The 55,800-nt window shown below is 69.3% G+C and carries 55 protein-coding genes and 2 pseudogenes (2 of these 57 running past the window's edge); 36 read left to right on the forward strand and 21 right to left on the reverse strand.

The window, feature by feature from the left end; all coding sequences use genetic code 11:
- The 4 genes from CIK77_RS15720 to CIK77_RS15735 form a co-directional block, all read left to right on the forward strand.
- Positions 1-1,180, forward strand: the 3' portion of a protein-coding gene (locus tag CIK77_RS15720) for an HNH endonuclease signature motif containing protein (protein ID WP_181861427.1). 545 nt of this gene lie to the left of the window's left edge; the window shows 1,180 of its 1,725 coding nt (coding positions 546-1,725); its start codon lies off the left edge, out of view; the stop codon is at positions 1,178-1,180.
- Between the two features lie 114 nt (positions 1,181-1,294).
- A complete protein-coding gene (locus tag CIK77_RS15725; protein WP_087053914.1) occupies positions 1,295-1,612 on the forward strand; it encodes an ArsR/SmtB family transcription factor in 318 nt (105 codons plus the stop codon).
- Complete coding sequence (locus CIK77_RS15730; protein WP_087053913.1) at positions 1,609-1,998, forward strand: VOC family protein; 390 nt, start codon at positions 1,609-1,611, stop codon at positions 1,996-1,998. The genes CIK77_RS15725 and CIK77_RS15730 overlap by 4 nt, the downstream gene beginning before the upstream one ends.
- 6 nt (positions 1,999-2,004) lie before the next feature.
- Positions 2,005-2,472 carry a GNAT family N-acetyltransferase gene (locus CIK77_RS15735; RefSeq protein ID WP_087053912.1) on the forward strand — a complete coding sequence of 156 codons (468 nt, stop codon included), beginning with the start codon at positions 2,005-2,007 and terminating at the stop codon, positions 2,470-2,472.
- Between the two features lie 30 nt (positions 2,473-2,502).
- On the opposite strand, the gene CIK77_RS15740 is transcribed toward CIK77_RS15735, so the two are convergent.
- Positions 2,503-2,976, reverse strand: a complete 474-nt coding sequence (locus tag CIK77_RS15740; RefSeq protein ID WP_087054023.1) for a tRNA (cytidine(34)-2'-O)-methyltransferase — start codon at positions 2,974-2,976, stop codon at positions 2,503-2,505.
- A 119-nt stretch (positions 2,977-3,095) separates the two neighbouring features.
- On the opposite strand from CIK77_RS15740, the gene CIK77_RS15745 reads away from it, so the two are divergent.
- The 5 genes from CIK77_RS15745 (at position 3,096) to CIK77_RS15765 (ending at position 8,745) form a co-directional block, all read left to right on the forward strand.
- Complete coding sequence (locus CIK77_RS15745) at positions 3,096-4,103, forward strand: ABC transporter substrate-binding protein (protein ID WP_087053911.1); 1,008 nt, start codon at positions 3,096-3,098, stop codon at positions 4,101-4,103.
- Between the two features lie 6 nt (positions 4,104-4,109).
- On the forward strand, positions 4,110-5,045 hold the full coding sequence (locus CIK77_RS15750) for an ABC transporter permease (RefSeq protein WP_087053910.1): 936 nt from the start codon (positions 4,110-4,112) through the stop codon (positions 5,043-5,045).
- Between the two features lies 1 nt (position 5,046).
- A complete protein-coding gene (locus CIK77_RS15755) occupies positions 5,047-5,838 on the forward strand; it encodes an ABC transporter ATP-binding protein (protein ID WP_087053909.1) in 792 nt (263 codons plus the stop codon).
- 154 nt (positions 5,839-5,992) lie between these two features.
- The gene (thrC, locus tag CIK77_RS15760; RefSeq protein WP_087054022.1) at positions 5,993-7,417 is read left to right on the forward strand and encodes a threonine synthase; all 1,425 of its coding nucleotides are present in this window, start codon (positions 5,993-5,995) and stop codon (positions 7,415-7,417) included.
- A 137-nt stretch (positions 7,418-7,554) separates the two neighbouring features.
- Positions 7,555-8,745, forward strand: coding sequence for a hypothetical protein (locus tag CIK77_RS15765; RefSeq protein WP_087053908.1), 1,191 nt, complete (start codon positions 7,555-7,557; stop codon positions 8,743-8,745).
- A gap of 23 nt (positions 8,746-8,768) precedes the next feature.
- Here CIK77_RS15765 and rsgA read toward each other — a convergent pair whose 3' ends face one another.
- Both rsgA and aroA read right to left on the reverse strand, forming a co-directional pair.
- Positions 8,769-9,812: a ribosome small subunit-dependent GTPase A gene (rsgA, locus tag CIK77_RS15770; RefSeq protein ID WP_249268478.1), complete on the reverse strand. Its 1,044-nt coding sequence runs from the start codon at positions 9,810-9,812 to the stop codon at positions 8,769-8,771.
- A 16-nt stretch (positions 9,813-9,828) separates the two neighbouring features.
- On the reverse strand, positions 9,829-11,154 hold the full coding sequence (gene aroA / locus CIK77_RS18210; protein WP_087053907.1) for a 3-phosphoshikimate 1-carboxyvinyltransferase: 1,326 nt from the start codon (positions 11,152-11,154) through the stop codon (positions 9,829-9,831).
- A 134-nt stretch (positions 11,155-11,288) separates the two neighbouring features.
- Between aroA and CIK77_RS15780 the strand changes: the two genes are divergently transcribed.
- From CIK77_RS15780 to CIK77_RS15810, 7 genes are read left to right on the forward strand one after another with little or no spacing between them, the layout of a single operon-like run.
- Positions 11,289-11,912 carry a sigma-70 family RNA polymerase sigma factor gene (locus CIK77_RS15780; RefSeq protein ID WP_249268477.1) on the forward strand — a complete coding sequence of 208 codons (624 nt, stop codon included), beginning with the start codon at positions 11,289-11,291 and terminating at the stop codon, positions 11,910-11,912.
- Positions 11,909-12,160 carry a zf-HC2 domain-containing protein gene (locus CIK77_RS15785; RefSeq protein WP_087053906.1) on the forward strand — a complete coding sequence of 84 codons (252 nt, stop codon included), beginning with the start codon at positions 11,909-11,911 and terminating at the stop codon, positions 12,158-12,160. The genes CIK77_RS15780 and CIK77_RS15785 overlap by 4 nt, the downstream gene beginning before the upstream one ends.
- A 26-nt stretch (positions 12,161-12,186) precedes the next feature.
- Positions 12,187-12,537 (forward strand): TIGR04076 family protein, encoded by a 351-nt coding sequence (locus CIK77_RS15790; protein WP_087053905.1) that lies wholly within the window; start codon positions 12,187-12,189, stop codon positions 12,535-12,537.
- Entirely contained in the window at positions 12,534-13,547 is a 1,014-nt protein-coding gene (locus CIK77_RS15795) for an LLM class flavin-dependent oxidoreductase (protein WP_249268476.1), read from the forward strand. The genes CIK77_RS15790 and CIK77_RS15795 overlap by 4 nt, the downstream gene beginning before the upstream one ends.
- A 13-nt stretch (positions 13,548-13,560) precedes the next feature.
- Complete coding sequence (locus CIK77_RS15800; protein ID WP_087053903.1) at positions 13,561-14,997, forward strand: Na+/H+ antiporter NhaC family protein; 1,437 nt, start codon at positions 13,561-13,563, stop codon at positions 14,995-14,997.
- A 51-nt stretch (positions 14,998-15,048) separates the two neighbouring features.
- Entirely contained in the window at positions 15,049-16,362 is a 1,314-nt protein-coding gene (locus tag CIK77_RS15805; RefSeq protein WP_087053902.1) for a GNAT family N-acetyltransferase, read from the forward strand.
- 17 nt (positions 16,363-16,379) lie between these two features.
- Positions 16,380-16,808, forward strand: coding sequence for a hypothetical protein (locus CIK77_RS15810; protein WP_087053901.1), 429 nt, complete (start codon positions 16,380-16,382; stop codon positions 16,806-16,808).
- 72 nt (positions 16,809-16,880) lie between these two features.
- Here the strand turns inward: CIK77_RS15810 and CIK77_RS15815 are convergent, their stop codons facing one another.
- Positions 16,881-20,591, reverse strand: a complete 3,711-nt coding sequence (locus CIK77_RS15815) for a multifunctional oxoglutarate decarboxylase/oxoglutarate dehydrogenase thiamine pyrophosphate-binding subunit/dihydrolipoyllysine-residue succinyltransferase subunit (protein ID WP_087053900.1) — start codon at positions 20,589-20,591, stop codon at positions 16,881-16,883.
- Positions 20,592-20,782: 191 nt separating this feature from the next.
- Here CIK77_RS15815 and CIK77_RS15820 point away from each other — a divergent pair, with 191 nt between their 5' ends.
- A complete protein-coding gene (locus CIK77_RS15820; RefSeq protein ID WP_170934038.1) occupies positions 20,783-22,108 on the forward strand; it encodes a hemolysin family protein in 1,326 nt (441 codons plus the stop codon).
- Positions 22,105-23,151: pseudogene (locus CIK77_RS15825) on the forward strand (hemolysin family protein); the annotation flags it as partial. The gene CIK77_RS15820 and the pseudogene CIK77_RS15825, both read left to right, overlap by 4 nt.
- A 26-nt stretch (positions 23,152-23,177) precedes the next feature.
- Here CIK77_RS15825 and CIK77_RS15830 read toward each other — a convergent pair.
- On the reverse strand, positions 23,178-24,266 hold the full coding sequence (locus CIK77_RS15830) for an NADH:flavin oxidoreductase/NADH oxidase (RefSeq protein ID WP_087053898.1): 1,089 nt from the start codon (positions 24,264-24,266) through the stop codon (positions 23,178-23,180).
- Positions 24,267-24,322: 56 nt separating this feature from the next.
- Between CIK77_RS15830 and CIK77_RS15835 the strand changes: the two genes are divergently transcribed.
- The 4 genes from CIK77_RS15835 (at position 24,323) to CIK77_RS15850 (ending at position 27,822) form a co-directional block, all read left to right on the forward strand.
- Positions 24,323-25,342, forward strand: coding sequence for an ADP-dependent NAD(P)H-hydrate dehydratase (locus CIK77_RS15835; RefSeq protein WP_087053897.1), 1,020 nt, complete (start codon positions 24,323-24,325; stop codon positions 25,340-25,342).
- 207 nt (positions 25,343-25,549) lie between these two features.
- Positions 25,550-26,821: an ATP-binding protein gene (locus CIK77_RS15840; protein WP_087053896.1), complete on the forward strand. Its 1,272-nt coding sequence runs from the start codon at positions 25,550-25,552 to the stop codon at positions 26,819-26,821.
- Between the two features lie 13 nt (positions 26,822-26,834).
- Positions 26,835-27,146, forward strand: a complete 312-nt coding sequence (locus CIK77_RS15845; protein WP_087053895.1) for a thiamine-binding protein — start codon at positions 26,835-26,837, stop codon at positions 27,144-27,146.
- A gap of 82 nt (positions 27,147-27,228) precedes the next feature.
- On the forward strand, positions 27,229-27,822 hold the full coding sequence (locus CIK77_RS15850; protein ID WP_140403488.1) for a hypothetical protein: 594 nt from the start codon (positions 27,229-27,231) through the stop codon (positions 27,820-27,822).
- A gap of 5 nt (positions 27,823-27,827) precedes the next feature.
- On the opposite strand, the gene CIK77_RS15855 is transcribed toward CIK77_RS15850, so the two are convergent.
- Both CIK77_RS15855 and metX read right to left on the reverse strand, forming a co-directional pair.
- Complete coding sequence (locus CIK77_RS15855; protein WP_087053893.1) at positions 27,828-28,688, reverse strand: Fpg/Nei family DNA glycosylase; 861 nt, start codon at positions 28,686-28,688, stop codon at positions 27,828-27,830.
- 47 nt (positions 28,689-28,735) lie between these two features.
- On the reverse strand, positions 28,736-29,941 hold the full coding sequence (metX, locus tag CIK77_RS15860) for a homoserine O-acetyltransferase MetX (RefSeq protein ID WP_087053892.1): 1,206 nt from the start codon (positions 29,939-29,941) through the stop codon (positions 28,736-28,738).
- Between the two features lie 94 nt (positions 29,942-30,035).
- Between metX and CIK77_RS15865 the strand changes: the two genes are divergently transcribed.
- The 7 genes from CIK77_RS15865 to CIK77_RS15900 all read left to right on the forward strand — a co-directional run bounded on the left by CIK77_RS15865 (position 30,036) and on the right by CIK77_RS15900 (position 35,777).
- Positions 30,036-30,620 (forward strand): hypothetical protein, encoded by a 585-nt coding sequence (locus tag CIK77_RS15865; RefSeq protein WP_087053891.1) that lies wholly within the window; start codon positions 30,036-30,038, stop codon positions 30,618-30,620.
- A 137-nt stretch (positions 30,621-30,757) separates the two neighbouring features.
- Positions 30,758-31,453, forward strand: a complete 696-nt coding sequence (locus tag CIK77_RS17770; RefSeq protein WP_087054018.1) for an HAD family hydrolase — start codon at positions 30,758-30,760, stop codon at positions 31,451-31,453.
- Positions 31,454-31,470: 17 nt separating this feature from the next.
- Entirely contained in the window at positions 31,471-32,466 is a 996-nt protein-coding gene (locus CIK77_RS15880) for a PhnD/SsuA/transferrin family substrate-binding protein (RefSeq protein ID WP_087054017.1), read from the forward strand.
- Between the two features lie 6 nt (positions 32,467-32,472).
- Positions 32,473-33,300 (forward strand): phosphonate ABC transporter ATP-binding protein, encoded by an 828-nt coding sequence (gene phnC / locus CIK77_RS15885; protein ID WP_087053890.1) that lies wholly within the window; start codon positions 32,473-32,475, stop codon positions 33,298-33,300.
- Complete coding sequence (phnE, locus tag CIK77_RS15890; RefSeq protein ID WP_087053889.1) at positions 33,297-34,103, forward strand: phosphonate ABC transporter, permease protein PhnE; 807 nt, start codon at positions 33,297-33,299, stop codon at positions 34,101-34,103. The genes phnC and phnE (CIK77_RS15890) overlap by 4 nt, the downstream gene beginning before the upstream one ends.
- Complete coding sequence (gene phnE / locus CIK77_RS15895; RefSeq protein ID WP_087053888.1) at positions 34,100-34,936, forward strand: phosphonate ABC transporter, permease protein PhnE; 837 nt, start codon at positions 34,100-34,102, stop codon at positions 34,934-34,936. Before phnE (CIK77_RS15890) ends, phnE (CIK77_RS15895) begins: the two co-directional genes overlap by 4 nt.
- Positions 34,914-35,777 carry a MurR/RpiR family transcriptional regulator gene (locus CIK77_RS15900; RefSeq protein WP_087053887.1) on the forward strand — a complete coding sequence of 288 codons (864 nt, stop codon included), beginning with the start codon at positions 34,914-34,916 and terminating at the stop codon, positions 35,775-35,777. Before phnE (CIK77_RS15895) ends, CIK77_RS15900 begins: the two co-directional genes overlap by 23 nt.
- Before the next feature lie 65 nt (positions 35,778-35,842).
- Here CIK77_RS15900 and CIK77_RS15905 read toward each other — a convergent pair.
- Positions 35,843-37,144, reverse strand: a pseudogene (locus CIK77_RS15905) (bifunctional o-acetylhomoserine/o-acetylserine sulfhydrylase); the annotation flags it as partial.
- 162 nt (positions 37,145-37,306) lie between these two features.
- Between CIK77_RS15905 and CIK77_RS15910 the strand changes: the two are divergent.
- Together CIK77_RS15910 and CIK77_RS15915 are read left to right on the forward strand one after the other, a co-directional pair.
- Positions 37,307-37,999 carry a uracil-DNA glycosylase gene (locus CIK77_RS15910; protein ID WP_087053885.1) on the forward strand — a complete coding sequence of 231 codons (693 nt, stop codon included), beginning with the start codon at positions 37,307-37,309 and terminating at the stop codon, positions 37,997-37,999.
- Between the two features lie 8 nt (positions 38,000-38,007).
- Complete coding sequence (locus CIK77_RS15915; RefSeq protein WP_114347283.1) at positions 38,008-38,664, forward strand: GNAT family N-acetyltransferase; 657 nt, start codon at positions 38,008-38,010, stop codon at positions 38,662-38,664.
- Here the strand turns inward: CIK77_RS15915 and CIK77_RS15920 are convergent.
- Both CIK77_RS15920 and CIK77_RS15925 read right to left on the reverse strand, forming a co-directional pair.
- Complete coding sequence (locus tag CIK77_RS15920) at positions 38,649-39,713, reverse strand: alcohol dehydrogenase catalytic domain-containing protein (protein WP_087056355.1); 1,065 nt, start codon at positions 39,711-39,713, stop codon at positions 38,649-38,651. The two genes, CIK77_RS15915 and CIK77_RS15920, sit on opposite strands and share 16 nt — an antisense overlap.
- Positions 39,714-39,851: 138 nt before the next feature.
- Complete coding sequence (locus tag CIK77_RS15925) at positions 39,852-40,142, reverse strand: winged helix-turn-helix transcriptional regulator (protein ID WP_258861486.1); 291 nt, start codon at positions 40,140-40,142, stop codon at positions 39,852-39,854.
- A 111-nt stretch (positions 40,143-40,253) separates the two neighbouring features.
- On the opposite strand from CIK77_RS15925, the gene CIK77_RS15930 reads away from it, so the two are divergent.
- Positions 40,254-41,045 (forward strand): NAD(P)H-dependent oxidoreductase, encoded by a 792-nt coding sequence (locus CIK77_RS15930; RefSeq protein ID WP_170934249.1) that lies wholly within the window; start codon positions 40,254-40,256, stop codon positions 41,043-41,045.
- A gap of 10 nt (positions 41,046-41,055) precedes the next feature.
- Here the strand turns inward: CIK77_RS15930 and CIK77_RS15935 are convergent, their stop codons facing one another.
- The 7 genes from CIK77_RS15935 to CIK77_RS15965 all read right to left on the reverse strand — a co-directional run bounded on the left by CIK77_RS15935 (position 41,056) and on the right by CIK77_RS15965 (position 49,066).
- On the reverse strand, positions 41,056-43,098 hold the full coding sequence (locus CIK77_RS15935; RefSeq protein ID WP_114347284.1) for an Ig domain-containing protein: 2,043 nt from the start codon (positions 43,096-43,098) through the stop codon (positions 41,056-41,058).
- A gap of 92 nt (positions 43,099-43,190) precedes the next feature.
- Positions 43,191-43,976: an ABC transporter ATP-binding protein gene (locus CIK77_RS15940; protein WP_087056358.1), complete on the reverse strand. Its 786-nt coding sequence runs from the start codon at positions 43,974-43,976 to the stop codon at positions 43,191-43,193.
- Positions 43,973-44,779 (reverse strand): ATP-binding cassette domain-containing protein, encoded by an 807-nt coding sequence (locus CIK77_RS15945; protein WP_087056359.1) that lies wholly within the window; start codon positions 44,777-44,779, stop codon positions 43,973-43,975. Before CIK77_RS15945 ends, CIK77_RS15940 begins: the two co-directional genes overlap by 4 nt.
- Positions 44,776-45,645, reverse strand: coding sequence for an ABC transporter permease (locus CIK77_RS15950; RefSeq protein WP_087056360.1), 870 nt, complete (start codon positions 45,643-45,645; stop codon positions 44,776-44,778). The genes CIK77_RS15945 and CIK77_RS15950 overlap by 4 nt, the downstream gene beginning before the upstream one ends.
- The gene (locus tag CIK77_RS15955) at positions 45,642-46,598 is read right to left on the reverse strand and encodes an ABC transporter permease (protein WP_087056361.1); all 957 of its coding nucleotides are present in this window, start codon (positions 46,596-46,598) and stop codon (positions 45,642-45,644) included. The genes CIK77_RS15950 and CIK77_RS15955 overlap by 4 nt, the downstream gene beginning before the upstream one ends.
- Before the next feature lie 12 nt (positions 46,599-46,610).
- A complete protein-coding gene (locus CIK77_RS15960) occupies positions 46,611-48,128 on the reverse strand; it encodes an ABC transporter substrate-binding protein (protein WP_087056362.1) in 1,518 nt (505 codons plus the stop codon).
- The gene (locus CIK77_RS15965) at positions 48,128-49,066 is read right to left on the reverse strand and encodes an alpha/beta fold hydrolase (protein WP_249268722.1); all 939 of its coding nucleotides are present in this window, start codon (positions 49,064-49,066) and stop codon (positions 48,128-48,130) included. Before CIK77_RS15965 ends, CIK77_RS15960 begins: the two co-directional genes overlap by 1 nt.
- 228 nt (positions 49,067-49,294) lie before the next feature.
- Here CIK77_RS15965 and CIK77_RS15970 point away from each other — a divergent pair, with 228 nt between their 5' ends.
- The 3 genes from CIK77_RS15970 to CIK77_RS15980 are packed head-to-tail and all read left to right on the forward strand — an operon-like array spanning position 49,295 to position 51,017.
- Positions 49,295-49,762, forward strand: coding sequence for a carboxymuconolactone decarboxylase family protein (locus CIK77_RS15970; protein WP_249268723.1), 468 nt, complete (start codon positions 49,295-49,297; stop codon positions 49,760-49,762).
- On the forward strand, positions 49,759-50,490 hold the full coding sequence (locus CIK77_RS15975; protein ID WP_087056364.1) for a tyrosine-protein phosphatase: 732 nt from the start codon (positions 49,759-49,761) through the stop codon (positions 50,488-50,490). Before CIK77_RS15970 ends, CIK77_RS15975 begins: the two co-directional genes overlap by 4 nt.
- Positions 50,491-50,546: 56 nt before the next feature.
- Positions 50,547-51,017 carry an SIP domain-containing protein gene (locus CIK77_RS15980; protein WP_087056365.1) on the forward strand — a complete coding sequence of 157 codons (471 nt, stop codon included), beginning with the start codon at positions 50,547-50,549 and terminating at the stop codon, positions 51,015-51,017.
- Positions 51,018-51,035: 18 nt separating this feature from the next.
- Here CIK77_RS15980 and CIK77_RS15985 read toward each other — a convergent pair whose 3' ends face one another.
- From CIK77_RS15985 to CIK77_RS16000, 4 genes are all read right to left on the reverse strand, one after another.
- On the reverse strand, positions 51,036-51,494 hold the full coding sequence (locus tag CIK77_RS15985; RefSeq protein ID WP_441896954.1) for a Fe-S oxidoreductase: 459 nt from the start codon (positions 51,492-51,494) through the stop codon (positions 51,036-51,038).
- Entirely contained in the window at positions 51,494-52,336 is an 843-nt protein-coding gene (locus tag CIK77_RS15990) for an arginase family protein (RefSeq protein ID WP_087056366.1), read from the reverse strand. The genes CIK77_RS15985 and CIK77_RS15990 overlap by 1 nt, the downstream gene beginning before the upstream one ends.
- A gap of 100 nt (positions 52,337-52,436) precedes the next feature.
- Positions 52,437-53,165 carry a PspA/IM30 family protein gene (locus tag CIK77_RS15995; RefSeq protein ID WP_087056367.1) on the reverse strand — a complete coding sequence of 243 codons (729 nt, stop codon included), beginning with the start codon at positions 53,163-53,165 and terminating at the stop codon, positions 52,437-52,439.
- A 109-nt stretch (positions 53,166-53,274) separates the two neighbouring features.
- Positions 53,275-55,311, reverse strand: a complete 2,037-nt coding sequence (locus CIK77_RS16000; protein ID WP_170934250.1) for a TPM domain-containing protein — start codon at positions 55,309-55,311, stop codon at positions 53,275-53,277.
- Between the two features lie 157 nt (positions 55,312-55,468).
- Here CIK77_RS16000 and CIK77_RS16005 point away from each other — a divergent pair, with 157 nt between their 5' ends.
- Positions 55,469-55,800, forward strand: partial view of a DUF3097 domain-containing protein gene (locus CIK77_RS16005; protein WP_087056369.1) — the 5' end (the start) only. The gene runs 508 nt beyond the window's last position; 332 of the gene's 840 nt are visible here — the first part of the coding sequence; its start codon is at positions 55,469-55,471; its stop codon lies off the right edge, out of view.

Consider the following 55,800-nt stretch of genomic DNA (forward strand, 5'->3'; position numbering starts at 1 on the left):
CACGCGGCAGGCCGCGAAGCGGATCGCGGCGGAGTTGGAGCCGGAGACTCTGGAAGCTCGGCATGAGAAGGCTCGGCGGAAGCGGGGCGTGTTCGTGCGGGACCTTGATGATGGGATGGCGGAGCTGTGCCTGGTCTCCGACGCGGTCGCGGTGCACGGCGCGCATGACCGTGTGACGCAGATGGCGCGCCGCATCGCGGCGGCCCGCAACGGCGCTGCGGGTGACAACCGCAGCTCGGACGCCTCCAGCGACACCGCCACCGGCGCCGATGTTTCAGGTTCTGCCGCGGTAGACGCGGAGGGGAACCCGATCATCGATGAGCGGTTGTTCGATCAGATCCGTGCCGACATCACGGCGGATCTGCTCCTCACGGGCACCCCGGATGCGCACCATGTCGCGGATCCGACCGGGCGGAACATCCTCGATGCGATCGTCGCGAAGGTGCATGTCACCATCCCGGTGGCGACGCTCGCGAGGTTGGAGGACGAGCCGGCGGATCTGGCCGGGTATGGGCCGGTGGCCGCGAGCTTCGCACGGCGCGCAGCCGCCGGGGCAGGAGCGGGTGCATCGCATTGGGTGCGGTTGTTCCACCACCCCGATACGGGTGCGCTGCTGACCGTGGACCGGTATAAGCCGACCGCCGAGCAGCGCCGATACCTGGTCGCGCGAGACGAGACGTGCCGGTTCCCGCACTGCACCCGCACCGCAGGTGGTGCCGACATCGACCACACCATCGACTATGCGTTCGGTGGGGACACCGATGTCGGGAACCTCGCGCACGTGTGTCGCCATCACCACGTCCTCAAGCACCAGTCTGCCTGGACCCCGACATTGCATCCCGGAGGCGACGTGACCTGGACGAGTCCTGCCGGGATGGAGTACCCGACCCGGCCGGCACCGGTGGTGCGATTCGTCGACGCCGAAGACGCCCGCCACATCCGACACGAGCACGTCCGACGCGGGGACGTGGGGCGTGAGGAGCCCGCGGGGCATCAGGGCCGGCCGGAGAGCAAGGTGCCGGCGGAGCATCGGGGTCAGGCGGAGCCTGAGGATGCGCAGGCCCGCGCCCGCGCCCGCCGCGCTTTGGCCGACCTCCGCACCGGCAACAAGGCCAAGGCGAAACAAGCCTGGTCCACCCTGGCCGCTTCCAACGCGGCGACCGCAGACGTCCCGTTCTGACCCCGTGGCGGGCGCACGTGCACCCGCGCCGCGCACGGAGCGCTTGGCGTGCGGCGCCGACACCAGTCCTGCGTTCTCTTGACATGCAAGTCACTACTTGCATATTGTGGTCGCATGGCCGACGTGTTCACGGCGCTGGCCGACTCGACTCGCAGGCTCATCCTCGATGAGCTGACCGAGAGGGACGGGCAGACGCTTTTCGAGATCTGCGGGCGCCTCGCCACGAACCACGGTCTCGCCTCCTCGCGTCAGGCGATCACGCAGCACATCGACGTGCTCGAGTCGGCGGGGCTCGTCGAGACCCGGCGCGAGGGCCGCTACAAGTTCCACCATCTCAATACCGAACCGCTGGAACCGATCGTCGGCCGCTGGCCCATCAGGCCACGCGGCACCGCTCGGCCCGATCCCGCGGAAGAACAGGAGCAACCATGAGAATCGCAATGACGAGCGTCTTCGTCGACGACCAGGCGAAAGCGCTGAAGTTCTACACCGACACCCTCGGGTTCGTGACGAAGCACGATGTTCCTGTGGGCGAGGATCGCTGGCTGACAGTCACTTCCGCCGACGAGCCCGACGGGACGGAACTGCTGCTCGAGCCCAACGGGCACCCCGCGGTGGCGCCGTTCACACAGGCTCTCGTCGCCGACGGCATCCCGTTCGCGCAGTTCGCCGTCGACGACGTCGAGGCTGAGTGCACCAGGCTCCGCGGCCTCGGCGTGCGCTTCACCCAGGAGCCCACGACGATGGGGCCGGTGACGACCGCCGTCTTCGACGACACGTGCGGAAATCTGATCCAGATCATCCAGCAGAACGAGTGAGCCGGGATGGAACCCTCGCAGACACGGCTGGCGTCATCCTCCGACGCGGAGGCCGCGGCTCGGATGCAGACCGACTTCAACGCCGAGTTCTTCTCGCCGTGTCCTGAACTGCACGAACTGGTTCCCCGCTTCCGTCGCATCATCGATGGGACGGACGGATTCGTGGTGCTGTCGGGCCGACGGCACGATCCCACCGGCTACGCCCTGATCACGCTGCGCCCGACCATCTACGACGACGGTCCGATCGCCGTGCTCGACGAGCTCTACGTGCGGCCCGCGCTCCGCGATCAGCGCATCGGAACCGCGATCCTGCGCCGTGTGATCGACGAGGTGCGCGAACGCGGCGGCGGCGAGATCCACATCAACGTCGACGAGCCGGACACCGATACACGGCGCTTCTACGAGCGGCACGGGTTCGTGAACGTCCAGCCAGGCACGGAGGATCGCATGCTCTGCTATCTGCAGGAGCTCTGACGCCCCTCGCCGCCGGAACCGGTGGGCGCCCTACACGCCTCCCGCGTAGCCGTGCTGGCGCCAGGCTTCGAACACCGCGACAGCGGCCGAGTTCGAGAGGTTCATCGAGCGCACGCCCGGCCGCATCGGGATGCGCAGCTGCCTCGTCACGCGCTCGTCGTTCAGCACGTGGTCGGGCAGGCCCGTCGGTTCCGGCCCGAACAGCAGTGCGTCACCCTTCTCGTAGGCGACGTCGGCGAAGGAATTCTCGGAGTGCCCGGTGAACGCGTAAATGCGCCCTGAGCCGTGCTCCGCGAGGTGTGCCGTCGCCGCATCGAAGTCCGGATGGACCACGACGTGCGCGAGATCGTGGTAGTCGAGCCCTGCTCTGCGCAGGTGCGCATCGGAGAGATCGAAGCCGAGCGGCTCGATCAGGTGCAGAGTGCTGCCGACGATGGCCGACATCCGGATGGCGTTGCCGGTGTTCGGAGGAATCCGGGGCTCGTAGAAGACGATGTGGAACACGATTCCCACGCTAGCCCGCTTCCATGCGGGAGGCCGTGGGCCAGGGTGTCGGCGGGAGCGGGGCGGAACCGGGTAGCATTCCATGGATCGCGTCCCATCGATTGCCTCAAGGAAGTCACATGTCTCAGCCCCGTTCCCGCGGCCTCGCCGTTCTCGGTCTCGGCGCCACGGCGCTGCTCGCCCTCACCGCATGCTCGTCGTCCGACGACGGCGCATCCGACGGCGCCGGTGACCCCGGCGACGACCAGGTGAAGATCGGCGTCCTGCAGTTCGTGCAGCACGACGCGCTCGACGCAGCCACAGAGGGCTTCAAAGAGGCGGTCGACGTCGCAGGCATCAACGCCGAGTACGACGACCAGAACGCGCAGGGCGAGGTCGCCAACACCAACACGATCGCCTCGACCTTCGCCAGCGACGGCGACCTCGACCTGGTGCTCGCCAATGCGACGCCGTCAGCACAGGCCGCCGCACAGCAGATCATCGACATCCCGGTGCTGTTCACCTCGGTCACCGACGCCGTCGAGGCGGGCCTGGTCGACTCGAACGAGGCGCCAGGTTCCAACGTCACGGGCACGAGCGATCTGAACCCCGTGGCAGAGCAGCTCGAGCTTCTCACCGAGATCGCGCCGGACGCGAAGACCGTCGGTGTCGTGTACAGCTCGGGCGAGGTCAACTCCGAGGTGCAGGTGGAGCTCGCGAAGGACGCTGCCAGCGAGCTCGGTCTCACGATCGAGGAGGCCACGGTCTCGAACTCGGCAGAGGTGCAGCAGGCCGCGCAGTCCCTGGACGGCGTCGACGCGTTCTATGTCCCGACGGACAACACGGTTGTGTCGGGCATCGCCGCGCTGATCCAGGTCGCCGAGCAGAACCAGATCCCGGTCATCAGCGGCGATTCTGGCCCTGTCGAGGGCGGCGCGATCGCGACTCTCGGCATCGACTACTACAAGCTCGGCTACCAGACCGGCGAGATGGCTGCCAGCATCCTGCAGAACGGCGAGGACCCGGCGGAGATGCCTGTCGAGACGTCGAACGACGTCGAACTGATCATCAACCCGGCCGCCGCGGAGCGGATGGGCGTGGAGCTGCCGGCCTCGGTGGTCGACCGCGCCGACCAGGTCATCGAGTAAGCCCCCATGATCGGAGCGGTCGAGCTCGGCCTCATCTACGGGGTCATGGCACTGGGCGTCTATCTGACGTTCCGCGTGCTGCAGTTCCCGGACCTCACGGTCGACGGCAGTTTCACGATGGGCGCTGCGGTCGCCGCGGCGATGATCACGGGCGGGCAGAACCCCGTACTGGCGACCCTTGCAGCTGGCGGTGCCGGCCTGGTCGCCGGTGCGATCACCGGCGTGCTGCATACGAAGGGACGCATCGACGGGCTGCTGGCGGGGATCCTCACCATGATCGCGCTGTGGTCGGTGAACCTGCGCATCATGGGCGGCGCCAACGTGCCGCTGCTGCGCGAAGAGACCCTGATGACCCCGCTGCGCGACGCGGAACTGCTCGGCCGCACCTGGATCGGCGTGCTCATCTTCTTTGCGAGCGTGTTCGTGCTGAAGCTCGTCGTGGACTGGTTCCTCTCGACCGACCTGGGGCTGGCGATCCAGGCCACCGGAAACAACAAGCAGATGATCGGCAGCCTCGGCGCCAACACCGACGGCACCACGATCCTCACGCTCGCACTCTCCAACGGCCTCGTCGGGCTGTGCGGAGCGCTCGTCGCCCAGTACCAGGGCTTCGCGGACATCAGCATGGGCATCGGCCTGATCCTGGTCGGCTTGGCGTCGGTGATCCTCGGCCAGGCGGTGCTCGGCCAGCGGTTCATCTTCCTGGCGAGCCTCGCCGTCGTCGTCGGCGCCGTGCTGTACCGGATCATCATCTTCGCGGCGCTGCAGGTGGGACTGAACCCCAACGACATGAAGTTCATCACTGCGGCGCTCGTGGTCATCGCGCTGATCCTGCCGCGCTGGGGCTTCCTGAAGCGCGTGCCGTCTTGGCGCGACCTGTTCGGCGGCCGGACTCGCGCACAGCACACCGAACCCGTGGCCCGCGAGAAGGCGGAGGTCTGACGTGCTCGCGATCGATCACCTCAGCAAGACCTTCTTCCCCGGATCGGTGAACGAACGCCGGGCACTGACTGACCTCAGCCTGCGGCTCGACGAGGGCGACTTCGTCACCGTGATCGGCTCGAACGGTGCGGGCAAGTCGACCCTGCTCAATGCGGTCGCCGGACGGATCACGGCGGATTCCGGTGACATCGAGATCGACGGCACGCGCGTCAACCGTCTGAGGGAGCACCGACGGGCGCGATACGTCGGCAGGGTGTTCCAGGATCCGATGGCCGGGACCGCGCCCGACCTCACCATCGAGCAGAACCTGTCGCTCGCGCTCAAGCGCGGCGCGCGCCGCGGGCTCGGCCGCGGTGTGACGAAGAACCGGCGTGAGCGCTTCGCCGAGGAGCTGCGCTCGCTCGAACTCGGTCTCGAGAATCGGCTCAAGGCGAAGGTAGGGCTGCTCTCGGGCGGCCAGCGCCAGGCGCTCTCGCTGCTGATGGCGGGGTTCACGCACCCGCGCATCCTGCTGCTCGACGAGCACACCGCCGCCCTCGACCCGCAGCGCGCCGAGCTGGTGACCTCGCTCACCGGACGCATCGTCGAACAGGGCGGGCTGACCACCCTGATGGTCACGCACAACATGCAGCAGGCGCTCGCCCTCGGCAACCGTCTCATCATGATGCATGAGGGGCGCATCGTGTTCACGGCCAGCAAGGCAGCCAAGCGCGAGCTCACAGTGGATCATCTGCTCGCCGAGTTCGGCAAGATCAAGGGCGCGACCTTCGACGATCGCGCGATGCTCGGCTAGGACGTGTCGACGCGGCAGAGGCGGCGATGACGTCCGAGCGTCGAGCCAGGGCGGGATCGACGCGCTCGCCAACCGGTGCGAGGCGGAGCGAGACCCTGAGACAATGGGTCGGTGCGTCAGCGCACGCAGCACCCCAGACACCGAGGAGCACCCCGTGCAGTACATCTCCACCCGTGGCGGCATGGAACCGACCGACTTCTGCGAGACGCTTCTCGAAGGTCTGGCCCCTGATGGCGGCCTCGCGGTGCCGACGCAGCTGCCCCGCATCGACGCGGAGCAGCTGGAGGTCTGGCGCGGGCTCGACTATGCGGGCCTGGCGACCGAGGTGCTCGGTCTGTTCGCGACCGACATCCCGCGCGACGACCTCGCCGAGATGTGCGGACGGGCGTACGGGCCGCACAACTTCCCCGACGGCATCGCACCGCTGCGCGACATCGACGGCGGGCTCACGCTCGTCGGGCTGAGCGAAGGCCCGACGCTGGCGTTCAAGGACATGGCGATGCAGTTCCTCGGCGAGGTCGTCGAGTACGCGCTGGAGCGACGGGGCACGACCCTGAACATCCTGGGCGCGACGTCGGGCGACACCGGATCGGCGGCGGAGTACGCGTTCCGCGGCAAGGACCGCATCACGGTCTTCATGCTCTCGCCGCAGGGCCGGATGAGCGCGTTCCAGCGAGCGCAGATGTACTCGCTGACCGACGAGAACATCCACAACATCGCCATCGACGGCGTCTTCGACGACGCGCAGAACCTCGTCAAGGCGCTCGCCGGCGACCTCGAGTTCAAGCGCGCGCAGAACCTCGGGGCGGTCAACTCGATCAACCTGGCCCGGATCACCTCACAGGTCGTCTACTACGTGTGGGCGTGGCTGCGCGCGAGCGACTCCGTCGACGTCGATGCCAGGGAGACCTTCGAGATCTCCGTGACCGTGCCGTCGGGCAACTTCGGGAACATCCTCGCCGGCTACTTCGCGAAGGGGATGGGCGTGCCGATCCGGCGCCTCGTGCTCGCCGCGAACGAGAACAACGTGCTCGACGAGTTCTTCCGCACCGGGGCGTACCGGCCGAGATCGGCCGAGCAGACGCTCGCGACGTCGAGCCCGTCGATGGACATCTCGAAGGCGTCGAACCTGGAGCGCTTCCTGTTCGACCTGCTCGACCGCGACGCTGAGCGCATGAACGCCGCGTGGCGCGAGCTCGACGAAACCGGCGCGCTCGACCTGACAGCCGAGCTGCCGCGGCTGAAGGACGAGTTCGGATTCTTCAGCGGCACCTCGACCCACGCCGACCGGCTCGCGACTATCCGCGCGGTGCACGAGGCGACGGGTGAGATCATCGACCCGCACACCGCAGACGGCGTGAAGGTGGCGCGGGAGCACATCGAGGACGGCGTGCCGATGCTCGTGCTCGAGACCGCGAAGCCCGCGAAGTTCCAGGAGACGATCACGGAGGCGATCGGTGTCGAGCTGCCGCTGTCCGATGAGCTCCGCGCCATGCTCTCCGCCGCACAGGAGGTCGTGGAGATGCCTGGCGACGAGCAGGCGCTCCGCGCCTATATCGAGGGCAATGCGGCGCACTGACGCCGCGCACGGCGTGCGAATTCGAGTTCCTCTCGCATCCGGATGGGCGACGTCTCGCCAGAAAGACGGGTACTCCCGTATCCTGGGACGAGGATGGCCGGAATCGGCGCCATCCGGAACCTGCTGGGGAACTCCGAATGACCACAACCGAGCCGTCGGCATCCGGCGCAGCGCCGTCGAGCGCGCTGCCGGCCGGGGCGCCGCAGCCATTGGCACCTCCGCTGCACGCGCCCGCCGCCGGTGCAGCCGCGGCGAAGCTGCCTGCTGCGCAGTCCGTCCGAACCGGCGCAGCGACGGCGGGGCAGGGCATCCGGTCGGCTGTCGGCGTGTTCGCCGGGGCGGTCGCCGTCGCGCTCGTGGCGAACCTGGCCGTCGACGCGGTCGGCGCCTACCACAATCCGGACTTCGAGCCGACGGCCTCGGAAGTCGATCCCTCCGACAGCATGAGCGCTGCACCGGGGGAGTACGGCACGGCCTCGGCCAAGGACAACTTCCTGCTGAACTTCGCCGACGGCATCAAGCACGCGCCTGAGCAGGAAGCCGGTGGCGGCTCTGGCAGCATCGTGCCCGGTGTCAACTCCGAGAAGGGGCAGGGCGGGAACGCCGACGGCTCGTCGGGAGACGACGACGCACCGGGGAGTGATGGCTCGTCGAGCGATGACGGGGCCTCGGGCTCCGGCGGCTCGGGAACAGGCTCCGGTGGCTCAGGATCTTCCGGCTCAGGCGGATCCGGCTCGGGTGGGTCTGGAACATCCGGCGGCAACGGCGGTGGCGGTGGTAACGGCGGCTCGGGCGACGGCGGAAACGGTGACGGTTCCAGTGGCGGCGGTTCCGGTGACGGTGGCTCGGGCGACGGCAGCTCCGGAAACGGTGGCGGCGGGTCGGGCGATAGCGACGGTTCCGGTGACGGCAGCGACGGTTCCGGCGACGGCGGCGGAGATTCCGACGGGAACGGCGGTTCGGACGGCGGCGACGACACTCCGATCCAACCGGATCCTCCGACGAAACCGGACCCGCCAGTGGTGGTGCCGGATCCGCTGAAGTTCGGTGGTCTGCAGGAAAACTCGACTATCAAGGTGGTGCTCGGCATCAAGATCAAGGTGCTGTCCTCCTACACGCTCACGGTGGCGGGAGAGCCCGGCTCCGCGGCGAAGGTCACGTATGGCGGGAACCAGGCGGGGACTATCCATTTCGATGGTTCGGGCACCGGCTCACTGAAGGTCGGCGGACGCTTGCTCGATCTCGGCATCAGTAATCCGACGATCACCGTCGCCTACAGTGATGGAACCAAGGGGTCGTCGATCTCGCGGAAGCTGAAGGACTTCTGACCTGCCTTAGGGACTCCGCGCACCTACCAGTCAGTGCGCCCCTCGAATGTCGCGAGCAGCCGCTGCAGCGAGTCCAGGCGGGCGGCGGGGAGCGCTCCGGCTTCCACGGCCTCGTTGAGCGCGCAGTCCGGCGCCTCCGGCAGGTGCGAGCACCCGCGTGGGCATTCCTCGGCGACGGCGGCGAGGTCGGGGTAGGCGCGCAGGATGTTCTCCGGATCGACGTGCCCGAGCCCGAACGACCGCACCCCTGGGGTGTCGATCACCCACCCGGATCCGGCATCGGAGATGTAGCGCAGCGACACGGTGGACGACGAGGTGTGCCGTCCGCGTCCGGTCACCTCGTTCACGTGCCCTGTTGCCCGATGGGCGCTGGGCACGAGGGCGTTCACGAGCGTGGACTTGCCGACGCCGGAGTGCCCGACGAACACCGTGGTGCGTCCGACGAGGGACGCACCGATCTCGTCGACCGGCGGTTCGTCCTGCGATGAGAGGAACACACGCAGGTCGGCCAGCCCGGAGAAGTGCTCGAGGAAGGCGGACGGGTCGGACAGGTCGGTCTTCGTGATCACCATCAGCGGCCGCAGCCCCGCGTCGAGCGCCGCGATCAGATAGCGGTCGACCAGGCGGGGGCGGGGCTCGGGATCGGCCGCGGCGACCACCAGCAGCATCTGATCGGCGTTGGCGACGATGACCCGTTCGACCTGGTCGGTGTCGTCGGCGCTGCGCCGCAGCAGCGAGGTGCGATCCTCGAGGCCGACGATGCGGCACAGCGTGCCGGTGTCGCCGGAGAGATCGCCGACGATGCGCGCGCTGTCGCCGGTGACGATCGCTGTCTTGCGCAGTTCGCGGGCCCTGGTCGCGATCACCTCGCGCTCGTCGTCGCGGCCTTCGCGGACGAGCACCGTGTAGCGCCCGCGGTCGACGCCCAGCACGCGCGCGATCTGCGCGCTCTCGTGCGCCGGTCGCCGCTTGGTGCGCGGCCGGTTCGCCTTCGGGTTCGGCCGCACCCGCACATCGGACTCGTCGTAGCCCTCGTCGTCTTCGTCGACGTCGCCGAACCAGCTCACCTGCGCTGCCTTCCGCTCATTCGCCGGCCAGCATCCGTGACCACAGCTGCGAGAACTGCGGCAGGGTCTTCGCGGTGGCGCCGATCTCGTCGACGACGACGTCAGGCACGCGCAGCCCGACGAGAGCGCCGGTCGTCGCGATGCGATGGTCGTGGAACGCCTTCCACGTGCCGCCATGCAGTGGCGCAGGGATGATCCGGATGCCGTCGTCCAGCTCCTCCGCCCGGCCTCCGAGCGCCGTCACATTGCGGGCGAGCGCCGCGATCCGGTCGGTCTCGTGGCCCCGGATGTGGCCGATGCCGTGGAACGTCGACGGTTCGTCGGCGAACATCGCGATGCCGACCAGCGTCGGAGTCAGTTCGCTGACGGCCGAGAGGTCGAGATCGACCCCGGTGATCGTCGATCCGCCCGTCACGGTCAGCGCGCCGCCGCGACGGCTCGTGCGCGCGCCGAACCGCTGCAGGATGTCGGTCAGGTGCGCGCCTGGCTGAGTCGAGTGCGGCGGCCAGTCCGTGATCGTCACACTGCCGCCCGTCAGCACAGCGGCGGCCAGGAACGGCGCGGCGTTCGACAGGTCGGGCTCGACGTGCACGTTCTTGGCACGTGGGGGTACCGGCGGCACGATCCATTCGCCTGGCGAGGGCTTCTCGACGTGCACGCCGCGACGGGCGAGCGTCTCGACGGTCATCTCGATGTGCGGGATGCTCGGCAGTCGAGCTCCGGTGTGCCGCAGATGCAGGCCGACGTCGAATCGCGGGGCGGCCAGCAGCAGGCCGGAGACGAACTGGCTCGACGTCGACGCGTCGATCTCGAGCTCGCCGCCGCGGATCTGCCCGTGGCCCATCACCGTGAACGGCAGCGACCAGTTGCCGCCGTCGTCGATGTCGACCCTGAGGTCGCGCAGCGCCTTGATCATCTGGCCCATCGGCCGATGCAGGGCGTTCTCGTGCGCCGTGACGAGCACCTCGCCGGTCGCGAGCCCCGCCAGCGGCGCGACGAAGCGCATCACCGTGCCGGCCTGGCCGCAGTCGACGGTGCCGCCGGTCAGCGGCGCCGGCGTCACGATCAGGTCATCGCCGAACTCGCTCTCGCCGGCGGCGGCCTCGATGCCGACGCCGAGCGCTCGCAGCGACTCGATCATCCGGTTGGAATCCTCGGACGGCAGCGGCGCAGAGATCCGGCTCGGCCCCTCGGCGATCGCCGCCAGCACCAGCTCGCGGTTCGTCAGCGACTTCGAGCCGGGGATGGTCAGCGTGGCCTCGACCGCGCCGTCGGCACCCGGCGCGGCGAACGCGCCCCTGGCAGGGGCGGAACCGTCGGGGGAATATGCATTCGCGCTCATCGGTTCCACCTTAGTAAAGACCGTAGGACTCCATCGATAACGAACCGGGGGAGAAAGCGGTCGGAGAGGATCGGATGCTGACGGCAACGGCACCCCCACTCGTCTCGGAGTCGCGCGCCCTACACTGGGGCGGGATGGATGAGCACCAGACAGCGTCACCTGCGGAGAGCGCCGCAACAGCAGCGATTGCGCGCGCGCAGTTCGAAGAGCAGGCGCTGCCCTTCATGGACCAGCTGTACGGCGCGGCCATGCGCATGACGCGCAACCCCGCCGACGCCGCCGACCTCGTGCAGGAGACCTTTGTGAAGGCCTTCTCGTCGTGGGCCTCGTTCAGGCAGGGCACGAATCTGAAGGCGTGGCTGTACCGGATCCTCACCAATACGTACATCAACACGTACCGCAAGAAGCAGCGTGAGCCGTATCAGGGCACGATCGATGAGCTCGAGGACTGGCAGCTCGGCGGCGCGGAATCCACGACAGCACGCAGCAGCCGCTCCGCGGAGGCCGAGGCGATCGACCGGATGCCGGCCTCGGCCGTGAAGGACGCGCTGCAGTCGCTTCCGGATGACTTCCGGATGGCGGTGTACCTCGCAGACGTCGAGGGCTTCGCCTACCAGGAGATCGCCGACATCATGAAGACACCGATCGGAACCGTGATGAGTCGACTGCATAGGGGCAGGCGGCTGCTGCGGGACCAGCTGAAGGACTACGCGGCCGAGCGAGGAATCCAGGCCGCCACGACAGGAGCGAAGAAATGACCGACTGCGGTTGTGACAGGGCGCGGGCGGACCTCGAGGAGTATCTGCGCAACGAGATCTGCAAGACCGAGCAGAGCGACATCCGAGAGCACATCGACGGGTGCGAGGGCTGCCAGAGTGAGGCGCTCGTCGCGCGAACCCTCACCGACGCGGTGCAGCGCGCATGCAAGGAAGCGGCGCCGGAAGATGTGCGGCGCAACGTGCTGGCGAGCATCAGAGCCACCCGGGCGACCCATACGCAGAGCTGAACCCGCCGCGCGCGTAGGCTGGAGGGATGGCGGCGCAGAACATCGGCAGGGCTCCGGACGAGGCGGGTGATCCTGACATGTCGCTCCACGACATCAGGGTCGTCGTCGACCGGATCGAGGGACGCTCGGTGTGCGGCATGGCACAGGGGGACAGCTTCGACGTCACCGAATCGTCGCACCTGACGACCCATGGCCATTTCTGCCTGTACGCACTGCAGGCGGTGCTGCCGCTGATTCCGGCGAAGCAGCGTGTGCTCCCCGAGGGCGACTGGCTCGAGCAGGATCAGTTCGTGGCATGCCCCGACCCGGACGAACGGCTGATCATGCGGATCGAGCGCGGGCAGCTGCGCGGGATGCGCTCCGAGGATCTCACGTGAGCCGCAAGCCGGTCGAGATCGGCATCGGGCTGCAGTCGGACAAGGCCCCTGGGCGGTACGGCGAACTGGCCGCGCACGCGGAGCGCGTCGGCATCGACGTGGTCAGCGTGTTCAGTGATCTGCTCTTCCAGCCGCCCGTCGCGGCGCTGCTGGAGATCGCGCGCTCGACGAGCACGGTGAGGCTCGGCGCCGCATGCTGGAACCCGTTCACGCTGCACCCCTACGAAATCGCCGGGCAGTTCGCCGCGATCGACGCCGAAAGCGGTGGGCGCGCGTATCTGGGCCTGGCGAAGGGCACGTGGCTCGACGCGATCGGCGTGGCGCAGGATCGCCCCGTCGCGCGACTGCGGGAGGCCGCGGGGCACATCCGGGCGCTGCTGCGCGGAGACGGCGCGGGCTTCGAGAGCGAGTTCTACCCGCTGCAGCCCGGCGTGCGCCTGCGCTATCCGCTCGTGCGGGAGACGGCGCCGCTGCTGATCGGTGCGTGGGGCCCGATGGGCGTCGGGCTGGCAGGCCGCATCGCCGACGAGCACAAGGTCGGCGGCGCGGCGAACCCTGACCTCGTCCCCGTGATGCGGGAGCGGCTCGACGCGGGAGCACGCAGGGTCGGCAGGTCGGGCGACGATGTGCGGCTCGTGTTCGGCGCGGTGACCGTCGTCGACGAGGACGGTCAGGCGGCCAGGGCGACCGCCCGGCGCGAGGTCGCGATGTACCTCGACGCGATCGGCGCGCTCGACCCGACAGTCGAGATCCCGGACGACCTGGCCGCGCGTGTGCGGGAGCTGGTCGCATCCGGCGACCACGAGGCCGCCGGCGCCCTCATCCCCGACGATCTGCTCGACCGCTTCGCCTTCTCCGGAACGCCCGAGCAGGTCGCCGCGCACGCACAGGCGCTCATCGACGCCGGTGTGGATCGAGTAGAGTTCGGCACACCGCAGGGGCTCCACGACGGCGCCGCCGGCATCGCTCTGATCGGCGAACGCGTCGTGCCCCTGCTCTCCCGCCCCTGACCGAGGAATGCCCATGGCCGCGAAGATCGATTCCCGTACCACCGAATACACCGCGAGGGAGCAGCTCGCGCTCCGCGGTGGGTGGGGCGTCGCGCTGGTGCCGTTGGCCGTGTTCGTCGGCGTCGCCGTGTGGTACTTCGCCGGGCTGCAGACCTTCGACTTCCTTGCGCTCACGGCGGGCGCGCTGATCGGACTGCTGGTCGGATCGCTGTTCGCTCGATCGCAGGAGTCCTACTGGAACGCCGTCTTCCGTGGGGTGGGCAGTTCCTCGTCGGTGACGATCGTGACGATCCTCGCCGTCGTCGGCATGTACGCGCAGCTGATCAAGACGACCGGGCTCGCCGAGGGCATGGTGTGGGTGGCGACCTCGCTCGGCGTGAGCGGGGCGGTCTTCCTGCCGTTCACCTTCGTGGTCACCTGCTTGGTCGCGCTGTCCACGGGCTCGTCCATCGGCACGATGTTCACGATCTTCCCTGTGCTGTACACGGCGGGGGTCGCCCTGGGCGCACCGGAGGCGCTGCTGGCCGGTGCGATCGTGTCAGGCGCGATCTTCGGCGACCACCTCGCACCCATCAGCGATACGACGATCATCTCCTCATCGAGCCAGCGCTTCCGCGTCTCTGGCGCGGCGGCCGACGTCGCGGGCGTGGTGCGCGCGCGTGCGCGGTACGCGCTCACCGCGGCCGCGATCGCGCTCGTGTTCTTCGTCGTGGCAGGCCTGGTCTCAGGTTCGGGCGACGCACCGGAGGCGGCGGGGGACCCGACCGGCCTGCTGATGCTGATTCCCGTCGCCGTCATGCTGATCGTCGCGATCGCGATGCGCAGCCTGTTCGTCGCCATCACGGCGGGCCTCGTGGTCGGCACGATCACGGCACTCGCCGCGGGGCTGCTCGAGCCGGCATCGATCCTCGGCCTCGACGGCGAGGGCAACGCGGCGGGCTTCCTCGTCGGCGGGCTCGCGGCGATCCTGCCGACGATCGCCCTTGTGCTGGCTGTGTTCGGCATCATGGGCGTGCTGATCGAGTCCGGCGTGATCGAACGCACCACCCGCGCACTGGCGGGCAGCCGGCTCGCGGCGACCCCTGCCGGCGCTGAGACGGTCATCGCGCTCGGCACCAGTCTCGTCACCGTCGCATACGGCGGGGTGAACAGCGCGGCGATGGCGACCTTCGGGCCCATCGTCGACCGGATCGGTGCGGCGGTCGGCCTGCACCCGTACCGCAGGGCGAACATCATGGACTGCTTCGCGATGGGGCTCAGCTGCGTCGTTCCGCTGCTGAGCGCATTCGTGTTCATCGCCGCGACGCTCACCGATCTGCCGCCCGCCGCGATCTTCGTCGGCTGCGTCTACCCGCTGGTGCTCACGGTCGTCATGGTCGTGGCGATCGCCACAGGATGGGGCCGCCGCTTCGAGGCGCCGTCCGGTGAGCAGATGCGGCGCAGGGTGTGAGAAAGGGCTCGGCGCCCGCACAGGAGGCGGGCGGGACCGTAGGCTGAGAGCATGAGCAGCATCGATGCCCGCCAGGTCCGTGTCGACACCACCTCGTCCGAGCGGCTCGCCGAGAGCGGGCTGAGCTACCGCGCTGTCCCGCTCGACGGGGACGATTTCCCCGATTACTACCGGGCGGTCGTGCGCGGATTCCTCGGCGCCGAGCCCGGTGAGAAGGAGATCGAGGCGGGGCGCGAGAAGAAGTCGCAGCGCACCGAACGGCTGATCGGCGTGTACGACGCGACCGCGTCGGACGGATTCCCCGTCGGGACCGTCGGCTCGTGGGCTACCCCGTTGACGGTACCGGGCGGCGAGATCGACATGTGGGCGATCAGCGACGTCACGGTGGCCGGCACGCATCGTCGCCGAGGCATCGCGCGGGCGATGCTGGAGGGCGAGCTGCGCGCGGCGTCGGATGCCGGCATCGCCGTCGCCGGTCTCACCGTCTCAGAGGGCACGATCTACGGCCGCTACGGATTCGGCCCGGCTGTTCCTGCCGCCACCGTGTCGGTCGACACGATCCGCGCAGGGTGGGGGAGTCTGGTGCCGCAGGCCGCGGTGAGCTACGCTCCGCGCGCAGAGATCGCCTCGGCGTTCGCCGAAGCGGCAGGTCGCACCCGTCGCGACGGCAGGATTCCGGCCTGGCCCGGTCGCTGGCAGCAGTTCGCCGGCGTGCACCCCAGCATCTCCGACGGTGAGAAGGTGCGCGGCGTCGTCGCCAGGGAAGCGGACGGTCGAATCGTGGGCGCGATGTCGTATCGCCTGATCGAGGATGCCTCGGACTATACCAAGCACACGCTCAAGATCGCCCACGTCGAGGCCGCGACGGCCGACGCCTACGCGGCGCTGTGGCGGTTCGCGCTGAGTCATGATCTGGTCACCACCGTGACGGCCGATCTGCAGCCGATCGATGGCGCACTGCCATGGCTCGTCGCCGATCCGCACGCGATCACTCAGAACGCAAGCGATCTCGTCTGGCTGCGCATCCTCGACGTGCCGCGGGCGCTGGAGGGACGCACTTATGCGGGGGAGGGCACCACCTCCGCCGTGAACGCCTCAGGTGTGCTGCGGGTGCACGACCCGCTCGGCTTCGCAGACGGGACGTGGCGGGTCGAGGTCGAGGCGGGCACAGCGCGCGTGTTCCCGAGCGAGATGGACCCGGACGTCGAGCTCGGCATCGCCGAGCTGTCAGCGGTCTATCTAGGCGGCGCATCGCTCCAGGTGCTCGCCGATGCCGGCCGCGTCTCCGGCGAGCAGCCGGCGCTGGCGAGGATCGACGCAGCCCTGCGCCCCTCCCGCGCCCCGCACCACAGCTTCATCTTCTGACGCGGAAAGGAATCCCGATGAACAAGCTCTTTCGGTACGCACTGATCGCGGCAGGCGCTGTCGCGCTCGCGTCATGCGCCGCCGAGACCGCGCCGGCAGAAAATCCTTCAGAGGATGCAGCGGTTGAGCCCGAGGTCACGCTCGTGATCAACGAGAACACGAACGGTGCTGGATTCGAGTCGATCGTGAGCGGAACGCTCGGCGTGAACGAGCAGAACTGCGTCACGATCGACGATCGCATCCTCGTCGTCCCTGCGGGGTCGAGCACGGACGGGGACGGAGTCCTGGAGATCCCCGGCTATGATTCGGAAACCATCGGCGGTGAGGTGCAGTACGGCGGTGGGCAGGAGGAGATCCCCTGGGGGGATGCCTCCGCCGAGCTTCAGGAGTGTTCTCCTGGCGGTGTGGAAACCGTCGTGGTCACCGCCGTCAGCCCGCAGATGTAGTCAGACGCCGTGACGACGAAACGGCGGCCCCGGATGTCTCCATCCGGGGCCGCCGTTCTTCTGTGCTGCTGATCAGGCCAGTGCGCGGCTGAGCAGCTCTGCGTGCTCGACGGCGTGCACCTTGGACGATCCGGTCGCAGGAGATGCAGCCGCAGCGCGGGAGACGACGCTCACGCCGCCGGTGGTGCCGAGGTGGCGGCTGAGGGCGAGTGCGATGTACGGCCACGCGCCCTGGTTCTCCGGCTCGTCCTGCACCCACACCAGCTCGGCGTTCGGGTACTGCTGCAGCACGGCCTTGAGCTCCTGCTTCGGCGCCGGGTAGAGCTGCTCGAGCCTGACCAGAGCGATCTCCGGGTTCGGGTTCTTGTCGAGTTCGGCGCGCAGATCCCAGTGGATCTTGCCCGAGTGCATCAGAACCTTCTTCACCGCCGCCTTGTCGGCGCTGCGGTCGTCGTCGATCACGGGCTGGAAGGCGCCCTGTGTGAAATCGGCGACGCCGCTGGTCGCATCCCGCAGGCGCAGCATCGCCTTCGGGGTGAACACCACGAGGGGGCGGCGCGGGCGGGCGTAGGCCTGACGGCGCAGCAGGTGGAAGTACGACGCAGGCGTCGACGGCCGAGCGACGGTCATGTTGTCCTGCGCGCACAGCTGCAGGAATCGCTCGATACGCGCCGACGAGTGGTCGGGGCCCTGTCCCTCGTAGCCGTGGGGGAGTGCCAGCACGACGCTGGAGTGCTGCCCCCACTTCTGCTCGGCCGCCGAGACGTACTCGTCGATCACCGACTGCGCGCCGTTGACGAAGTCGCCGAACTGCGCCTCCCACATCACGAGCGCTTTCTCGTTCTCGACCGAGTAGCCGTACTCGTAGGCGAGCGCGGCGTACTCGCTGAGCAGCGAGTCGTAGACGAAGAAACGGCCCTGCCCTTCTGACAGGTTGCTCAGCGGGAGCCATTCCTTGCCGTTCGCGCGGTCGTGGAAGACGGCGTGGCGCTGTGTGAACGTGCCACGGCGCGAGTCCTGGCCGGCCAGGCGCACCGGAGTGCCCTCGAGCAGGAGCGAGCCGAATGCGAGCAGTTCGCCGAACGCCCAGTCGATCTTGCCGTTGCGAGTCATCTCGACGCGCTTGTCGATCAGCTGCTGCAGCTTGCGATGCACGGTGAAGCCCTCAGGCTTGTTCGCATGCGCGTCGCCGATCTGCTCGAGCACGGCGGCCGGAACGCCCGTGATCTCCGGAACGCCCTCGACCTCCGCGGTCGGCACCTGCGGCGCGACCACGGGCGTCGAACCGGTCTCGGCCTCGTGCGTCTCCGCGAAGGCGACCTCGAGGCGGCGCTGGAAGTCGGCCTTGGCCTCCTCGTACTCCTCCTCGGTGATGTCGCCGCGACCGATGAGCGCATCCGTGTACAGGCTGCGGGTCGAGCGCTTCGCCTCGATCAGGCGTGTCATCATCGGCTGCGTCATCGCCGGGTCGTCGCCCTCGTTGTGACCGCGACGGCGGTAGCAGACCAGATCGACGACGATGTCCCGGTGGAACCGCTGACGGTACTCGACGGCGAACTCGGCAGCCCTCACGACGGCTTCCGGGTCGTCGCCGTTCACGTGCAGCACGGGGGCATGGACCGACTTGGCGACGTCGGTCGCGTATGTCGAGCTGCGCGAATCGTTGGGCAGGGTGGTGAACCCGACCTGGTTGTTCACGATGATGTGAACCGTGCCGCCGGTGCGGTAGCCGCGCAGCAGCGACATCTGCAGCGTCTCGAACACGACGCCCTGTCCGGCGAAGGCTGCATCACCGTGCACCAGGATCGGCAGCCACTTGAACGAGCCCGGGGCGTCGCGGTCCTGTTTGGCGCGCACGATCCCCTCGAGCACGCCGTTGACCGTCTCGAGGTGCGACGGGTTGGCCGCGAGGTGCAGTTCGAGTTCCTTGCCGCTGTGCGCGCGGAACGTCCCTTGGGTGCCCAGGTGGTACTTCACGTCACCCGAACCGCGCTTGTTGCCTGGCAGCGCGCCTTCGAACTCGCTGAACACATCGGCGTAGCTCTTGCCCGCGATGTTCGTCAGCACGTTGAGGCGGCCGCGGTGGGCCATGCCGATCGCCGCGCCGTCGAGACCGGCCTCGGCGGCACCGTCGAGCACGCGGTCGAGCAACGGGATCAGCGACTCGCCGCCTTCGAGCGAGAACCGCTTCTGGCCGACGTACTTCGTCTGCAGGAAGGTCTCGAACGCCTCGGCCTCGTTCAGCTTGCTGAGGATGCGCAGCTGGTCGTTGTGGTCGGCCTTCTCGTAGCCGCGCTCGACCTTCTCCTGGAACCACTCGCGCTGCTCGTAGTCGGAGATGTGCATGTACTCGTAGCCGATCGTGCGGCAGTACGAATCGCGCAGCACGCCGAGGATGTCGCGCAACTTCGCCTGGCGCTTGCCGGTGAAGCCGTTCGTGATGAACTCGCGCTCGAGATCCCAGAAGCTGAGACCGTGCGACTCGATCTCGAGGTCGTGGTGCTCCCGCTGCACGTACGCCAGCGGGTCGACGTCGGCCATCAGGTGGCCGCGAACGCGGTAGGCGTTGATCAGCTCCTGCACGCGCGAGGTCTTGTCGACGCGCTGCGAGAGGTCGACCGAGACATCGGCGTTCCACCGGATCGGTGCGTACGGGATGCGCAGCGCCGCGAAGATGTCCTCGTAGAATCCGTTCTTGCCTGTCAGCAGCTCGTGCACGATCTTGAGGAACTCGCCCGAGCCCGCGCCCTGGATCACACGGTGGTCGTAGGTGCTGGTCAGCGTGATCGTCTTGCCGATCGCCAACTCGTTCAGGGTGCGCGGGTTCGAACCGGCGAACTCCGCCGGGTAGTCCAGGGCGCCGGCGCCGATGATGCAGCCCTGGCCCTTCATCAGGCGCGGCACGGAGTGCACGGTGCCGATGCCGCCGGGGTTCGTCAGCGAAACGGTGGTGTTCGCGAAGTCCGATGCACCGAGCTTGTTGCCGCGCGCACGGCTGACCAGATCCTCATACGCCTCGAGGTACTCGTTGAACGAGAGCGTCTCGGCCTTCTTGATGCTCGGCACCATCAGAGCGCGCGTGCCGTCTGGCTTGGGCAGGTCGATCGCGATGCCCAGGTTGATGTGTGCAGGCGCGACGACGCTGGGCTTGCCGTCGATCTCGGCGTAGAACACGTTCTGGCTGGGGAACGCCTTCAGCGCCTGGATCAGCGCCCACCCGATGACGTGGGTGAAGCTGACCTTGCCGCCGCGGCTGCGAGCCATGTGGTTGTTGATGACGATGCGGTTGTCGATCATCAGCTTCGCCGGGATCGTGCGCACGCTCGTCGCGGTCGGGACGGTCAGTGACTCGTCCATGTTGCGAGCGAGCGCCTTCGTCATGCCCTTCAGCGCGGTGACGGTGTCTTCACCGTCTTCGACCGTCTCGGTCTCCGCCTTCTTGCGCGGCGCCTCAGAGGGGATGGGCGTCGCCGCTGCCGGCTTGTTCGTCGTCTTCGCGACAGGCTTGTGCCCGATCACGGGGATCGGTGCGGTCGGCGGACTCGATGTGGTGGCCGCCGATCGCACCGCCTGATCCTGCGCCTGCGGAGCGGCGGCGTCCGTGGCGTTCCCGCCTGCGGCCGCCGGGGGCTGGTAGGCCTCGAGAATCGGCCACCATTCCTTGTCGACGGCGTTCTTGTCTACCCGGTACTGCTGGTAGAGCTCGTCAACGAGCCACTGGTTGGCTCCGAACTCCCCCTCGCCCGTCCCCTGGCTCGTCACGGCTGGATCGCCCACTTTCATCACTGATAAGCCTGCGCAGTTTCGTCGCGCTTCCGGTTTTCCAGCCTAGCCCACTTCGTCGAGCGCTCCGCGGTGACAGGCAGACGCTTCCGAGGTCGTGCCGCTATAGTTGATGACACGATGGACGACCCTCCGAGTACTGCGCCCCGCCCCTCCGATCCCACGCACACCCCGTCAGGGGGTGATCCGGCGTGACCGATTGGATCCTGATCGGGGTGGGGCTTCTTCTGACCGTAGGAACCGGCCTGTTCGTCGGCAGCGAGTTCGCACTGGTGAATCTCGACCGCGCCGAACTGGAGGCGCGGCAGGCGCGAGGCGAGTCGCGACTGGGCCTGACCATCCGGGCGCTGCGCAGAACATCGACGCATCTGTCCAGCGCGCAGCTCGGCATCACGCTGACGACACTGCTGACCGGATACACGCTCGAGCCGGCCTTCTCACGGATGCTCGCGCCGCTGTTCGATCTGCTGGGCGTGCCGGGTGAGGTGGCGGCGCCGATCGCCACAGTGGTCGCGATGACGATGGCCACGATCCTGTCGATGATCATCGGCGAGCTCGTTCCGAAGAACATGGCGCTCGCCGTCCCGCTGGTCACCGCGAAGATCGTCGCACCGTTCCAGCTGGCCTTCAGTGCGGTCTTCCGACCGATCGTCTCGCTGCTGAACGGCAGCGCCAATGCGGTGCTGCGTGCGATCGGCATCGAACCGCAGGAGGAGCTCTCCGGCGCGCGCTCGGCGGAGGAGCTCTCCAGCCTCGTGCGCCGCTCCGCCATGGCGGGCATGCTCGAGGAGGACACGGCGACGCTGCTCGACCGCAGTCTCACCTTCGCCCGTCTGAGCGCGTCGGACGTGATGACGCCGCGCCCGCGCATGCACGCCCTGGCCGCAGACGATTCGGCACAGGATGTGATCGATCTCGCCGTGCGCACTGGCCACAGCCGGTTCCCGCTGTACGGCGAATCGCTCGACGACATCTCCAGCATCGTGCACCTCAAGGCCGCGATCGGCGTGCCGCGCGGGAAGCGATCCGAGGTGCCGGCCGGTGCGCTGGGATCGGAGCCGCTGCGCGTGCCGGAGACCGTCAGGCTCGATCAGCTGATCGCCGAGCTGCGCTCGCGCGGCTACCAGATGGCGATCGTCGTCGACGAGTACGGCGGAACGGCCGGTGTGGTCACGCTGGAGGATCTCGTCGAGGAGATCGTCGGCGAGGTGTCGGACGAGCACGACAGGCGCCTGGCCGGCGTGGTCAGCCACAGCGGGTCACTGACCTTCCCCGCCGAGCTGCGGCCCGACGAGCTGTTCGACAGGGCGGGCGTCGCCGTGCCGTCGAGCGAGGACTATGACACAGTCGGAGGGTTCATCATGAGCGCGCTCGAGCGGGTGCCGCGCGTCGGCGACACGGTGCGCACCGAACGCGGCCGCCTGACGGTCGAACGGATGGACGGTCGCCGCGTCGACAGGGTGAGGTTCACTCCCCAGCCCGTCCGGGAGCCGGCCGATGGAGGTGATCCGTCGTGAGCGATTGGGCGGGAATCGTCTGGCTGTTCGTTCTGCTGATCGGGAACGCCTTCTTCGTCGGCGCCGAGTTCGCCGTCATCTCGGCGCGTCGTTCGCAGATCGAGCCGCGCGCAGAGAAGGGCAACCGAGCGGCGAAGACAGCGCTGTACGCCATGGAGCACGCCACGCTGATGCTGGCGACCTCGCAGCTGGGCATCACGATCTGCTCGCTGCTGATCCTGAACGTCTCCGAACCGTCGATCCACCACCTGCTCGAGGTGCCGCTGGGGCTGACGGGAATGCCGGATGCCGCGGTCGGAACCGTGGGCTTCGTGATCGCGCTGCTGATCGTGACGTATCTGCACGTCGTGTTCGGCGAGATGGTCGCGAAGAACATCGCCTTCTCCGTGCCGGATCGGACCGTGCTGATCCTTGCGCCGCCGCTGGTGTGGGTCTCGAAGGTCTTCCATCCGGTGATCTGGGTGCTCAACGGCATCGCCAACGGCGCACTGCGGCTGTTCCGCATCGAACCGAAGTCCGAGGCGAACTCGACGTTCACGCTCGACGAGGTGGCGACGATCGTCGACGAGTCGCGGCGCGAGGGCGTGCTGCAGGATGCATCCGGCACGGTGTCGGCTGTGGTGGAGTTCACCGACAAGGACGCGGGCGACATCGCGGTGCCGCTGGACAAACTCGTCACTCTGCCGGAGACGACGACTCCTGCCGCGATCGAGCGCGCTGTGTCGAAGCACGGATACTCCCGGTACGTCATCGTCAACGGCGACGGCGTTCCCCGCGGGTACGTGCACCTCAAGGACGTGCTCCGCGCTGCGGAGGGTGGCCGCGAGAACGAGCACGCGGACGCACCGGTGCCAGCCAAGCGCATCCACCACATGGTGCCGGTGCAGGAGACGACCGACCTCGAGGACGCCCTCGCGGTGATGCGCCGCACCGGCCGTCACCTCGCCCGTGTGCGCAACGCGCAGGGCGAGACCACCGGCGTGCTGTTCCTGGAGGACGTGATCGAGGAGCTCGTCGGCGAAGTCCACGACGCCACCCGCCGGTGCACGCGGCTGGCGGCTGACCTGACTCAGGCTGCGCGATGGGCCCTGAGGTACTGGGCGGGCCAGAGGTGCTCAGGGGCCTCGCCGAGCTCGGCGGCTGCGCGGAGGGCGAAGTGGGGGTCGCGGAGCCACTCGCGGGCGGCGAGCACGACGTCGGCGGAGCCGGAGGCGATGACCTCTTCCGCCTGGGTGCCCGTGGTGATGATGCCGACCGCTCCGGTGGCCGCTCCCGTCACCTCGCGCACGCGCGCGGCGAACGGCACCTGGTAGCCGGGGTGCGCGTCGATCTGCTGGTGCGCCACCAGCCCGCTCGACGAGACATCGAAGAAATCCGCTCCCGCGTCGAGCGCCCAGGCGGCGACCTGCGCGACGTCGTCGACCGCGAGCCCGCCCGGCGCGGAGTCGGTTGCCGAGAAGCGCACCAGGATCGGGTATGCTTCTCCGACCTCGGCGCGCACCTCTTCGATCACGCGCAGCACGAGGCGCGCGCGGTTCTCGAGCGATCCGCCGTACTCGTCGGTGCGCTCGTTCGACAGCGGCGAGAGGAATTCGTGCAGCAGATAGCCGTGCGCCGCGTGCAGCTCGACGGCGTCGAAACCGGCCTCGACCGCGCGATGGGCGGCGGCGGCGAAGGCCGCAGCGATCTCGTCGATGCGCTCGCGGTTGAGCTCATCCGGGGCTGCGAACCCGACGTAGGCGATCGGCGACGGCGCCTCTGAGACCCAGCCGCCCTCATCCGGCGCCACCGACCCTCGCCCCGCGGTCGCCTGCTCGGCGAACGGCCACCACGTCGACGCCTTGCGCCCGGCATGGGCGAGCTGGATGGCCGCCTTCGAACCGCGTGCATGGATCGACTCCACGATCGGCCGCCACGCGTCGCGCTGCGCGTCGTTCCAGATGCCGGCATCGCGCGGCGAGATGCGTCCCTCGGGCACGACGGCCGAGGCCTCCGCGATCACGAGGCCGGCGCCGCCCGAGGCGAACTGAGCGAGGTGCACGTGGTGCCAGTCGTTCACGACGCCGTCGATGGCGCTGTACTGGCACATCGGGGACACCCAGAGGCGGTTGCGGAACGTCTGCTCGCGCAGCGAGATCGGGGAGAACAACTGGGACATGACTGCCTTTCCTCTGGCCCGGCGTGCGGTGTCGGCGGCGGGCGTAGTCTGGCGGCATGCCAGCCGGATTCGCCGCGAACGGCGCTGACCGCACCGAGTGGGGCGCCGCGGATGTCGCGAGCACCCTCCATCTGCCAACGATGGGCGACCACAAGTATTCCCGAGGCGTGGTGTCGCTGCGCACCGGATCGCGTCCGTACCCCGGCGCTGCCGTGCTCTCCGTCGAGGGCGCGTGGCGCGCAGGCGTCGGCATGGTGGCGTGGCAGGGCGACCCCGCCGTCGCGCAGCTCGTGCTGCAGCGTCGGCCGGAGACCGTGGTGAACCGGATGGGCCGGATCGACGCCGCCGTGATCGGCTCGGGGGTCGCCGGCCGGAACCGCGACGAGCGCGTCACCGGGGCGTTCCGGGCGCTGCTGCGCTCCGCCGTGCCGACCGTGCTCGACGCGGGTGCGCTCGACCTCGTCACGGACGTGCGCGGACCCGTGATCGTGACGCCGCACGAGGCGGAGCTGGCCGAGGTGAGGATTCCGCTGGGGCTGGGGATCGACGACATCGACGGCGACCCGCTCGGCCGCCGACTGAAGGCGGGGTTCGCTGAGCGGCTGCTCGTGGTGCGCGAGACGGCGGTCGCGCTCGGCGGCGTGGTGCTGCTGAAGGGCGCGGAGACGATCGTCGCGACGCCCGGCGGGTGGTGGACCGTGGTGCGGGCGGGAACGCCGTGGTTGGCGACGGCAGGAACGGGCGACGTGCTGGCGGGCGCGACGGGCGCTCTGCTGGCCGGCGCGGCGGCCAGGCGCAGACGGGCAGCGGATCCGGAGCGGGAAGCACCCACTGAAGAGGAAGAGGGCGCAGCACGGGACCCAGCGGTGCTCGACGTCGAGGAGCTCGGTCCGATCGCGGCGACGGCGGCTTGGCTGCACGGCATCGCAGGCCGCATCGCTGCGGGCCAGCTCGCACCTGGCGCGTCGTCCGCCGCAGGGCCTGCCGCCCCATCCGGGCATCCCATCACCGCGCTCGACGTCGCCACCCACCTCCCCGGCGCTCACACTCACGCGCTCGCCCTACCGCAGTCCTGAGCCCGCGCCCCCTTCGCGAGCTGGTCGGCGCGTGAATTGCTCCGAATCAGAAGAAACGCGGTTGTTTCGCCGGTCGGCGCAGGTCAGGGCGTCGGCCCAGCCGACTACGCTCGGAGCACGCCCCCGATCCGGGGCCCGCGAACGGCACCACCCCTGCCGGCACCCGATCCGCTCCATCCGGAGCAGCCGAGCCGCCAGGAGGCAGAGATGAGCCGTACTCGAATACGCGAGTTCCATGACGACGACCTCGACGCGATCGTGCGTCTGTGGGAAGAAGCGGCGCGCGAGGAGTCGCCCGTCTACGCGCTCAGCGAGGTGATCGCCTCATGCCAGCGCGATCACGCCGTCGTCGCCGTCCGTGAAGACGAGATCGTCGGGGCGGCGGTCGGTCGGGCCGCGCACGCGCAGGGATGGATCGTGTTCTTCGGCGTGACGGAGCACGAGCGTGACGACAGGGTCGAGGCGGGGCTGCTCGATGCGCTCGAGCGCCGGATGGCTCCGCTCGGTCTCGGCAAGCTGTCGATCCTCGTGCCGGAGCGCGCGGGAAGCCTCGACGGTCTCACGGCGAACGGCTTCGAGGCCCGCACGCAGCTGCGCTACCTCGAGCGGCAGATGCCGGTGCAGCGCAGGGAGCTCGACCTGCTCAAGGACGTCGGCGGCCGGATCCTGCCTCGTCACCTCTGGGACGCCGTCAGCGGCATGCAGCGGGAGAAGGACATGCTGCAGGAGCGTCTCGTGCTGCCGCTGTCCCGCCCCGATCTCGCGGATGAGTACGGTGTGGTGCCGCCGAGGGCTGTGATGCTGTTCGGTCCGCCGGGCACCGGCAAGACGACGTTCGCCAAGGCCGTCGCCTCGCGGCTGGACTGGCCGTTCGTCGAGCTGTTCCCCTCGCGCCTGTCCGGCGAGCCCGGCGGCCTGGCCGCGGCGCTGCGCGAGACGTTCCGGACGATCGGGGAGCTGGAGCATGCGGTCGTGTTCATCGACGAAGTCGAGGAGATCGCCGCCCGCCGTGGGGGAGAGCCGCCGTCGCCGATGCAGGGCGTGACGAACGAACTGCTCAAACTGGTCGCCGAGTTCCGTGAGCGCGAGGGGCGGCTGCTCGTCTGCGCGACGAACTTCGTGCGCGCCCTCGACGCGGCCTTCCTGCGGCACGGCAGGTTCGACTACGTCATCCCGATCGGACTCCCGGATGGCGCGGCCAGGCGGGCGATCTGGCGGCGGTACGTGCCGAGGCACGTCGCCGACGGCCTCGACTTCGACGCGCTCGTGGCCGCGAGCGACGGACTCACACCTGCGGACATCGAGTACGCCGCCCGGCGCGCCTCGCAGGAGGCGCTCGCCCGCGCCGTGAACGGGGGAGGCGACAGCCCGATGGTCACGCAGGACTATCTGACCGCGCTGCGGGCGACCAGGGCGACCGTGTCGGAGGAGACGGTGCGCGAATTCGGCGACGATGTGGAGGCCATCGCCCGGCTGTGAGTAGGCTCGGGGCATGCTCGTCGCATTCTCCATCGCACCGTCAGGCACAGGCAGGGAGGACGGCTCCGTGCACGACGCGGTCGCCGCAGCCGTGAAGGTGGTGCGCGAATCCGGGCTGGAGAACCGCACGAGCAGCATGTTCACGGAGATCGAAGGACCCGACTGGGACACCGTGATGGACGTCGTCAAGCGCGCCACGGAGGCCGTCGAACCGTTCGGCTCGCGCATCTCCCTCGTGCTGAAAGCCGACATCCGGCCCGGCCGCTCGGGTGAGATCGACAGCAAGGTCGAGCGGCTGGAACGAGCCGTCGACGAACTGGGCTGAGATGGAGCACCGGGCAGCGCCGACGGGGGAATCGGCGCCGCGGGACGGGTCGGGTGCCGATCTGGCTCAGCTCGATAGCGTCATGGAGCACATCCGCGCACACGGAGGCGTGAGCGCGGCGGGCCGCATGGCCGACCCCGTGGCGCGCTGGCTGCGGCTTCGTCGCGCGACGGTCGCTGTCTCATTCGGCGCTGCGGGCCTCGGCGTCTTCGCTCTCGCCGTCGGAATCGCACTGCGCGAGACGGGGGCATGGGCGCTGCTGATCCTGATCGGCGGCTTCCTGATCGTGTGCGGCGTCATCGCCGGAGGTGCCGTCTCGATCACCACGCGCCTGTGGAACGACCGGCTGCGCGCGGAACGCGAGCCGGTCGTCATCGACCGGACAGGAATCGTCGTGCGCGGCATCGGTCCGATCCCGTGGGGCTGGGTGGCACCGCCCGAGCGCCGTCGGATCCGGGTGAAGAACGACATCGGGGGTGTGTGCGCCGTGATGCCGCTCACGGAACAGGGCAGTGAGCTCGTCGGTCGGCAGCAGGGATGGTGGCAGATGCGCGTCGGGCCGCGGCCGTATCTGCGTTTCCGGGTGCCGTGCCTGATGCTGCCGGGCATCGAGGGGCTCACCGAAGATGAGACGATGCAGGTCTTCGCGTTCGCGCACCAGCGCTTCGCGTCGTGACCGCTTTACTTCAGCAGGCGTGACAGCCGGCGGTCGGCGAGCACCTTGCCGCCCGTCTGGCAGGTGGAGCAGTACTCCAACGATCGATCGGCGAAGAACACGCTGCGCACCGAGTCGCCGCACTCTGGGCACGCTTCGCCGCGGCGGCCGTGCACGCGCATGCCGCGGCGCTTGGCGTCTTTGAGATCGGCGGGCGGGCGGCCGGATGCTGCGGAGACGGCGTCGCGCAGCGTCTCTCGGATCGCGTCGTACAGGCGAGAGACGTCGTCTTCTGACAGCGACGCGGCCGGCGCATAGGGTGACATCCTCGCCACGTGCAGGATCTCGTCGGAGTAGGCGTTGCCGATGCCCGCGATCGTGGACTGGTCGCGCAGGAGCCCCTTGATCTGGGTGCGCCTGCCGGCCAGCAGCTCCGCGAGCGCGTCGAGCGTGAAATCGTCGGAGAGCGGATCTGGGCCGAGCCTGGCGATGCCCGGAACGTCGGACGGCGCGCGCACGGCGTAGACGGCGAGTGCCTTCCTGGTTCCCGCCTCGGTGAGATCGAAGCCGCTGCCGTCGTCGAAGCCGACGCGCAGCGCGATGGGGCTCCGGCCCGGCTTCAGCGCCGTCGACGGCAGCGCGTCGTGCCAGCGCAGCCACCCTGCCTTGGCGAGGTGGAAGACGAGGCGGATCTCATCCGTGGCGATGTCGACGAACTTGCCGTGCCGCAGCACCTGCGTCACCTCGGCGCCCTGCAGGTCGCCGATCGCCGGGTCGAAGGTGCGCAGCGCGGCGAACGACGCCATCGTGACGCGTGTGAAGCGCAGCCCGGTGAGAGAGCTGTCGAGGAAGTCGACGAGCCCCTGTACCTCGGGCATCTCCGGCATGGTGCCATCCTGCCAGCGGTCACCGACATCCGCACCAGGGCGTGACCCTACCCCTCCAGCAGCCGGCGCAGATGGTGGGCGACGTCGGTCGTCTCGATCAGGAAGCCGTCGTGGCCGAAGTCGCTCGCGAGCACGACGGCTTCGTCGCCGTCGAGCGTGTTCCGGATGCCGCGGGCGATCCGATGCTGCCCGCTGATCGGGAAGAGTCGGTCGCTGTCGACGCCGAGCACGAGGGTCCTGGCCGTCACCTGCGCGAGTGCGCTCTCGACGCCGCCGCGGTCGCGGCCGACGTCGTGCGAGTCCATCGCCTGCACGAGCCGCCCGTAGCTGTTCGCGTCGAAGCGGCGGGTGAACTTGTTGCCGTGAAAGTCGAGGTAGCTCTCCACCGCGAACCGCCCGCCGTGGCCCAGCGGGCTCACGCTCGACTGCCACGAGCGCTGGAAGCGCTGGTTGAGCTCGGTCGGGCTGCGGTAGTTCAGCAGCGCCATGCGCCGTGCCAGGGCGAGCCCCCGGTGCGGGCCCTCGCCGTCAGGGGCGTCGTAGTATTCGCCGCCGCGGAAGCGCGGATCCATCTCGATGGCCTGCAGCTGCACCGAGTTCAGTGCGATCTGGTCGGCCGTGTTCGACGGCGGAGCAGAGAGCACTGCGAGGCGCTCGACGCGCTCCGGCAGGCTCGCGCCCCACTCGAGCGCCTGCATGCCTCCCATCGACCCGCCGATCACGGCGGCCCACACCTCGACGCCCAGGTGATCGGCCAGCCGCTGCTGTGCCTCGACCTGGTCGCGCACCGTGACGTAGGGGAACCTGGAGGCCCACGGATCGCCGTCCTGATGCACGCTCGCCGGCCCCGTCGAGCCCTGGCATCCGCCGAGCATGTACGGGGCGATGACGAACCACCTGTCGGTGTCGATCGCCTTGCCAGGCCCGAGGATGTCGTTCCACCACCCCGCGGTCGGGTGCCCCGGGCCAGCGTCGCCCGCCACGTGGCCGTCGCCCGTGAGGGCGTGCAGGATGAGCACCGCATTGTCTGCGCGTTCGTTCGGCTCGCCCCACGTCTCGTAGGCGATCCGGAAACCGGGCAGAGCCTCGCCGCCCTCGAGCCGGAGTCCTCCGAACGACGCGAACTGGCGCTCTCCCACAGGATCGCCGTCGCGCCACGCGCCGGTCGCGGGCGGGCGGCCCACCATCGACCGAGCGTCCTGCTCCGTGACGAGCTCGCTCGGCACGGTGTCTTCGGAGATCTGCCAGTCCATCGCGCCCATTCTGCCGTGTTTGCCGCCGGTGCGCTCGGGTGTTACGGGCATGGAGCATCCGGAGCTCCCCGCGAAGCAGAAATAGCATGGACGCATGGCGATCGAATCCCTGCTCGGCGTGGCTCTGCGCTGCATCAGCCGCGACGCCGCTGACGGGCGCCTGTCCGCGTGGGGCCGCTCGACGGTCGTCGACGAGAACGTCGGCGCAGCGGTCATCGAGCGGGAACTGTTCGACCTGCTGCACGCCGAGGCACGGATCGACGCGGCGTTCCCCGTCGGCAATGCGGGCCTCGTGCACGTCTACGGCTATTTCTTCTCCGAGGTCGTCACTCCCTACGGGTACAAGCGGGACCGCTGGACCGACGGGGTGCTCGCCGCGCGCCTCGGCATGGCGGAGGACGCCTTCCTGCTGCGGGACACCGCCGCTGAGACCCCGTTGGAAAGGGTGACTGCGGCGGCGCTGCCGCTGGTGACGGGCCCTCCGGATGATGCCGAAGTCATCGACCAGTCCGTCGCCGGCGTTCCGACGCGCGCAGTCGTGACTGCGTCGGGCGTCCTGGCATACGCCGTGGCCGGCTCACTGGTGACCACGTTCCCCGTCGAGGACGCCGCGGCGTTCGCGACGGGCGTGCGCGCGGAGTCGCCGCGACTGCGCTGGAACGCGGTCTCCCCGCACTGAGCGCGGGAACGCGCTCGCGCCCGTGGCCGCACGCGGTCGGTACTCCCGCTGGCCACACGATGTTCATCTCTTCGTGACCAAAGCGTTCACGAGTTGCGCCTATCGTGGACGAAGCGTTCACAAAGAAAGGGAACTCTGTGACATCGACTCTCGTCTTCGACTTCGACGGCACCGTCGCGGTCGGAACCGGCCCCGTCGTCGCCTACGCGGAAGAGATCGCACCGCACGCGGGGGAGGGGTTCCTCGACAGAGTCCTCGAGACGCTCGAGGCGTTCGAGCGGGGCGAGGAGCGCGGCTATCGCGACGGCTACGACGTCGTCGCCCGTATCGCGGCTGAGGCAGGCGTCGACGCCGCTGCGGCGCAGGGGGCATACGCGTCGAGCCGCGCCCTGCTCGGCACGGATCGTGCTCAGGTGGACGTCGCTCCCGGCCTTCCCGAGCTGCTCGTGCAGCTCCCCGACTCGACGAGGGTGGTCCTGGCGACCAACGCTCCGGAGCTCGGCGTGGAGCGCGTGCTCGAGGTGTGGGGCGTGCGTGAGCGGTTCGACGAGCTGCGCTACGACCTCGGCAAGCCGGACGGTCTCGTTCCCGTCATCGAGGAGTTCATCGCACACGGCCCTGTGCTGTCGATCGGCGACATGGTCGAGAACGACCTCGCTCCAGCCGCCGCTCTCGGCGCCGACACGGCGCTCGTGGGCGCGACGGCGGCCGCATCCGGTGCATCCGTCACGATGCGCGCTGTGACGCTCGCAGAGCTCGCTCCCCAGATCATCGCGTGGGCGCGCAGCGCCGCCGCGTCGACCCCCGTGTCGCCCGACACGGTTCGCTCCTGAGAAAGGTGACCTCTCCCATGCGCAAGACCCTCATCGCGTCGGGCGCCGTCGCGGCCCTCGCCATCACACTGGCCGGATGTGCGGCCGCTGACGAGCCCGCAGACGGCGAATGGCCGGAATCCATCACGATCTCGCTGGTGCCCTCCGTCGAGGGCGAGGACCTCGCCCAGGCGCTCGACCCGCTCACCGGGTACCTCTCGGACAACCTCGACATCGAGGTGAACGGTGTCGTCGCCAACAACTACGCCGCAACGGTCGAGGCACTCGGCGCCGACCAGGCGCAGGTCATCATCACCGACGCGGGCTCGCTCTACAACGCCACGCAGCAGTACGACGCGGAGCTGATCCTGCGCGACGTGCGCTTCGGCGCGACGTCATATGCGGCTGTGGCCTACACGAACGATCCCGACACCTACTGTGAGGACGAGCCCGTCATGGCGAGCTACGACGCCAGCGGCATCGAGCTGTCCTACTGCAACGGCCTCGAGGAAGCAGGAGCGTCGGCGATGGGGCAGGGACCGATGGGCGTCGAGGCTCTGGCCAACGCCTCCGGCGCCGAGGTCGCGCTGCAGGCGGCGACGAGCCCCGCCGGGTACCAGTACCCCGTTGTCGCGATGCGCGAACTCGGCATCGACACCGACGCCGACATCGACCAGATCCCCGTGGAGGGGAACAACAACGCCGTGCTCGCCGTCGCGAACGGCGACGCCGAGGTCGGCTTCGCCTACTGGGATGCCCGCACGACGGTCGCCGAGGAGATGCCGGACATCGCGGACAAGGCCGTGGCCTTCGCCTACACCGAGATGATTCCGAACGGCGGCGTCGCAGCCTCCAGCACGCTCCCCGATGACCTGGCGGCCGAGCTGACGACGCTGCTCGACGAGTACGCGGATTCCTCGGACGAGGCGGCCGCGGTCATGTTCGACCTGGTCGGCTTGTCGGACTGGAGCGCCGACACAGCAGAGGACGAGATCACCCGCTACGGCGAGATCCTCGAGCAGTTCGCGAACTGACCTGATATGAGCACTCCCGCAGAACGGGCGGAGGCCGGTGTCGCACCGGCCTCCGCCTCGTGGCCGATCCGCCTCGACGGTGCGTCCGTCACCTACCCCAACGGCACGACGGCGCTGAGGAACGTCTCGCTCTCGATCTCGCCCGGCGAGATGGTCTCGGTGGTCGGATTGTCCGGGTCGGGCAAATCGACGCTGATCCGCACGATCAACGGGCTCGTGCCCGTCACCAGCGGCACCGTCGAAGTCGGTCCGTACACCGTTTCCGGCCTGTCAGGTCGGCGCCTGCGCGAACTGCGCGGGCACGTCGGCATGATCTTCCAGGGCTTCAACCTCGCCGAACGCGTCGACGTGTACCGCAACACCCTCGTCGGCCGGTTCGCGAGCTCGTCGTGGCTGCGGTCGCTGTTCGGCATCGCATCGGCCGAGGACCGTGAGATCGCGCTGCGCTCGCTCGAGGCCGTCGGCATGCTCGACAAGGTCTGGACGAGGGCCGGATCGCTCTCCGGCGGGCAGAAGCAGCGTGTCGCGATTGCGCGCGCCCTGTCGCAGAAGCCCAGCGTGATGCTCGCCGACGAGCCCGTTGCGAGCCTGGACCCGCCGACGGCGCACGCCGTGATGGCGGAGCTGGAGCGGATCGGCGTCGAGCGCGGGCTCACGGTGCTGGTGAACCTGCACCTGATGGACCTCGCCCGTGACTACACCACGCGCATGATCGGCCTGCGCGCCGGCGAGCTGGTGTACGACGGACCGGCCGCGAAGGCGACCGATGCCGACTTCGAGCAGATCTACGGGCGCCGGATCCAGCCACAGGACAGGCTCGGAGCCGAATCGTGACGACGACCGCTGCGCTCGCGGTCCCGGCGCGGCCGCGCACATGGCCGAAGAGGCTGGTCTGGGGCGTCGTCTTCGTCGTGTTCACAGTGCTCACCTGTCTGCCTGCCATCGGCGGGGTGGAGCTCGACTTCCAGGCGATCGCCCGCAACTGGCGCAACGGCGCGGACAAGATGCTGCAACTGCTCCAACCGGACTGGGCGTTCTTCCCGCGCACGCTGCAGCCCATGCTCGAAACGCTGCAGATGGCGCTCGTGGGCGCCGTCGCCGCCGCACTCGTCTCCGTGCCGCTGACGCTGTGGGCCGCACGCCCGACGAACCCCGATGGAGTCACGCGCGGCATCGTGCGCACAGTCGTCAACGTCATCCGGTCCGTTCCCGACCTCGTGTACGCGACGATCTTGGTGGCCCTCGTCGGTGTGGGGGCGCTGCCGGGCCTTCTCACGCTGTTCCTGTTCGACATCGGCATCATCGTCAAGCTGGTCTCCGAGGCGATCGACTCGTCCGAGCATCCGTATCTGGAGGCGGGGCGCGCCGCGGGGTCGACGCAGGGGCGGCTCAACCGCACGCTGGCACTGCCGCAGAACCTGCCGCTGTTCGCGAACCAGTGGCTGTACGTGCTCGAGCTGAACGTACGCATCTCGGCGATCCTCGGCATCGTCGGCGCGGGCGGAATCGGCCGTCTGCTCGACGAGCGCTTCGGCTTCTATGCCTATGACGACGTGTCGATCATCATTCTGGAGATCCTCGTCGTCGTGCTCATCATCGAGGTCTGCTCGAACCTGCTGCGGAGGAGGATCGCATGACCGGTGTGACATCCGGACGCCCGATGGCGCTTCCGAAGCCGCCGTCGCGTGCGGTCCAGACGATCTGGGCTGTCATCGTCGGCGCGGTCATCATCGTCGCGACGGCGACGATGGGCATCGACTGGAACAAGCTGCTCGGCCTGCCTGCGGCGTCCGCCGAATACGGCGCGCTGATGTTCGCCTCGCCCGACTGGAGCAGCCTCACCCGCGCTCTGTTCGAGATGTGGCGCTCGATTTCGATGGCATGGCTCGGCGCGCTGCTGTGCGTCGTGGTCTCGATCCCGCTCGGCATGCTGGCCGCCAGGGGCGTGGGCCCCGCGTGGCTGCGCACGGTCCTGCGCGGCGTGTTCGCCGTGATCCGCGCGGTTCCCGAGGTCATCATCGCGCTGGTGCTGCTCACCATCACGGGGCTGACTCCGTTCACCGGCGCGCTCGCACTGGGCATCGCGGGCATCGGCACGCAGGGCAAGTGGGTGTACGAGACCATCGAGTCCCTCTCCGAGGGCGCGACGGAGGCCGTGCGCGCCGCGGGCGGCGGTCGCGTCGCCGTGCTGCGCTGGGCGCTCTGGCCGGCCGCGCTGCCATCGCTGATGTCGTTCGCGCTGTACCGCTTCGAGATCAACATCCGCACCTCGGCCGTGCTCGGGCTCGTCGGTGCCGGCGGCATCGGAAGCATGCTGTCCAACTACACGAACTATCGTGAGTGGTCTACCGTCGGAATGCTGCTCATCGTCGTCATCGTGGCCACGATGCTCATCGACGCCGTCTCCGGGGCTCTGCGCCGCCGCATCATGGAAGGACCTGGCACACGTGGCTTGGGAAGGATCCGCTGACGCACCGCCGACCGCGAGGATCGTCGCGCTGGCCCCGTCGATGCACTCGGGCGAGCGCCGCGTCGCCGCCGCCATCGCAGAAGATCTCGCCGGTACGGTCGAGCGCACGGCGCAGGAGGTCGCCGAGGCGGTCGGGGTGGGCCGAGCGACGGTGATCCGCGCGGCCCAGACGCTGGGATACGACGGGTTCCCGCAGCTGCGGGTCGCCGTCGCAGGCGAGCTCGCGCTGAGCGCCATGTCAGGCGAGCTCACGGCAGACGGCACGCTGCTGGGGTCGCTGCGCGCGTCGTTTGACCGCTTCGCGAGCCGCATCGGCCACACGATCGCCGGCCTGACCGAGGAGTCCCTCGAGACGTTCGTGCGCGCCCTCGATACGGCCGGCCGCGTGCTCGTGGTCGCGAACGGGCTGTCATCGCCGCTCGCCCTCGATCTCGTGCTGCGGCTCAGCTCAGCAGGGCGACCGGCCGAGCTGCTGTTCGACCCGCTGGCACAGCGCATCGCGGCGCGTCAGCTCGGCGAGGGATCCGTGTGCCTGGTGGTGTCGGGATCGGGCGCGAACGAGGAGACCATCGCTGTGGCGCGCGCCGCGGCCGGGGGCGGGGCCAGCGTTCTCGCGATGACGTCGTTCGCGAGCTCGCCGATCACCGAGGCTGCCGACGCTGCGCTGATCGTGCCGCCCGTGAACGATTCGTTCCGCGACGAACTGCTGCACACCAGCAGGGCTGCGCTGATGCTCGTCACGGAGGCGCTCGTCGACGCCGTGATCACGCGCCGCGGCGACCGTGGCCGCGACGCGCGCGCCGCTGTGCTCGCCGAGCTCGGGACCGCCATCCGCGAATAGCTCAGCTGCGCAACGACGAAGCCGCCGCCGTCCGGTTGGTCCGGACGGCGGCGGCTTCTGGCGGGTCAGGCCCGCGCTGCCTTGGCGGCGGCGAACGCCTGCTCGAGGTCGGCGGTGAGGTCGTCGATGTGCTCCAGACCGACGGAGAGGCGCACCAGGCCAGGCGTGACGCCTGCGGTGAGGCGCTCCTCCGGGGTGAGCTGGGAGTGCGTCGTCGATGCGGGATGGATCACCAGCGAGCGCACGTCGCCGATGTTGGCGAGGTGGCTGAACAGCTGCAGCGAGTCGACGAACGCACGGCCGGCGTCGACGCCGCCCGCCAGTTCGAAGGACAGCACGGCGCCGGAGCCCTTCGGGGCGTACTTCTCGGCGTTGGCGTGCCACGGCGACGACGGCAGGCTGCCGTAGTACACCGTCGCGACGTCCTCGCGAGCCTCGAGCCAGCTCGCGATCGCCTTCGCGTTCTCGACGTGGCGCTCCACGCGCAGCGACAGCGTCTCGAGGCCCTGGATGAGCTGCCATGCGTTGTTCGGCGCGACGGCGGCCCCCAGATCGCGCAGCAGCTGCACGCGGGCCTTCGTGATGTAGGCGACGGCGTCGCCGAGCACACCGGTGTAGCTGACGCCGTTGTACGACTCGTCCGGCTCGGTCAGGCCGGGGAACTTGTCGGCGTGCTTGGACCACTCGAAGCTGCCGCCGTCGACGATCGCACCGGCGATGACGGTGCCGTGGCCGGAGAGGAACTTCGTGGCGGAGTGCACGACGATGTCGGCGCCGTGCTGCAGTGGCTGGATGAGGTACGGCGTGCCGATGGTGTTGTCGACGATCAGGGGCAGGCCTGCCTCGTGCGCGATGTCGGCGACGGCTTCGATGTCGAGCACGTTGATGCGCGGGTTGCCGATCGTCTCGGCGAAGAGCAGCTTGGTGTTGGGCCGGATGGCGGCGCGCCACTCGTCGAGGTCGTCCTGGTTCTCGACGAAGGTCACCTCGATGCCGAGCTTGGCGAGGGTGAACTTGAACAGGTTGTAGGTGCCGCCGTAGATGGAGCTCGACGAGACGATGTGGTCGCCCACCTGCGCGATGTTGAGCACGGCGAAGGTCTCGGCCGCCTGGCCGCTGGCGACCAGAAGTGCGCCGGAGCCGCCCTCGAGTGCGGCGATGCGCTCCTCGGCGACCTGCTGGGTCGGGTTCATGATGCGGGTGTAGATGTTGCCCGTCTCCGCCAGGGAGAACAGGCTCTCTGCGTGATTCGCATCCCGGAACACGTAGGACGTCGTCTGGTACAGCGGTGTCGCGCGCGCCCCGGTCGTGGGGTCGGGCTGGGCACCGGAGTGGATCTGCTGCGTCTCGAACTTCCAGTTCATGCTCTGTTGGCTCCTTCGTCGAACGGGCGGGCGCCAGCGGTTCGCGTCCTCCGGCGGGTGGTGCTCCGACGCTACGTGCGCCGACACACACTGGCAACGGTACTGAAATCTTCCGTCACATGCGCGCGCCCCGGACGGCTCGGCTGGGCACGTAGGCTGAAATGCATGACTGGCAAGTCACTGGCAGAGCTCACCGACGCAGGCCTGATCGATTCCGGATGGGGGAGCGCCCTCGAGCCCGTTGCGGCGGACATCGCCGCGCTGGGCGAGCGGCTCCGCGTCGGGCAGGCGGAGGGACGGCCGTATCTGCCTGCCGGTGAGCGCGTGCTGCGCGCGTTCCAGCGCCCGTTCGACGAGGTGCGGGTGCTGATCGTCGGCCAGGATCCGTATCCGACACCTGGACATCCTGTCGGCCTGTCCTTCTCCGTCGAGCGCGACGTGCGGCCCGTTCCGCGCAGCCTGCAGAACATCTATCGCGAGCTGCGCGACGACCTCGGCATCGAGCCCGCAGACCACGGCGACCTGTCGTCGTGGGTCGATCAGGGCATCATGCTGCTCAACCGCGTGCTCACCGTCTCGCCTGGGCAGCCGGCGTCGCACCGCGGCTGGGGCTGGGAGAGCGTCACGGAGCACGCCATCCGGGAGCTCGTCGGGCGGGACAAGCCGCTCGTGGCGATCCTGTGGGGTGCGCAGGCGCGCTCGCTCGTGCCCCTGCTCGGTGACACCCCGCGCATCGAATCCGCGCACCCGTCGCCGCTGTCGGCGAGCCGTGGGTTCTTCGGCTCCCGGCCGTTCTCACGCGCGAACGCCCTGCTGGAGCAGCAGGGCGCGGCTCCCGTCGACTGGAGCGTTGGGTAACCGGACGAATGCTCGAATCGGAATACAACAAGCGTCGACGACTGCCGAGGCACCTGAGGCGCTCTCCGGACGGGGAGCGGCCGTTCTCCTACGAGATCCGCCCCGCGAGGCTCGCAGACATGCCAGACGTGCGCGAGATCTACAACTACTACGTGCGCAATTCGGTCGTCACCTTCGACGAGAAGCCGTGGACGCACACGCAGTGGCGCGAGAAGTTCGAGTATCTGCACCGGCTGGGGCTGCCGTTCCTGGTCGCCGTGGCGCCGACGGGCCAGGTGCTCGGCTACGCGCTGGCCTCGCCATGGTCGGGCAAGAGCTCGTTCCGATACACGGCGGAGAACTCGATCTATTTGGGGCCGGGGGCGGCGGGCAAAGGGCTGGGCGGGGCACTGCTCGGGGCGCATATCGACGCGTGCGAGGAATTCGGTCTGCATGAGATCGTCGCGGTGATCAGCGATCGAAGCGCGGATGCGTCGATCGCGCTGCACGAGAAGTTCGGCTTCCGCGAAGTGGGCCGGATGGGCAGGGTCGGGTTCAAATTCGGACGGTGGCTTGGCACGATCTACCTGCAGAAATCGCTCAAGGGTCGCAGGCGCCCCGGACCTCTGTCACGGATGTTCGGGCGAGCAGGCGCAAGGGAACGCGCCCCTCAGCGCCGCGGCTGAACGGCGGTGCGCGGGGCGATCGGCGCCGGCCCGGCGAGCAGGCTCGGCAGGTACGACAGCGGAACGGCCGGCGTGACCAGCTGCTCCCACGGCCAGCGGGAGCGGGCTTCTGTGAGGTAGTCGATCGCGAGCGAGAGATGGTGCGGCTCCGCGCCGCTGACACCCGAGACGCTCTGCCAGCGTGCGGTGACGCGATGGGTGTCCAGGTCGGCGTTGCCGTGACCGGGGGCGGGCGTGGACCGGTGCTGCTCGACGAGGATGAGGCGGCCGCCGATCGTGAGCGCTCGCAGCGCGGCGGAGGTCACGTCTCCGGATCGAGTGAAGTCGACCACGATGTCGGCGTCCGGCAGACCGTCGTGCGGGTCGACTGTCTCCGTCGCGCCGAATGTGCGGGCGAGGTGGCGGCGTGCCGCGTCGCGGTCGACCACCACGATCGAGGCGGCGTCGCTGTCGTTCGCATAGGCGGCTGCGGTCAGTCCGAGCAGGCCGGCTCCCAGGATGAGCACGCGCGCTCCGCGGAGCGAGCCCACAGCGTCGAATGCGGAGATCACGGTCGCGGCGGAGCACCCGGCCGACGCGGCGACGGGGTCGCAGAGATCGTGCGGAACGGGCGCGATCGCGGCGCCGCGGGGGAGGAGCAGGTGCCTGGCGAATGTGCCTGACAACGGCCACGGTCCGTCGATGCTCTGCTCGCCGAGCGACATCGACTTCCGGCACGCGGCGGTCAGACCCGCCCTGCACCTGTCGCATCTGCCGCAGGTCACCGTCGGCGCCCACACCACGCGTGTGCCTGGCTCGACGGAAGCGTCCGCTCCTGCGCGGAGTACGCGCCCCACGCCCTCATGCCCGAGGATCCGCGCTTGCCCCTGCTGGTTCTGCGCCGCCTTGCGATCTGCGCCGCACACGGTCGCCAGATCGATGGCCACGATGACCTCGCCGGGACCGGGATCCGGCACGTCGACGCGCTCGATCGAGACCGCGTCGTCGCGATGCACAGCTGCTGTCGTCGCGGCCTGCGTCTCCGTGGAAAGCGGACGAGCCAGAGACATATGGTCACCTCCCCGTGGTCCCTCACCATGCTGGTGGGCCGGGCAGAACGCACTCCGGATGCCGGGTGAACGCGGTGTGAACGACAGGAGCGAGTTTGTTCATGCCCCGCAGGGAACATTCGTGCGGGACGCAGTCGCTCACACCCCGTGACGCTGTGCGAACTCCGCGCCCCATGCGTCCATCGCGCTCACGATCGGTTCGAGGGAGCGGCCCGTCTCGCTCAGGGCGTACTCGACTCGCGGCGGCACCTCCGGGAACGCGGTGCGCTGCACGATGCCGTCTTCCTCGAGTTCGCGCAGCTGACGCGTCAGCGTCTTGGTGTTCGCCAGCGGCACCAAGCGGCCGATCTCGTTGAAGCGTCGCGTTCCGGCGAGAAGATGCTTCACGAGCGTCAGCTTCCACGTTCCGCCCAGGACGGAGACGGCCACCTCGACTGGGCAGACTTCCATTGCTCGCGATACCGGCAACCGCATGATCTCTCCTAAGCGACAAAAATGTCCGTACTGGCGTGATCTATCCTATTGAGTCAGCATCGACATATGCACGACACCGACGACACCGCTTCCACGATCCTCTGGATCAGCGCCCATCCGGAATCGCGCTCGCTGAACGGGAGTCTTCGACGCGACGGCATCGCGCATCTTCGCAGGCAGGGCAGCGTGGTCATCGAATCCGATCTCTACGCGATGGGCTGGGACCCTGTGCTGCGGGCCGCCGACGGCGGACGCGATTCCTGCACAGGGGAGCCGTTCCGCGTCAGCGCGGATACCCGCGACGCCTATCGTTCCGGAGCTCAGCGCCCGGACGTCGGCGCTGAGCAGGACAAGCTCCGCCGCGCAGACGCGGTCGTCGTCCAGTTCCCCCTGTGGTGGTACGGCATGCCGGCCATTCTCAAGGGGTGGTTCGACCGCGTCTTCGTCAGCGGTTTCGCGTTCGGCACGGATCACGTCACCGGGCGCAGACTGCGCTTCGAACGGGGGCCGTTCGTCGGCAAGCGCGCCTTCGTCGTGACCACGCTCGGTGACAGGCCGCGAGCCATCGGCCCGCGCGGCAAGTCAGGTGAGCTGCATGAACTGCTCTTCGGGCTGCTCCACGGCACGTTCGCCTACACGGGGATGAGCGTACTGCCGACGTGGGCGCTCCCCAGCGCCGATCGCCTCACGGACTACGCAGAAGTGCGAGACGACCTGCATCAGCGCCTGGACCGGCTGTTCACCGACGAGCCGATCGCGTACCGCCCGCAGTTCGCCGGCGACTACACCGAGGAGTGGGAGCTCGCCTCGCACGTGCGGCCAGGCGAACACGGCGTGCGCGTGCACGTCGAGGACTAGCGATGCGCGGTCACCGACGTGCGGCGCGGCGCGCGAACAGCACAGACGCTGCCCCCGCGAACAGCAGACCGAATCCCATCGCGCCGAGGTACGGCACGCTGGATGCGGCGTCGAAGCCCGTCGCTGGCAGCTCGGTCGTGCCGTCGGTGCCGCCGGTGCCGCCGGAGCCGTCGGTGTCGTCGGGGAGGACGTCGGTGTCGTTCGTGTCCGGCGGCGTCGGGTCAGGCACCACTGGTGCGTCGGCGACGGTGACGGTGAGCTCGATCTCGTCGGTGAGGCCGATCTCGTCGGTGACCCGCACCGTGAGGGCTGCTGAGCCCGCCGCCTCGGGCGTGCCCGCGATCGCGCCGGTGTCCGGGGCGAGAGTCAGACCAGAGGGAAGCGCACCATCGACGATCTCCCACACGAGCGGCGCTGCGCCGCCGGTCGCCGCCACGGCGGTCTGATAGGGCTCGCCGACGACTCCGTCCGGCAGGGAAGCGGTCGTGATCATCGGCGGGTCGTTCTGCACCCATCCGGAGTGCAGCGGCACGTCGATCGGTGTGCCGTCGCCGCTCAGATCCGCGCTGAGCACGGTGTCGTCGCCGACCGGCTCGTCGGTGGCGGCTGTGTCGAGGTACCACGCGTCGAAATCACGGTCGTCGAGTGCGGGAACAGGAAGATCCGATGCGGACAGCTCGGCATCGGCGAGCGCGGCGGCGTAGACCGTCATCTGCTCCGGCGCGACTGTTCCGCCCTGTACGCGGAACTCGAGCAGGTAGTTGTGCTCGGTCACGGTCAGCGGGGCTTCGGTCACCGCGACGGTGTGCGCGATCGCCCCGGAGTTGGTGACCGTTCCCGCACCGGTGAGCGCGCCTTCACCGGTGATCGTGCCGGGGTTGGTCGCCGCCGCTCCTTCGGAGAGCACGATCGCGCTGTCCGCGGCGACGTGCAACGTGCCTGCATTGTGCAGCGTTCCGAACTCGCCCGTGTCGGGCGAATCGGCGCAAGCAGATCCGAAGCAGTTGTTTCCGCCTCCGATCGCCGTGCTGTCTGACGAGCCGTTGTCCGGGTTGTGTCCGGAGACGACCGTCACGTCCGCGCCATCGTCGATGACGACGTCGCCGCCTGCACCTCCCTGCCCTGTCCTGGCTCCGCCGCCTCCGATACCCGCTCCGCCGCCGATCGAGCCGTAGCTCATGCCACCGCCAGCGGTCACTCGTGCATCGCCGCCGATGTGCACCGTGCCGCCCATGCCGCCGTCGACGTCGCCGCTGACGGCCGCTCCGCCGCCGATGCCTGCGCCCAACGACGTGGTTCCTGCGGTCACCGTGCCGCCGGTGATCGTGACGTCACCGCGGTCGCCGGGTCCCTCGCCGTAGTCGGCACCGCCTCCGATGCCGGCGCCGCCGTAGATGCCGAGGGCTTTGATGGCTCCACCGGTGACGGTCAGCGTACCGGCGTCACCGCTTCCGCCACCGCCGATGCCCGCGCCGCGAGCCCCGCCCTGCGCATCGACCGTGCCGCCGGTGATGGTGACGTCGCCGCCTGCACCGTGGTTCCCGCCGCCGATGCCCGCGCCTCCGGCGGGTGCGGTCAGCGTCACGGTGCCGCCCGCGATCGTGATGCTGCCTGCGGAGTCACCCGAACCGCCGCCGATGGCGGCGGAAGAAGCCCCACCTCTGGCCTGAAGCGCTCCGCCGCCTGCCCCGTCCTCGATGCGAAGCGCCGCATCCGCAGGAACGGAGATGCCCGCGGCGAGCTCGGGACCCGTGACTTCAAGTGTGTGGCCGTCGAGATCCAGGGTGACGGATGTGCCGCTTGTGACAGTCAGCGGCGCGTCATCTGGGGAGACCGTCACATCACCGCACAGGGTGACGGCTGCGCCATCGGCTGCGTTGTTGAACGCGGCGGTGAAGGCGGCTGCATCACACGCCGCCTGCGGTTCCTCTGCGGCGGCCGGGGCCGTTGCGAGACCGAGGGCGGCGAGGCCCGCGACGACCGTCAGTCCCGCGTTGCGGAGGATCTGAGAGCGTGGGGACGTTCCGGCGTCAGAGTCGACGTCTCGCGGCATGGATCGGGTCCTCTCCTGCGACGACTCGCGCAGGGGCGGCGAAGTCTCGACAAACATACCGGTATGAACTCTCGATCGCCAGAGGTGCTGCTCTATGCTTCCAGCGTCGGGATCGCGGCGAGCAGCCTGCGGGTGTAGTCCTCGCGGGGGGAGTGGAGCACCTCGGCGACGGGGCCGCGTTCGACGATGCGGCCATCCGACATCACGACGACGGTGTCGCAGAGGTTCTGCACCACGCCGATGTCGTGGCTGACCATCACGAGCGTGAGGTTCGTCTCGGTGCGCAGCTGCCGCAGCAGATCGAGGATCCGCGCCCTGACGGTCACGTCGAGCGCGGACAGCGGTTCGTCGCCGACCAGGATCTCCGGTCGGTGCACGATCGCGCGGGCGAGCGCGATGCGCTGGCGCTGACCGCCGGAGAACTCGTGCGGGTGGCGGTCGGCCGCTTCGGCGTCCAAGCCGACCTGTGCCAGCACTTCGCGCACGCGCTCCAGCCGGGCCGCGTGGTCCGGTTCGATTCCCAGCGCCCACAGCGGTTCGCCGACGATCCGGCCCACGCTCATCCGGGGGTCGAGCGATGCGTAGGGGTCCTGGAACACGACCCCTGTCATCCGGCGCAGCCAGTGCAGCGATCTCGCCGACGCACGGGAATCGACGCGGCGCCCCGCGATCTCGACGGTGCCGGATGATGCGCGGTCGAGCCCGAGCAGCAGTCGGACGAGCGTCGATTTGCCCGAGCCCGATTCGCCGATGATGCCGACGGACTCGCCGGCGGCGACCTCGATGTCGGCAGGGTGCAGCGCGGTCGTCGTGCGCTTCGGGCGAGGGGCGGGGTAGGTGCGCCCGAGGCCGGAGGCGCTGATGATCGGATCGGTCACGGCGTGCTCCCCTCGTCGCCTCGCGCGCCGGGGCGCCACAGTGTCGCCTTCGCGTCGCGCAGCAGCTGCTGCGTCACCTCGTGCGACGGTGCGGTGAGCAGTCGCTCGACAGTGCCGTGCTCGACCACCCGCCCGCGCTCGAGCACGATGCCGTGAGAAGCCACCTGAGCGAGCACCGCGAGGTCGTGCGTGATGAACAGCAACGACGTGCCGTCGTCGTCGACGAGGCCGAGCAGCAGGTCCAGGATCTCTGCCTGGATGGTGACGTCGAGGGCTGTCGTCGGCTCGTCGGCGATGATCATGCGCGGTTCCGCGGCCAGGGCGGCGGCGATCGCGACGCGCTGGCGCTGGCCGCCGGAGAGCTGGTGCGGGTGACGGAGCACGATCGCCTCTGGCTCCGGAAGGCGCACCCGCCCCGCCAGATCGACGGCGAGACGACGCGCGTGCGCACGCGAGAGACCGCGATGGATCCGCGCGGCCTCCGATATCTGCCTGCCGACCGTGCGGATCGGGTTGAGCGCAGTCTGCGGCTCCTGGAACACCATGGCCGTGCCTGCGCCGCGCAGTCGGGCGCGCTCGCGGTCGGGCATGTTCACCAGCTCGCGGCCGTCCCACTCGACCGATCCTGTGACCTCGGCGCCCTCGGGCGCGAGACCCATCAGAGCCAGTGCGGTGAGCGACTTCCCCGATCCGGATTCTCCGATCAGACCGATGCGGGCGCCGTCCGGAACCTCGAACGAGACGCCGTCGACGACCGCCTCGCCGCCGAACGCGATCCGCAGGTCCTTCACGCTCAGGCTCATGCGACCACTCCCGGTCCGTCGTGCGGGATGCGGCGCCGGCCCGAGCGCAGCGTCGGATCGGTGGCGTCGCGCAGCGCGTCGCCGAGCAGGTTGAAGGCGAGAACGGCGGCGGTGATGGCCAGGCCCGGCCACAGCACGGAGAGGGGATGCACGGAGAGGTAGCGCTGCAGCTCGCTGAGGAGCACGCCCCAGCTCGGCTCGGTCACGCTCGCGCCGAAGCCCAGATACGACAGACCCGCCTCGGCCAGCACAGCGACGGCCATGCCCCACGACAGCTGCACGATGAAGATCGGCGCGACGTTGGGCAGCAGGTGCCTGATGAGGTTCTGCATCGGCGTGAGGCCGGATGCCCGGCCCGCCAGCACGAAGTCGCTGGAGAGCACGCGGCGCAGCTCCGGCCGAGTGACGCGCGCGATGTTCACTCCGAAGCCGAGCCCGACCGACGCGACGACCACCCAGAGCGAACCGCCCCAGACGGCGGAGATCATCATGGCGATCAGCAGCACGGGGAAGGCGACGAAGATGTCGATGATCACGGCGACGGATTCGCGCACCCACCGCGGCGTGAGGGCTCCGAGCGCGGCCATGGCGAGGCCGAACACGCAGGAGACGCAGGCGGCGCCGACGGCCACGACAACGGTTGTGCGGGCGCCGACCATGACCAGGCTCAGGATGTCGCGGCCCGTGTTGTCCGTGCCGAGCAGGTGCGGCCAGCCCGGCCCGGCCCAGCGCGCCGACGTGTCGACGGTGAGCGGGTCGAACGGCGTCCACACGAGCGAGACGAGCGCCGTCGCGACGACCAGTGCGACCACGACGAGGCCGAAGAGTCCTGTCGGAGAGCGCACGAGGCGCGACATCACGGTCATCTCTCCTCCTCCCGCTGCCTCGGGTCGATCACGCGGTGCACGAGGTCGACGATGAAGCCGACGATCAGCACGAAGCCGGTCAGCGCGAGGAGCTCTCCCTGCACCTTCTCCAGGTCGCGGGTGCCGACGTCGGAGACCAGCATCCGGCCGATGCCCGGCAGGTTGAACACCTGCTCGATGACGACAGCGCCGACGATGATGCCCGCGATCTGCAGTCCGAGCACGGTCACGATCGACAGGCCGACGCTCGGCAGCCCGTGCCGCAGCAGCGCCTGCGTTCTGGTGAGCCCCTTCGCCGCCGCAGTGCGCACGAAGTCGGCCCCCATCGCCTGCAGAGTGGCGCTGCGCACGAAGCGCAGCAGCATGGCGCCCTCGACGACGCCGATCGTGACGGCGGGCAGGATCAGCGATTCGAGCGCGCGGCCGGGCGTGGCCCAGCCGGTTCTCGTGGGGAAGCCCTGCACGGGCAGCCAGCCGAGCCATACGGCGAACACCACCACGAGCATCATGCCGGCCCAGACGACGGGAACGGCGGCGAGGGACTGGGCGACGAATCCGATCGCCTGGCCGTCCGCGTGCCGGCGTCGCACGGCGGACAGAACGCCGAACGGGACGGCCACGGCCAGCGCGATCACCAGCGCCAGCAGCCCCAGCGGCACCGTGACCTGGGCCTTCTCCGCGAGTTCTTCTGCGACCGGGGCCCCGCTGAGGTGCGACGTGCCGAGGTCGCCGGTGAGCACCCCGCCCATCCAGCTCGCGTACTGCTCGAACAGCGGGCGGTTCAGCCCGAGGCCCTCCCTGACGGCCTGCACCTGCTCCGGAGTTCCGCCCGTGCCGGCGATCACCTGCGCCACGTCTCCCGGCAGCACGCGCAGCGTGAGGAAGATGATGGCGCTGGCGGCGACCAGGCCGAGCACCAGCAGCGCCAGCCGGGTGAGGACGTACCGGATCATGGGATCGGCGCGCTACTGACCCGTGTAGGACACCCCGGCCAGGGGCAGTCGGGAGTTGAGCGAGTCGACGGGGAAGTTCTCCACGCCGGGAACGGTCGCCGTGATCTGCTCCGCCGTGTACAGCCAGTCGGCCGCGTGGTCCTCGGAGACCTGGCGGGCCACCTCGGCGAGCAGCACGTTCGACTCCTCAGGGTTGGTCACCGTCATCGCCTGGTGGTGCAGCTCCTGCACCATCGGGTTGTCGTAGTGGAAGTAGTAGTCGGGGTTCGCGAAGTTCACCAGGTCGCGCGGTTCGACGTGATTGACCATGCTGAGCTCGTAGTCGCCGTTGGTGTAGACGTCGTTGAGCCAGGTCGGGAACTCCACCGGGTCGACCTTCAGCTCGACGCCGATGTCCCGGTAGGCGGAGACGAGGAACGTCGATATGGTCGTGCCGTAGAAGCTCGGCACCGTCAGCGTCAGCGAGAGGTCGGTGGTGCCGGCCTCCGCGAGCAGGCGCTCGGCCTCATCCGGGTCGTACGGCGCGACCTCGGAGAGATCCTCGAAGCCGGGGTCCAGCTCCGGCACCGGGCCGTACTGGGTCACTCCCGCGCCGATCGTCTCGACCAGGGCGTCGTGGTCGATCGCCAGCCGAAGCGCCTGTCGGACGCGGGGGTCGTCAAGCGGCTCGACCGCGTTGTTGAACCCGAGCACGTACTTGTCGGTCGTGCGCCCGTAGGTCAGTTCGAAGCCGTCGACGCCGTCGATCTGCGGCACGAGATCGGCCTGCACGGGGGTGAGCACGTCGAGCTCCCCGCCGAGCGCGGCATTCACACCGGCGTTGAAGTCTTCGATGTAGCTCACGTCGACCTCGGCGACCCCTGCAGGCTCGCCCCAGTAGTCGTCGTTGCGGGTGAGGACGATGCCGTCACCTGGCGCCCAATCGTCGACGACGAAGGGACCCGTGCCGTTGGCGGACGTCTTCATGTCCGTCTCATCGTCGGAGTCGAAGACGAGGCCGGCGGGGGTCGTCAGCGTGAACAGGAAGTTCTGATTCGGCTCGCTCAGCGTGATCACGACGCCGTCGGACGACTCCTCGACCGATGCGACGCCGGCGAAGTCGTCGTGGCCCTGCACGGTGTCGTCGTCGATGACCTGCTGCAGCGAGGCGACCACGTCGCTCGGGGTCAGCTCGCCGCCGCCGTGGAAGGTCACGTCCTCGGCGAGGGTGAAGGAATAGGCCAGGCCGTCGTCCGAGACCTCGTACTGCTCGGCCAGCGCTTCGACGATCTCGCCCTCCTGTGTGCGGGTGACCAGGCCCTGATAGACGTTGTCGACGAGGATCTGCTCGAGTGCTGCCCCAGAGGTGTGCCGGATGTCGAGGTTGTCCGGAGCGAGCACCAGGCCGACGCGCAGCGTCGCATCCGGATCAGCGCCGACGGCCGGTGCGGTCTCCGGCTCGTCGCCCGTGCACGCTGCCAGCGTGAGGCCCGCGATGACCACACCGGCGGCGACGGCGGAGCGACGGCCGAGAGAAAGGGGGAGGAGCATCAGCTGTGCGCCTTTCGGATCACGTCGGCCAGCTCCCGCGGAGCGACCTCCTGGACGTTGTGGGGAGCATCGAGGGCGACGATCGACGCGGACGGAATGTGCTCACGGAACACGTCGGCCGCGCTGTCGTCGACGAAGCCGCGGGTGCCGCGCACCAGCGTGGTCTCGGCGCGCACGGTCTCGAGGTCGCGCCAGCTGGCCGCCTGGTCGATGGTGCGTGCGGACGACGAGGCGTCGAGGGCGTGTGCGGCGATCGTCGCGAAGTGATGCTTCCACTCGACGACACCGTCCTCGCGCACACGGGAGTTGAGATGCACACCGCGACGCGCCTCGACGCGGTCGCCGCCGAGCCCGAACGACACGGCGTAGTCGACGAGCTCCTCGCGCGAGGAGAACTCCAGCCGCTCGTAGAACGCGCGCAGCTTCTCTGGGCCGCCCTGGTCGATCGACGGCGTGATGTCGACGAGGACCAGCCGCGAGACGAGGTCGGGGCGGGCGGCGGCGACGGCCGCGGCGGTGAGGCCCCCGAGGGACTGGCCGACGAGCACAACGGGGGTGCTCGCCACAGCCTCGATCACACCGATCACGGCGGGGGCGATCGTGTGCGGGGAGTAGTCGGCGTCCTCGCGCCACGCGGAGTCGCCGTGGCCCGGCAGGTCGACCGCGAGGACGGGCTCGCCGAGGGAGAGGACGGTGGCGTCCCAGGTGTGCGCGTTCAGCCCCGCACCGTGCAGGAGCACGATATCTGCTGGCGCGTCGCCGTACGCGATGGCGCTGACAACGGCACCGGCGGAGGAAGCGACATCGATGCGCTCGGCGTTCGGAACCGCGGCGCCGAGCCGTTCGGCCTGGCCGGCCAGGAAGGAGAACTCCTCGGCATCATGGGGCACGAGCCCCGACTGCTGCGTCGCAGTCGAGCCTGAGTGGTCGGATGCCACGTCAGATCCTTTCGTGAGGCGAGCCGGAGAGTCGATCCGGATGGCTCTATTCTGCGGGTCTTCACGACTCCGAGCGAAATCTGAAGGCGATGTGCACGCTACACGGCCGCATGGACATGTCATGATGTAGATGATTCGTGATCGATGCATGTCGATCTGATCCGGTCAGCTGAGTGTCCGTTGCCCACGATACGGTGTGAGAACACTCGCGCATCGATGGGAGACGACGTGACATCCACTCGCGTGCACCTGAACAAGACCGCACCTGACGCGTACAAAGCGCTCAGCGCGTTCGCCGACACCGCGGCTCGCATCGCCGCCGAGAACGGCGTCGACGATCGGGTCAAAGAGCTCGTCCTGCTGCACTGCTCGCAGCTCAACGGCTGCGCCTACTGCGTTCGCGTGCACACCGACCGCGCGGCGAAGGCCGGCGTCGGGTACGACGACCTCGCGCAGCTGCCGGTGTGGCGCGAGTCCGGCGTCTTCAGCGAGCGGGAGCGCGCGGCGCTCGAGCTGGCAGAAGCGTTCACCTTCATCCACTCCGGCGGTGTCTCCGACGACGTGTACGCGCGCGCGACGTCGGTGCTCACCGACGCCGAGTACGCCGGGGTCAGCTGGCTGGCCGTCGAGATCAACGCCTTCAACCGCGTCGTGCTCGCCTCTCGGCTGCAGACGAACCCCGTCGCCCGCTCGTGACGGCGAGGGAGACCGCATCGTGGCCAGGCGTCGACGGTGCCATCAACTTCCGCGACGTCGGCGGTCTTCCCGCGTCCGGCGGCATCACCCGGCGCGGGGTGCTGTTCCGCTCCGGTGCGCTCTCGGAGCTGACCCCTGAAGGGCAGCGGCGGCTGCGGGATCTGGGCATCCGGCGCATCATCGATCTGCGCTCCGATGAGGAGCTGGCGACGGAGCCGAGCCGTTCCGGCGGCATCGAGACATTCCATCTGCCGCTGTTCCTCGGGTCTGCAGGGTCGTTCTTCCGGCCGGATATGACGCTCGAGCTGATGTACCGCTCCCTGCTCGACCAGGCGGGGGAGCGGCTGACGTGGGCGGCACGGCTGATCGCCGAGGATGATCCGGTCGTCGTGCACTGCACAGCGGGCAAGGATCGCACCGGGGTGACGACCGCGCTCGTGCTCTCGGCCGTCGGAGTCGCCGATGAGGCCATCGTGGCCGACTACGCGCGCACGGAGTCCCTGCTGCCTGAGACGCGCAACCGCGCCATGCTGGCAGGCCTGCGGGCGTCAGGGCTCGATCAGGAGAATCTCATCGACCTCGCGATGCGCTCGCCTGCCCACGTGATGGCGGGGTTCCTGACGGAGCTGCGGCAGCGCCACGGGTCGGCGCAGGAGTGGTTCCGCGAGCAGGGCATGTCGGCGGCGGAGCTGCGCGGTCTGCGCGACGCACTCGTCGACGGCGAATGAGGCGTCTTCGCCTCTCGGTTTGTTTGTAGGTAAGGCTCGCCTATACTGGAGGAGCCATGAACACCGACACCACTCAGCACAACAGCGCAGCGTGCCGCGCCTCGCGTCACACGCGCGTGCAGCACCTGATCACGGCCGACGAATCGTCGCTGATCGATCTCGAGATTCTGCTCGCGACGCTGCCGCTGTGCTCGACGGGGCGCGTGTTCATCGAAGTGCCGGACGCATCGGCGATCGGCACCGTCTCGGCTCCTCCGCGCATGGTGGTGACCTGGTTGGACCGCTCCGCCCGCACTGGCGCACCGGGCAGCGGGCGGTCGTGCCGTCAGGGAGAGGCGCTGTCGCGCGCCGTGACCGCATGGGCGAACGAGATGATGTGCGATTCCGACGACGCGACGCGGGTGCACCTGCTCGGCGGGTTCCTCGGCACAGCAGACATCATCGACCACCTCACCGACGGTCTCGGAGTCGCCCGCGATCGTGTCGAGGTTCCCGACTGGTACCCGGCCGGCGTGCGCGCCCGCTGAGGCGTTCCTTCGCGCCGTTCACCCGGTGATGTAGCCGCCGTCTGCGAGTCCGGCGTCGATCTCGAACCGATTGCGGAGCGGGTCGCGCCCCGCCAGCAGGTAGAGCACGGGCATCAGCAGGCCATAGCGCCGCCACTGCCGCAGGTGCACGCGTTCGTGGTCGCGCACACGAGCCGGTTCGGCCGCACGATGTGTGAGGAAGCATCGCCCGACGCAGACGCCTCCCCGTGCGTGGGTGAAGCGCGGCATGCCGCGGAAGACGAACAGCTCACCGCTGCGTTCGACACGGCCGGTGCTCCACAGCGTGCCCCAGACGAATCCGAACGCGGTGGCCACCAGACTCCCGGCGCGGCTGATGGGTGAGTCGAGCAGGAACGGCGGGATGTGCCTGTCGAGCTCGCGGCCGTGCTCCGCGCGCAGCTCGGCGATCTCGCGCCACTCGGCCGGCGGGGCGTCGCGGGGGAACCACAGCCTCACTATGCGCCCTGCTGCGACTTCGTCAGCGCGGAGACGAGTCGCAGGATCGTGCCCATGTCGTCGACGGCGGCCGCGGGGGTCGACGGCGCGAACCCGGAGATCGTCGCGCCGGCGAGATCGAACCTGGCGCGCAGAGCGCCGATCGCGTCGATGAGCGTCTGCAGGGTGAGGCCGAAGGGCACGGATGATGAGACGCCGCCGATCTCGCTCGGGTCGAGCACATCGAGTGAGACGTGCAGGAACAGGCGCTGCGCACCGCGGGGAGCGAGTGCCTCGGCGATCGCTGTGGGATCGCCTGTGAGCTCGTCGACCGAGACGGCGGCCATTCCGCCCGAGTCGAGCAGCTCGGCTTCCGCGTCGTCGTACTCGCGCGCACCTGCGAGGACGACGCGCACCGGGTCGATCCGACCTCGTTCGAAGGCGAGTCCGCCGCCGAAGCCTCCCGTCATCGCACGCAGTGCCATCCCCTCATAGGAGCCGTCCCTGCTCGTCTCAGGGGAATGCAGCGCGGCGTGCGCCGAGAACCAGGCGACGGCGATGTCGGCGCCGCCCGACGCGAGCGCATCGAGCGCGCCGACGGTCACGGTCGCGTCGCCCCCGACGACGATGGCTGGGGGCTCTGCCGCGGCGACGGCCTCGGCGATCGACGTTCTGATCCGCATCAGCGAGCTGGCCCTGTGCACACCGGTGCCGATGGCCTCACCGGCTTCCAACGGCACGTCGACGCGTGAGCACGCGGCGCTGGGCAGATCACCGGCGATGGCTTCCGCGCCGTCGATCAGCGCCATCGCACGAGAAGAGGCCGACCCCTGCCACTGGGGCACTACGACGAACCGGCTCATGTGTCCATTCTGCCCCGCGACGACCCGAGCCGCCAGAAACACGCGAGGCGCAGGCCGGAGCGAGTCCGGTCTGCGCCTCGCGCGGAGTGCGCTCGCTCCGTCAGGAGGCGAGCTCTCCCTGGCCGGTCTTGAGCGCGGCGAGGCGAGCTTCGACCTCGGTGAGCTCGCCCATGTCATCGAGCGCCTCGAACTGCGAGTCGAGGGAGGACGCGGCGATCTCCGCCTTGCCCGTCGCGAGCGCCTCCTGGCGGCGCACCTTCTCCTCGAAGCGGCCGAGGTCGCTGGTCGGGTCCATCACGTTGATGGACTTGACGGCGTCGTGGACCTTGTTCTGGGCCTCGGCGGTCTTGGCACGGGCGACGAGCTGGTCGCGCTTCGTCTTCAGGTCGACGAGCTTCTGCTTCATGCCGGTCAGGCCGGCCTTGAGCTTCTCGACCGTCTCGGTCTGCGAGGCGATCTGGGGCGCGGCGTCCTTCGCGTCCTTCTCCTCGGCGATCTGACGCTGCAGAGCGACCTTCGCGAGGTTGTCGAACTTGTCGGCGCCGGCGGTGTCGCCCGAGGTGCGCATCTCGTCGGCCTTGCGGCTGGCGGCGATGGCCTTGTTGCCCCATTCCTTCGCGGTCTGGATGTCCTCGGCGTGGTCGCGCTCGAGCAGTCGCAGATTGCCGATGGTCTCGGCGATCGCGGCCTCGGCGTCGGCGATGTTGTTCGTGAAGTCGCGGATCAGCTGATCCAGCATCTTCTCCGGATCCTCCGCCTGGTCGATCATGGCGTTGACGTTCGCCCTGATCAGTGTGGAGATGCGACCGAAGATCGACTGCTTGCTCATGTGGTTTCCCTTCGTAGGTGAGTATGAAGCTATCTGGTCAGAGTGTCCGATGCGAGAACGCTTTCTAGCCGTGGGCTATGCATTTCCTCAGTGCGAAGGTGCGCGGGCATCAGAACCTGCCTCCTCCTCCGCCGAAGCCGCCGCCGCCGAAGCTTCCGCCGCCTCCGCCGAACCCGCCGCCGAAGCCGCCGCCGCCGAATCCGCCGCCCCGGCGTCCGCCTCCTCCGCCGAGCAGGCCGCCGATCACGCCGCCCAGAACGGCGCTGCCGATGTCGACGCCGCCGCGCCGACCGCCGTAGTGTCCTCCGCCGTATCCGCCTCCGAAGCCGGAGACGTCGTTCTTCGCCCGTCGCAGCGCGTCCTGCGCGAGCTGCAGTGCGCGCTGCGCGAGCTGCTGCGCCTGGGCGGCATCGACCTCTCGCATGCTCTCAGCGCGGGACAGGTCGGACTGCGCCTCGGCGAGTCTGGTGCGGGCGTCAGCGCCGATCGCTCCTCGGCGCTGCGAGACGAAGTCCTCGACGCTGTCGATGGTGGCGTGGGCCTGCATCAGCGTCTGGTCGAGCACGTGCCGCGCCCGCTGCGCGTTCTGGATGACCGTGTCGATCTGCTGATTCGCCTGCTGCAGCTGCTCGAGCATGGTGCGGGGGAGCTTGCCGGTGCCGGCAAGGTTGGCCTGAGCCGTGCGTACGGCCTGTTCTGTGGCGGTGATCGCCCCGGCTGCCTGACGGGCTCCGGTCGTGCGTGCGCGCGCAAGGTCGGCCTCGAGCTCTGCGATCAGGACGGTGGCCTGCCGCTCCGCGTTCTGCAGGGTCTCCGCGAGCGTTCTCACGGAACGCTCCAGCTGCGCGGCCTGGTCCGCCGCGCTCTCCGCAGTGTGCACGGCGGCCGCGGCCTCACCCGTGTCGCCTGATGCGATGAGCTGCTGGGCCTCCGCGAGCTGATCGTCGGCGAGGGCGAGCATCTCCTTCGCCTGCTCAGCGTTGTCGACGATGCTCTCCAGAGCTTCCGGCCCGTATGTCTGCTGCAGTCGGGAGACCGCCTCGGCGATCCGGCCGTCGGCGCCCCGTGCGGCCTGTGCCTGCGCGCGGACCGACTCGATGGCCGCCGGAACGTCCTCGGCGATCGTGCGCAGCTCTTCGAACGCCTCGCCCTTCTCGTCGAGCACGGCGTGCGCCGACTCGCAGTGCTGCAGCACAGCGGCGTGCGCGGCCCGCGTATCGTCGTCCGACGGCTTCTCGCTCGCCTCGAGGGCGCGCGAGGCCTCGAAGGCCGATCCGAGGTGCGCCTTCGCCTCCGAGATCGCGTCGCGGAACTCGCCGACGGCGCCCTCGCCGAACTCGGCCTCTGCGAAACCGAGCTCCTGGCCGGCGGTGCGGATCCGGTCGTCGGTCTCGATGAGGGCGGATGCGGCGCGCGAGTGAAGCTCCTCAGTGCTCACGCCCTCGTACGGGTCGCGCGGGCGCTGCGCGGCGACCGTCTTCTGCGCGCTCTTCTTCGAACGCCGCACAGCCCAGACGATGAGGAAGATCACCGCACCGCCGATGACGACGACCATCACGACGGTGAACAGGCTGCCGCCCGAGCTTCCGCCGCTGGAGGCGGTTCCGTCGCCGCCGGCACGCGCATCGGCGAACGCATCGGCAGCGGCAATCGCGGCACCCGCCCACTGGTCCCCGCCGAGCTCCTGCTCGATGGCGGCGAGGATGTTGTTGCCCTGCGCCTCGGTGATCGAGTTGTTGGGCGGTGTCGTCAACGCGTAGTTGCGCTGCTCGACGGCCACGGACAGCAGGTAGTTGTTCGAGCCGAAGCCGTTCAGATCGGCGGTCTGCTGACTCCACTGGGTCCCGTCGCCCGGGTTGTCGAAGGTGTCGACGTAGACCACCCACAGCGACACATCGCTGTCATCGGCCAACTGGCCGAGGGCGTCCTCGACGTCGTCTTCCTCCGCCGGGCTCAGCACGCCGGCCGATGTCTCGTCGTACACGTGGCTCGCGCTCGACCCGAAGTCCACCGGATCCGCGGCATGGGCGGGAGCGGCGACCAGCACTCCGAGCGCGGCCGCGGCCAGCCCTGTGATGATCGCGAACCGATTGCGCATCGTGCCTCCCCGTTGCGGTGTCGGTGCCGCGGAGAAGCGCGACACCATCACAACGATCCTATTGATGTCAGCGGTTCTGCGGAAAGCGGCATGCGGGCAGCTTTCCCCATCCGGAGCCGATGGCGCCTCAGGCGGCACGCCGTGCTCGTGGCTTCGGCCTCGTGTCGCGCACGCGGAACGACGTCCGGTGCATACCCTTGACGGCATGGAAGACAGGTACGGCACGGACGTGCTCGCCGCGGGATGGCGCGAGCGAGGAAAGAAGACGGTCCAGCGTGTGCCGGCTGAGCTCGATCTGGTGGTCGAGGTCGCGGTCGACGGCTTCTGCGGCGCCGTCACCAGGATCGACGGCCCGCACGTCGAGCTGGAGGATTTCGCAGGCAAGCGCAGGCTGTTCCCGATGGGCACCGGATTCCTTATCGACGGAGAGCCCGTGCAGCTCGTGCGCGCAGCGGCGAAGCCGCAGGGTCGGCAGCGCACGGCGTCCGGATCGTTCGCGGCTGATGACCAGCGGGCGCGCGTCGCACTGCCCAGCCG

This window comes from Microbacterium sp. JB110 (genome assembly GCF_003335195.1).
Taxonomy (GTDB): Bacteria; Actinomycetota; Actinomycetes; order Actinomycetales; family Microbacteriaceae; genus Microbacterium.

Coding starts and splice junctions, on each gene's coding strand:
- CIK77_RS15725 (WP_087053914.1), top strand. CDS start 1,295: ATGGCCGACGTGTTCACGGCGCTGGCCGACTCGACTCGCAGGCTCATC.
- CIK77_RS15730 (WP_087053913.1), top strand. CDS start 1,609: ATGAGAATCGCAATGACGAGCGTCTTCGTCGACGACCAGGCGAAAGCG.
- CIK77_RS15735 (WP_087053912.1), top strand. CDS start 2,005: ATGGAACCCTCGCAGACACGGCTGGCGTCATCCTCCGACGCGGAGGCC.
- CIK77_RS15745 (WP_087053911.1), top strand. CDS start 3,096: ATGTCTCAGCCCCGTTCCCGCGGCCTCGCCGTTCTCGGTCTCGGCGCC.
- CIK77_RS15750 (WP_087053910.1), top strand. CDS start 4,110: ATGATCGGAGCGGTCGAGCTCGGCCTCATCTACGGGGTCATGGCACTG.
- CIK77_RS15765 (WP_087053908.1), top strand. CDS start 7,555: ATGACCACAACCGAGCCGTCGGCATCCGGCGCAGCGCCGTCGAGCGCG.
- aroA (WP_087053907.1), bottom strand. CDS start 11,154: ATGAGCGCGAATGCATATTCCCCCGACGGTTCCGCCCCTGCCAGGGGC.
- CIK77_RS15780 (WP_249268477.1), top strand. CDS start 11,289: ATGGATGAGCACCAGACAGCGTCACCTGCGGAGAGCGCCGCAACAGCA.
- CIK77_RS15785 (WP_087053906.1), top strand. CDS start 11,909: ATGACCGACTGCGGTTGTGACAGGGCGCGGGCGGACCTCGAGGAGTAT.
- CIK77_RS15790 (WP_087053905.1), top strand. CDS start 12,187: ATGGCGGCGCAGAACATCGGCAGGGCTCCGGACGAGGCGGGTGATCCT.
- CIK77_RS15800 (WP_087053903.1), top strand. CDS start 13,561: ATGGCCGCGAAGATCGATTCCCGTACCACCGAATACACCGCGAGGGAG.
- CIK77_RS15805 (WP_087053902.1), top strand. CDS start 15,049: ATGAGCAGCATCGATGCCCGCCAGGTCCGTGTCGACACCACCTCGTCC.
- CIK77_RS15810 (WP_087053901.1), top strand. CDS start 16,380: ATGAACAAGCTCTTTCGGTACGCACTGATCGCGGCAGGCGCTGTCGCG.
- CIK77_RS15815 (WP_087053900.1), bottom strand. CDS start 20,591: ATGAAAGTGGGCGATCCAGCCGTGACGAGCCAGGGGACGGGCGAGGGG.
- CIK77_RS15830 (WP_087053898.1), bottom strand. CDS start 24,266: ATGTCCCAGTTGTTCTCCCCGATCTCGCTGCGCGAGCAGACGTTCCGC.
- CIK77_RS15835 (WP_087053897.1), top strand. CDS start 24,323: ATGCCAGCCGGATTCGCCGCGAACGGCGCTGACCGCACCGAGTGGGGC.
- CIK77_RS15840 (WP_087053896.1), top strand. CDS start 25,550: ATGAGCCGTACTCGAATACGCGAGTTCCATGACGACGACCTCGACGCG.
- CIK77_RS15845 (WP_087053895.1), top strand. CDS start 26,835: ATGCTCGTCGCATTCTCCATCGCACCGTCAGGCACAGGCAGGGAGGAC.
- CIK77_RS15850 (WP_140403488.1), top strand. CDS start 27,229: ATGGAGCACATCCGCGCACACGGAGGCGTGAGCGCGGCGGGCCGCATG.
- CIK77_RS15855 (WP_087053893.1), bottom strand. CDS start 28,688: ATGCCGGAGATGCCCGAGGTACAGGGGCTCGTCGACTTCCTCGACAGC.
- metX (WP_087053892.1), bottom strand. CDS start 29,941: ATGGACTGGCAGATCTCCGAAGACACCGTGCCGAGCGAGCTCGTCACG.
- CIK77_RS15865 (WP_087053891.1), top strand. CDS start 30,036: ATGGCGATCGAATCCCTGCTCGGCGTGGCTCTGCGCTGCATCAGCCGC.
- CIK77_RS15880 (WP_087054017.1), top strand. CDS start 31,471: ATGCGCAAGACCCTCATCGCGTCGGGCGCCGTCGCGGCCCTCGCCATC.
- phnC (WP_087053890.1), top strand. CDS start 32,473: ATGAGCACTCCCGCAGAACGGGCGGAGGCCGGTGTCGCACCGGCCTCC.
- phnE (WP_087053888.1), top strand. CDS start 34,100: ATGACCGGTGTGACATCCGGACGCCCGATGGCGCTTCCGAAGCCGCCG.
- CIK77_RS15910 (WP_087053885.1), top strand. CDS start 37,307: ATGACTGGCAAGTCACTGGCAGAGCTCACCGACGCAGGCCTGATCGAT.
- CIK77_RS15915 (WP_114347283.1), top strand. CDS start 38,008: ATGCTCGAATCGGAATACAACAAGCGTCGACGACTGCCGAGGCACCTG.
- CIK77_RS15920 (WP_087056355.1), bottom strand. CDS start 39,713: ATGTCTCTGGCTCGTCCGCTTTCCACGGAGACGCAGGCCGCGACGACA.
- CIK77_RS15930 (WP_170934249.1), top strand. CDS start 40,254: ATGCACGACACCGACGACACCGCTTCCACGATCCTCTGGATCAGCGCC.
- CIK77_RS15935 (WP_114347284.1), bottom strand. CDS start 43,098: ATGCCGCGAGACGTCGACTCTGACGCCGGAACGTCCCCACGCTCTCAG.
- CIK77_RS15945 (WP_087056359.1), bottom strand. CDS start 44,779: ATGAGCCTGAGCGTGAAGGACCTGCGGATCGCGTTCGGCGGCGAGGCG.
- CIK77_RS15950 (WP_087056360.1), bottom strand. CDS start 45,645: ATGACCGTGATGTCGCGCCTCGTGCGCTCTCCGACAGGACTCTTCGGC.
- CIK77_RS15955 (WP_087056361.1), bottom strand. CDS start 46,598: ATGATCCGGTACGTCCTCACCCGGCTGGCGCTGCTGGTGCTCGGCCTG.
- CIK77_RS15960 (WP_087056362.1), bottom strand. CDS start 48,128: ATGCTCCTCCCCCTTTCTCTCGGCCGTCGCTCCGCCGTCGCCGCCGGT.
- CIK77_RS15980 (WP_087056365.1), top strand. CDS start 50,547: ATGAACACCGACACCACTCAGCACAACAGCGCAGCGTGCCGCGCCTCG.
- CIK77_RS15990 (WP_087056366.1), bottom strand. CDS start 52,336: ATGAGCCGGTTCGTCGTAGTGCCCCAGTGGCAGGGGTCGGCCTCTTCT.
- CIK77_RS15995 (WP_087056367.1), bottom strand. CDS start 53,165: ATGAGCAAGCAGTCGATCTTCGGTCGCATCTCCACACTGATCAGGGCG.
- CIK77_RS16000 (WP_170934250.1), bottom strand. CDS start 55,311: ATGGTGTCGCGCTTCTCCGCGGCACCGACACCGCAACGGGGAGGCACG.